Annotated in this window: 56 protein-coding genes, 1 tRNA gene and 1 pseudogene (1 of these 58 only partly in view); 27 read left to right on the plus strand and 31 right to left on the minus strand. The window is 71.7% G+C overall.

The features are described 5' to 3' along the window. Positions 1-921 carry the 5' portion of an L-fuconate dehydratase gene (locus ACH4SI_RS33735; RefSeq protein WP_398302511.1) on the minus strand. Its footprint begins 378 nt before the window's first position, so only the first 921 of its 1,299 coding nucleotides appear in the window; it begins with the start codon at positions 919-921; its stop codon lies beyond the left edge, outside the window. Positions 922-1,110: 189 nt separating this feature from the next. Between ACH4SI_RS33735 and ACH4SI_RS33740 the strand changes: the two genes are divergently transcribed. Further along, positions 1,111-1,851: a GntR family transcriptional regulator gene (locus ACH4SI_RS33740; RefSeq protein WP_398302513.1), complete on the plus strand. Its 741-nt coding sequence runs from the start codon at positions 1,111-1,113 to the stop codon at positions 1,849-1,851. Positions 1,852-1,880: 29 nt separating this feature from the next. Here the strand turns inward: ACH4SI_RS33740 and ACH4SI_RS33745 are convergent, their stop codons facing one another. Next, positions 1,881-2,693, minus strand: coding sequence for a serine hydrolase domain-containing protein (locus tag ACH4SI_RS33745; RefSeq protein ID WP_398302514.1), 813 nt, complete (start codon positions 2,691-2,693; stop codon positions 1,881-1,883). A gap of 135 nt (positions 2,694-2,828) precedes the next feature. Here ACH4SI_RS33745 and ACH4SI_RS33750 point away from each other — a divergent pair, with 135 nt between their 5' ends. Then, positions 2,829-3,290, plus strand: coding sequence for a MerR family transcriptional regulator (locus ACH4SI_RS33750; RefSeq protein WP_398302516.1), 462 nt, complete (start codon positions 2,829-2,831; stop codon positions 3,288-3,290). A 4-nt stretch (positions 3,291-3,294) separates the two neighbouring features. Here the strand turns inward: ACH4SI_RS33750 and ACH4SI_RS33755 are convergent, their stop codons facing one another. The 3 genes from ACH4SI_RS33755 to ACH4SI_RS33765 form a co-directional block, all read right to left on the minus strand. Next, positions 3,295-4,494, minus strand: a complete 1,200-nt coding sequence (locus ACH4SI_RS33755; protein WP_398302518.1) for an alpha/beta hydrolase — start codon at positions 4,492-4,494, stop codon at positions 3,295-3,297. A gap of 127 nt (positions 4,495-4,621) precedes the next feature. Then, positions 4,622-5,242 carry a hypothetical protein gene (locus ACH4SI_RS33760; RefSeq protein WP_398302520.1) on the minus strand — a complete coding sequence of 207 codons (621 nt, stop codon included), beginning with the start codon at positions 5,240-5,242 and terminating at the stop codon, positions 4,622-4,624. 48 nt (positions 5,243-5,290) lie between these two features. Then, entirely contained in the window at positions 5,291-5,719 is a 429-nt protein-coding gene (locus tag ACH4SI_RS33765) for a hypothetical protein (protein ID WP_398302522.1), read from the minus strand. 58 nt (positions 5,720-5,777) lie between these two features. On the opposite strand from ACH4SI_RS33765, the gene ACH4SI_RS33770 reads away from it, so the two are divergent. Next, positions 5,778-6,413, plus strand: coding sequence for a hypothetical protein (locus tag ACH4SI_RS33770; RefSeq protein WP_398302524.1), 636 nt, complete (start codon positions 5,778-5,780; stop codon positions 6,411-6,413). Here the strand turns inward: ACH4SI_RS33770 and ACH4SI_RS33775 are convergent. The 5 genes from ACH4SI_RS33775 to ACH4SI_RS33795 all read right to left on the minus strand — a co-directional run bounded on the left by ACH4SI_RS33775 (position 6,410) and on the right by ACH4SI_RS33795 (position 11,691). Continuing rightward, positions 6,410-7,090 carry a response regulator gene (locus ACH4SI_RS33775; protein ID WP_398302526.1) on the minus strand — a complete coding sequence of 227 codons (681 nt, stop codon included), beginning with the start codon at positions 7,088-7,090 and terminating at the stop codon, positions 6,410-6,412. The two genes, ACH4SI_RS33770 and ACH4SI_RS33775, sit on opposite strands and share 4 nt — an antisense overlap. Next, positions 7,087-8,436 (minus strand): sensor histidine kinase, encoded by a 1,350-nt coding sequence (locus ACH4SI_RS33780; RefSeq protein ID WP_398302528.1) that lies wholly within the window; start codon positions 8,434-8,436, stop codon positions 7,087-7,089. The genes ACH4SI_RS33775 and ACH4SI_RS33780 overlap by 4 nt, the downstream gene beginning before the upstream one ends. A gap of 106 nt (positions 8,437-8,542) precedes the next feature. Beyond that, on the minus strand, positions 8,543-9,559 hold the full coding sequence (locus ACH4SI_RS33785) for a DUF4429 domain-containing protein (RefSeq protein WP_398302530.1): 1,017 nt from the start codon (positions 9,557-9,559) through the stop codon (positions 8,543-8,545). Between the two features lie 129 nt (positions 9,560-9,688). Beyond that, on the minus strand, positions 9,689-10,894 hold the full coding sequence (locus tag ACH4SI_RS33790; RefSeq protein ID WP_398302532.1) for an alpha/beta hydrolase: 1,206 nt from the start codon (positions 10,892-10,894) through the stop codon (positions 9,689-9,691). 137 nt (positions 10,895-11,031) lie between these two features. After that, entirely contained in the window at positions 11,032-11,691 is a 660-nt protein-coding gene (locus ACH4SI_RS33795) for a TetR family transcriptional regulator (RefSeq protein WP_398302534.1), read from the minus strand. Positions 11,692-11,808: 117 nt separating this feature from the next. On the opposite strand from ACH4SI_RS33795, the gene ACH4SI_RS33800 reads away from it, so the two are divergent. Then, on the plus strand, positions 11,809-13,410 hold the full coding sequence (locus tag ACH4SI_RS33800) for an MFS transporter (RefSeq protein ID WP_398302536.1): 1,602 nt from the start codon (positions 11,809-11,811) through the stop codon (positions 13,408-13,410). 116 nt (positions 13,411-13,526) lie between these two features. Continuing rightward, positions 13,527-13,889: a peptidase inhibitor family I36 protein gene (locus ACH4SI_RS33805; RefSeq protein WP_398302538.1), complete on the plus strand. Its 363-nt coding sequence runs from the start codon at positions 13,527-13,529 to the stop codon at positions 13,887-13,889. A 535-nt stretch (positions 13,890-14,424) separates the two neighbouring features. Here ACH4SI_RS33805 and aceE read toward each other — a convergent pair. Continuing rightward, entirely contained in the window at positions 14,425-17,154 is a 2,730-nt protein-coding gene (aceE, locus tag ACH4SI_RS33810) for a pyruvate dehydrogenase (acetyl-transferring), homodimeric type (protein WP_398302540.1), read from the minus strand. 492 nt (positions 17,155-17,646) lie between these two features. Between aceE and ACH4SI_RS33815 the strand changes: the two genes are divergently transcribed. The 6 genes from ACH4SI_RS33815 to ACH4SI_RS33840 all read left to right on the plus strand — a co-directional run bounded on the left by ACH4SI_RS33815 (position 17,647) and on the right by ACH4SI_RS33840 (position 22,153). Then, a complete protein-coding gene (locus ACH4SI_RS33815) occupies positions 17,647-18,087 on the plus strand; it encodes a DUF3052 domain-containing protein (RefSeq protein WP_009718270.1) in 441 nt (146 codons plus the stop codon). Between the two features lie 109 nt (positions 18,088-18,196). Then, complete coding sequence (locus tag ACH4SI_RS33820; RefSeq protein WP_398302543.1) at positions 18,197-18,655, plus strand: peroxiredoxin; 459 nt, start codon at positions 18,197-18,199, stop codon at positions 18,653-18,655. 124 nt (positions 18,656-18,779) lie between these two features. After that, positions 18,780-19,355 carry a TerD family protein gene (locus tag ACH4SI_RS33825; protein WP_398302545.1) on the plus strand — a complete coding sequence of 192 codons (576 nt, stop codon included), beginning with the start codon at positions 18,780-18,782 and terminating at the stop codon, positions 19,353-19,355. Between the two features lie 149 nt (positions 19,356-19,504). Further along, entirely contained in the window at positions 19,505-20,080 is a 576-nt protein-coding gene (locus tag ACH4SI_RS33830; RefSeq protein ID WP_398302547.1) for a TerD family protein, read from the plus strand. Positions 20,081-20,132: 52 nt separating this feature from the next. After that, positions 20,133-21,293 carry a DUF475 domain-containing protein gene (locus ACH4SI_RS33835; protein WP_398302549.1) on the plus strand — a complete coding sequence of 387 codons (1,161 nt, stop codon included), beginning with the start codon at positions 20,133-20,135 and terminating at the stop codon, positions 21,291-21,293. 134 nt (positions 21,294-21,427) lie between these two features. Then, positions 21,428-22,153, plus strand: coding sequence for a Tellurium resistance (locus ACH4SI_RS33840; protein ID WP_398302551.1), 726 nt, complete (start codon positions 21,428-21,430; stop codon positions 22,151-22,153). A gap of 21 nt (positions 22,154-22,174) precedes the next feature. Here ACH4SI_RS33840 and ACH4SI_RS33845 read toward each other — a convergent pair whose 3' ends face one another. Further along, on the minus strand, positions 22,175-23,239 hold the full coding sequence (locus ACH4SI_RS33845; RefSeq protein ID WP_398302553.1) for a TerD family protein: 1,065 nt from the start codon (positions 23,237-23,239) through the stop codon (positions 22,175-22,177). A gap of 222 nt (positions 23,240-23,461) precedes the next feature. Here ACH4SI_RS33845 and ACH4SI_RS33850 point away from each other — a divergent pair, with 222 nt between their 5' ends. The 4 genes from ACH4SI_RS33850 (at position 23,462) to ACH4SI_RS33865 (ending at position 29,216) form a co-directional block, all read left to right on the plus strand. Beyond that, positions 23,462-24,658: an HpcH/HpaI aldolase/citrate lyase family protein gene (locus ACH4SI_RS33850; protein ID WP_398302555.1), complete on the plus strand. Its 1,197-nt coding sequence runs from the start codon at positions 23,462-23,464 to the stop codon at positions 24,656-24,658. Between the two features lie 38 nt (positions 24,659-24,696). Next, a complete protein-coding gene (locus tag ACH4SI_RS33855) occupies positions 24,697-27,549 on the plus strand; it encodes a phosphoribosyltransferase domain-containing protein (protein ID WP_398302697.1) in 2,853 nt (950 codons plus the stop codon). Positions 27,550-27,580: 31 nt separating this feature from the next. Next, positions 27,581-28,441 carry an HAD family hydrolase gene (locus ACH4SI_RS33860; protein WP_398302557.1) on the plus strand — a complete coding sequence of 287 codons (861 nt, stop codon included), beginning with the start codon at positions 27,581-27,583 and terminating at the stop codon, positions 28,439-28,441. 115 nt (positions 28,442-28,556) lie between these two features. Continuing rightward, positions 28,557-29,216 carry an O-methyltransferase gene (locus tag ACH4SI_RS33865; RefSeq protein WP_398302559.1) on the plus strand — a complete coding sequence of 220 codons (660 nt, stop codon included), beginning with the start codon at positions 28,557-28,559 and terminating at the stop codon, positions 29,214-29,216. Here the strand turns inward: ACH4SI_RS33865 and ACH4SI_RS33870 are convergent. The 3 genes from ACH4SI_RS33870 to ACH4SI_RS33880 form a co-directional block, all read right to left on the minus strand. Further along, a complete protein-coding gene (locus ACH4SI_RS33870) occupies positions 29,176-30,117 on the minus strand; it encodes a DUF4383 domain-containing protein (protein ID WP_398302561.1) in 942 nt (313 codons plus the stop codon). The two genes, ACH4SI_RS33865 and ACH4SI_RS33870, sit on opposite strands and share 41 nt — an antisense overlap. Positions 30,118-30,231: 114 nt before the next feature. Next, the gene (locus ACH4SI_RS33875) at positions 30,232-30,459 is read right to left on the minus strand and encodes a zinc ribbon domain-containing protein (protein WP_398302563.1); all 228 of its coding nucleotides are present in this window, start codon (positions 30,457-30,459) and stop codon (positions 30,232-30,234) included. A gap of 54 nt (positions 30,460-30,513) precedes the next feature. Then, positions 30,514-31,782 carry a hypothetical protein gene (locus ACH4SI_RS33880; protein ID WP_398302565.1) on the minus strand — a complete coding sequence of 423 codons (1,269 nt, stop codon included), beginning with the start codon at positions 31,780-31,782 and terminating at the stop codon, positions 30,514-30,516. Positions 31,783-31,950: 168 nt separating this feature from the next. Here ACH4SI_RS33880 and ACH4SI_RS33885 point away from each other — a divergent pair. The 3 genes from ACH4SI_RS33885 to ACH4SI_RS33895 all read left to right on the plus strand — a co-directional run bounded on the left by ACH4SI_RS33885 (position 31,951) and on the right by ACH4SI_RS33895 (position 32,991). Then, a tRNA-Val gene (locus tag ACH4SI_RS33885) sits at positions 31,951-32,022 on the plus strand. A 298-nt stretch (positions 32,023-32,320) separates the two neighbouring features. Next, complete coding sequence (locus ACH4SI_RS33890; protein ID WP_398302567.1) at positions 32,321-32,560, plus strand: ribbon-helix-helix protein, CopG family; 240 nt, start codon at positions 32,321-32,323, stop codon at positions 32,558-32,560. Continuing rightward, complete coding sequence (locus ACH4SI_RS33895; RefSeq protein WP_398302569.1) at positions 32,557-32,991, plus strand: PIN domain-containing protein; 435 nt, start codon at positions 32,557-32,559, stop codon at positions 32,989-32,991. Before ACH4SI_RS33890 ends, ACH4SI_RS33895 begins: the two co-directional genes overlap by 4 nt. 125 nt (positions 32,992-33,116) lie before the next feature. Here ACH4SI_RS33895 and ACH4SI_RS33900 read toward each other — a convergent pair whose 3' ends face one another. Continuing rightward, positions 33,117-33,788, minus strand: a complete 672-nt coding sequence (locus ACH4SI_RS33900) for an MBL fold metallo-hydrolase (RefSeq protein WP_398302571.1) — start codon at positions 33,786-33,788, stop codon at positions 33,117-33,119. Between the two features lie 150 nt (positions 33,789-33,938). On the opposite strand from ACH4SI_RS33900, the gene ACH4SI_RS33905 reads away from it, so the two are divergent. After that, entirely contained in the window at positions 33,939-34,304 is a 366-nt protein-coding gene (locus ACH4SI_RS33905) for an MmcQ/YjbR family DNA-binding protein (RefSeq protein WP_398302573.1), read from the plus strand. Here the strand turns inward: ACH4SI_RS33905 and ACH4SI_RS33910 are convergent. From ACH4SI_RS33910 to ACH4SI_RS33920, 3 genes are all read right to left on the minus strand, one after another. Further along, positions 34,244-34,783: a hypothetical protein gene (locus ACH4SI_RS33910; protein ID WP_398302575.1), complete on the minus strand. Its 540-nt coding sequence runs from the start codon at positions 34,781-34,783 to the stop codon at positions 34,244-34,246. The two genes, ACH4SI_RS33905 and ACH4SI_RS33910, sit on opposite strands and share 61 nt — an antisense overlap. Before the next feature lie 91 nt (positions 34,784-34,874). Then, complete coding sequence (locus tag ACH4SI_RS33915) at positions 34,875-35,711, minus strand: hypothetical protein (protein WP_398302577.1); 837 nt, start codon at positions 35,709-35,711, stop codon at positions 34,875-34,877. Between the two features lie 85 nt (positions 35,712-35,796). Then, positions 35,797-36,360 (minus strand): restriction endonuclease, encoded by a 564-nt coding sequence (locus ACH4SI_RS33920; protein ID WP_398302579.1) that lies wholly within the window; start codon positions 36,358-36,360, stop codon positions 35,797-35,799. Between the two features lie 272 nt (positions 36,361-36,632). Here ACH4SI_RS33920 and ACH4SI_RS33925 point away from each other — a divergent pair, with 272 nt between their 5' ends. Then, positions 36,633-37,151, plus strand: coding sequence for a phosphotransferase family protein (locus ACH4SI_RS33925; protein WP_398302581.1), 519 nt, complete (start codon positions 36,633-36,635; stop codon positions 37,149-37,151). Here ACH4SI_RS33925 and ACH4SI_RS33930 read toward each other — a convergent pair. Then, positions 37,137-37,736 (minus strand): hypothetical protein, encoded by a 600-nt coding sequence (locus ACH4SI_RS33930; protein WP_398302583.1) that lies wholly within the window; start codon positions 37,734-37,736, stop codon positions 37,137-37,139. The two genes, ACH4SI_RS33925 and ACH4SI_RS33930, sit on opposite strands and share 15 nt — an antisense overlap. Before the next feature lie 40 nt (positions 37,737-37,776). Next, positions 37,777-38,223, minus strand: a pseudogene (locus tag ACH4SI_RS33935) (protein-L-isoaspartate O-methyltransferase); the annotation flags it as partial. Positions 38,224-38,540: 317 nt separating this feature from the next. Between ACH4SI_RS33935 and ACH4SI_RS33940 the strand changes: the two are divergent. Both ACH4SI_RS33940 and ACH4SI_RS33945 read left to right on the plus strand, forming a co-directional pair. Further along, positions 38,541-39,053: a DinB family protein gene (locus ACH4SI_RS33940; protein ID WP_398302585.1), complete on the plus strand. Its 513-nt coding sequence runs from the start codon at positions 38,541-38,543 to the stop codon at positions 39,051-39,053. 38 nt (positions 39,054-39,091) lie between these two features. Then, entirely contained in the window at positions 39,092-39,463 is a 372-nt protein-coding gene (locus ACH4SI_RS33945) for a hypothetical protein (protein ID WP_398302587.1), read from the plus strand. Here the strand turns inward: ACH4SI_RS33945 and ACH4SI_RS33950 are convergent. Then, entirely contained in the window at positions 39,397-39,984 is a 588-nt protein-coding gene (locus ACH4SI_RS33950; RefSeq protein ID WP_398302589.1) for a histidine phosphatase family protein, read from the minus strand. The genes ACH4SI_RS33945 and ACH4SI_RS33950 overlap by 67 nt on opposite strands. 61 nt (positions 39,985-40,045) lie before the next feature. Further along, positions 40,046-41,038 carry an MASE1 domain-containing protein gene (locus tag ACH4SI_RS33955; RefSeq protein ID WP_398302591.1) on the minus strand — a complete coding sequence of 331 codons (993 nt, stop codon included), beginning with the start codon at positions 41,036-41,038 and terminating at the stop codon, positions 40,046-40,048. A 257-nt stretch (positions 41,039-41,295) separates the two neighbouring features. On the opposite strand from ACH4SI_RS33955, the gene ACH4SI_RS33960 reads away from it, so the two are divergent. After that, positions 41,296-42,078, plus strand: coding sequence for an alpha/beta fold hydrolase (locus tag ACH4SI_RS33960; RefSeq protein ID WP_398302593.1), 783 nt, complete (start codon positions 41,296-41,298; stop codon positions 42,076-42,078). On the opposite strand, the gene ACH4SI_RS33965 is transcribed toward ACH4SI_RS33960, so the two are convergent. From ACH4SI_RS33965 to ACH4SI_RS33980, 4 genes are all read right to left on the minus strand, one after another. Beyond that, positions 42,059-42,739, minus strand: coding sequence for a lytic transglycosylase domain-containing protein (locus ACH4SI_RS33965; RefSeq protein WP_398302595.1), 681 nt, complete (start codon positions 42,737-42,739; stop codon positions 42,059-42,061). The genes ACH4SI_RS33960 and ACH4SI_RS33965 overlap by 20 nt on opposite strands. A gap of 140 nt (positions 42,740-42,879) precedes the next feature. Then, complete coding sequence (locus ACH4SI_RS33970; RefSeq protein WP_398302597.1) at positions 42,880-43,563, minus strand: DedA family protein; 684 nt, start codon at positions 43,561-43,563, stop codon at positions 42,880-42,882. A 207-nt stretch (positions 43,564-43,770) separates the two neighbouring features. Then, entirely contained in the window at positions 43,771-44,250 is a 480-nt protein-coding gene (locus tag ACH4SI_RS33975; RefSeq protein ID WP_398302599.1) for a DoxX family protein, read from the minus strand. A 46-nt stretch (positions 44,251-44,296) separates the two neighbouring features. Then, complete coding sequence (locus tag ACH4SI_RS33980; RefSeq protein WP_398302601.1) at positions 44,297-46,330, minus strand: FAD/NAD(P)-binding protein; 2,034 nt, start codon at positions 46,328-46,330, stop codon at positions 44,297-44,299. A 396-nt stretch (positions 46,331-46,726) separates the two neighbouring features. Here ACH4SI_RS33980 and ACH4SI_RS33985 point away from each other — a divergent pair, with 396 nt between their 5' ends. Continuing rightward, positions 46,727-47,533: a thaumatin family protein gene (locus tag ACH4SI_RS33985; protein ID WP_398302603.1), complete on the plus strand. Its 807-nt coding sequence runs from the start codon at positions 46,727-46,729 to the stop codon at positions 47,531-47,533. A 60-nt stretch (positions 47,534-47,593) separates the two neighbouring features. Continuing rightward, positions 47,594-48,028, plus strand: a complete 435-nt coding sequence (locus ACH4SI_RS33990; RefSeq protein ID WP_398302605.1) for a septal ring lytic transglycosylase RlpA family protein — start codon at positions 47,594-47,596, stop codon at positions 48,026-48,028. A 4-nt stretch (positions 48,029-48,032) separates the two neighbouring features. Here ACH4SI_RS33990 and ACH4SI_RS33995 read toward each other — a convergent pair whose 3' ends face one another. Both ACH4SI_RS33995 and ACH4SI_RS34000 read right to left on the minus strand, forming a co-directional pair. Then, positions 48,033-49,700 (minus strand): alkaline phosphatase D family protein, encoded by a 1,668-nt coding sequence (locus ACH4SI_RS33995; protein WP_398302607.1) that lies wholly within the window; start codon positions 49,698-49,700, stop codon positions 48,033-48,035. Between the two features lie 88 nt (positions 49,701-49,788). Then, positions 49,789-50,439 carry an HNH endonuclease family protein gene (locus tag ACH4SI_RS34000; RefSeq protein WP_398302699.1) on the minus strand — a complete coding sequence of 217 codons (651 nt, stop codon included), beginning with the start codon at positions 50,437-50,439 and terminating at the stop codon, positions 49,789-49,791. A gap of 197 nt (positions 50,440-50,636) precedes the next feature. On the opposite strand from ACH4SI_RS34000, the gene ACH4SI_RS34005 reads away from it, so the two are divergent. Both ACH4SI_RS34005 and ACH4SI_RS34010 read left to right on the plus strand, forming a co-directional pair. Then, the gene (locus ACH4SI_RS34005; protein ID WP_398302609.1) at positions 50,637-51,452 is read left to right on the plus strand and encodes an ABC transporter permease; all 816 of its coding nucleotides are present in this window, start codon (positions 50,637-50,639) and stop codon (positions 51,450-51,452) included. 192 nt (positions 51,453-51,644) lie between these two features. Further along, positions 51,645-52,226, plus strand: a complete 582-nt coding sequence (locus ACH4SI_RS34010; RefSeq protein WP_398302611.1) for a TMEM165/GDT1 family protein — start codon at positions 51,645-51,647, stop codon at positions 52,224-52,226. Between the two features lie 256 nt (positions 52,227-52,482). Here the strand turns inward: ACH4SI_RS34010 and ACH4SI_RS34015 are convergent, their stop codons facing one another. Continuing rightward, a complete protein-coding gene (locus ACH4SI_RS34015; RefSeq protein WP_398302613.1) occupies positions 52,483-53,136 on the minus strand; it encodes an HAD-IA family hydrolase in 654 nt (217 codons plus the stop codon). A gap of 167 nt (positions 53,137-53,303) precedes the next feature. Then, the gene (locus ACH4SI_RS34020) at positions 53,304-54,611 is read right to left on the minus strand and encodes a peptidoglycan-binding protein (protein ID WP_398302615.1); all 1,308 of its coding nucleotides are present in this window, start codon (positions 54,609-54,611) and stop codon (positions 53,304-53,306) included. Between the last annotated feature and the right edge of the window lie 25 nt (positions 54,612-54,636).

Here is a 54,636-nt window from a genome sequence, read left to right on the forward strand (position 1 = left end):
CAGCACCCGGTTCATGCCGTGTTCCCCGGTGGCCACCCCGATCGGGGCCACCGCCCGGCGCACCCGGGCGTGTCCGAGGATGTCGTCGGGGCTGGTGGGCTCCTCGATCCACAGCGGCTTGAACTCGGCGAGCGCCCGGACCCACTCGATGGCTTCGGGCACGTCCCAGACCTGGTTGGCGTCGATCATCAGGTGGGCGTCGTCGCCGATGACCTCGCGGGCGATGGCACACCGCCGCATGTCGTCTTCCAGGTTCCCGCCGACCTTCAGCTTGACGTGGCGGTATCCCGCGTCGACGGCCTCCTGGCACAGCCTGCGCAGTTTGTCGTCGGAGTAGCCGAGCCATCCGGCGGAGGTGGTGTAGGAGGGGTATCCCTTCTTCTCCAGCTGCGCGATGCGCTCCTCGCGGGTGTCGGCGTTGCGGGTGAGGAGGGCGATGGCCTCCTCGCGGGGCAGCACGTCGGACAGGTAGCGCATGTCGGCGGCGTCGACGAGTTCGGCGGGCGTCATCGTCGCCAGCAGCTTCCACAGGGGGAGCCCGGCCCGGCGGGCGGCGAGGTCCCAGACCGCGTTCATGACCGCGGCGAGCGCAAGGTGGACGACGCCCTTCTCGGGGCCGAGCCAGCGCAGTTGCGCGTCGGACTGCAGCTCGCGGTAGATGCCGCCGAGGTCGGAGGTGATGTCCGCGACGTCGCGCCCCAGCAGCGGGCGGGCGCGCTGCTCGGCGGCGGCCGCGCACAGGTCGTTGCCGCGGCCGATGGTGAACGTGAACCCGTATCCCTTGAGCTCCGGGTCGTCGGTGTGCAGGACGACGTACGCCGCCGAGTAGTCGCCGTCCTTGTTCATCGCGTCGGAGCCGTCGGCCGTCACCGAGGTGGGGAAGCGGACGTCGAGGACGTCCACGGAGGTGATCGCGGTCATGATGCTCCCCTGAATGAGGCCAGCGCATCGACGCTGATGTGTATAGGGTTCGACTGATCTCTATAGAGTTGGGGGCGATGCTATGCGGAGTCAAGGATTCCGGCAGGATCGAGCCGGCCCTCAGGGCTACGATCACGAAGCAGGCGATCCCCCCGCCCCGACCCCGCCCTGCTGACTGACGAGGTGTGCATGCCGGTGAAGACAACGGCCAAGCCGTCGACGACCGAGGTGTACGCCCGGCTGCGGTCCTTGATCATCGGAGGGGAGATCCCGCCCGACACCAAGATCAACATCGTGGCCCTGGCGCGGGATCTGGGCGTCTCGCAGACACCGGTGCGCGAGGCGCTGCAGCGCCTCGAGGGCGACAACCTGATCACGTACCAGCCGGGGCGGGGCTACAGCACGACGCCGCTGCTCGACCTGCCCGGCCTGCGCGCGCTGTTCGAGTTCCGCCTGCTGGTCGAGCCGTGGGCGGCGCGGGCCGCGGCGGTGGACCGGCTGACCAACCCCGGGGGCACGCTCGGCCGCCAGCTGGACGCCTTCGAGGGGCTGCTGGCCGGGCGGGAGAAGCAGGCTCCCGATCCGGACGTCAGGGACGTCCGTCAGGAGCTGGTGGCGCACGACGCCGCGTTCCACGCGGCGGTCATCACGGCGTCGGGCAACTCAGTGGTGGAGCAGGCGTACGAGCAGACCCACTGCCATCTGCACACCTTCCGCCTGTACCCCGAGGAGATCGACACGGCCAACACCGTCGTCGAGCACCGGCGGATCAGCGCGGCGATCAGCGGGTGCGAGCCGGGGGCGGCCGAGGAGGCCATGGCCGATCACATCAGGAGTTCGTTCGAGAGGTTCGCGAGGGCGTTCGCCGACGCCCATGCGACGAGCCCTCCGGCGCCGCCGACGGTGACGCCGCGGCGCTTCCTGGCCTGAGCGGCCAGGAAGGCATCTCGTAGGGGGTGCTACCGCAGTTCCGCCAGGATCGCGTCGGTCAGCGCGGGCCAGACCTCGATCGCCCAGGGCCCGAACGCCCGGTCCGTCAGCGCGACGCACGCCGCCCGCGCCTCCGGGTCCACCCACAGGAACGTCCCGGACTGGCCGAAATGGCCGAAGGTGCGGGGCGAGGACGACGCGCCCGTCCAGTGCGGCGACTTCCCGTCGCGTATCTCGAAGCCGAGCCCCCAGTCGTTCGGCTTCTGGTGCCCGTAGCCCGGCAGCACCCCGGTCAGCCCCGGATGCACCACGGCCGTCGCCTCCGCGACCGTCTCGGCCGCCAGCAGCCGCGGCGCCTGGAGCTCGGCGGCGAAGCGCACGAGGTCCTCGACGGTCGAGACGGCGTCCTTGGCGGGCGAGCCGGTCAGCTCGGTCGCCGTCATGCCCAGGGGCTCCAGGACGGCCTGGCGCAGATACTCCCCGAAGGGGATGTCCGCCGCCTTGGCGATGTGATCGCCGAGCACCTCGAACCCGGCGTTGGAGTACAGCCGCCGGTTGCCGGGCGCGGCGACCGTCCGGTGCTCGTCGAAGGCGAGCCCGGAGGTGTGGGCGAGCAGATGGCGCACCGTGGCACCCTCGGGCCCGGCCGGCTCGTCCAGCTCGACCGCGCCCTCCTCGACCGCGACGAGCGCCGCGTACGCGGTGAGCGGCTTGGTCACCGATGCCAGCGGGAATCTGTGGCCGACCGGGCCATGCGATCCGGCCACGGTGCCGTCCGCGCGTACGACGGCGGCCGCCGCCGTCGGGACCGGCCAGTTCTCGATCATCCGCAGGCTCTCCATGGGGCCCGAGCCTATCGCCCTCGTCGTCGGCCAAGATTCCGCCAAATCCGCGCTTGCTTGGAGTGCACTCGAAGCCCATAGCGTTGAGAGGGTCGTGGGCTTCGCGCATCGGCGACGGCGAAAGGGTGGAACGGCATGACCGTGATGGAACAGGACCTGGAGCGAGCTCCGGCGTTGGCGAGGCCGCGCGCGTGCGTGGGCCGCCGACCGCATCCCCGGCCGACCGGCCAGGACCGGTACACGATCAGCGAGGTCGCCGCGCACACCGGGCTGACGGCGCACACCCTGCGCTGGTACGAGCGGATCGGGCTGATGCCGCACGTGGACCGCACCCACACCGGCCAGCGCCGCTTCACCAACCGCGACCTCGACTGGCTCGACCTCGTCGGCAAGCTGCGGCTGACCGGAATGCCGGTGGCGGACATGGTCCGCTACGCCGAGCTGGTACGGGAGGGCGAGCAGACCTTCGCCGCACGCGAGGAGCTGCTGACCGAGCACCGGGCGAACGTCCTGGAACGGATCGCCGAGCTGGAGAGCACGCTCGACGTCCTCGACTACAAGATCGGCATCTACGCCGAAGCGCGCAGGGCTCAATAAGCCGTCATACGAGGTCGACGAGGTCGTGACGGCAGTCCTCCTCCTGCGCCGCGTGGCCGCACCGCACCGCCCCGAAGTCGCCGAGGACGATCCGCGCGAAGTTGCGCAACGAATCCGTGCCCGGGGCGAAATAGCCGGTGTGGCCGTCGGCCTGGTCGGCGGATACGACGCGGGCGCCGAAGGCGGAGGCCGTGGGGTCCTCGCCGTGGCCCAGCCCCATGAAGTCGTAGCCGGTGACCCGCCGTATCCAGTCGGAGCCGTCCCGCGCCGCCCACACCCGCGCCTCCGTGCCCAGCTCATCGGCGTCGTCCACGCCCATGCCGGGGCTGCCGAACGCCACCAGATCGGACACCCGGGTACGGTCCATCGCGGCCGCGGCCACCCCGCACACGACCGAGCCGTAGCTGTGGCAGAACACGGTGGGCGGCGCGTCGGCGGTCCCCGCCGTGGTCACCGCCAGCCCGGCCAGGAAGCGGTCCAGCCGCGGCGCCCCCGCCTTCGCCAGCCGGTCGGTCGCCGCGTCCGGCCCGAGCCCGAGCGGGGTGGTGTACCCCACCCACGCCACCACGGCGGTACGGGTCCCCGGCGCGTCCCGCGCCAGCTGCGCCCGCAGCGACTTCGCCATCCCGGCGGGGGCGCCGTACCGGTCGTGCGTACGGTCGAAGTCGGCCAGGTCGATGTCCGACCCCGGCACGACGACCGCCGTACGCCGCGCCGTCGCCAGGTCCCCGTACACCTCGGCGACCTGCCCGCGCCCGCGCGGATCGAACGCCAGGATCTGCCGCCCGGGCGCGAGCAGCGCGTCGTACCGTTCGGCCAGCGCGCTGTCCGGATCCGCCTTCCGCTCCGCGTTCCGCGCCGCCCGGATGGCCCGCGCGTTGGCCGCGTAACGCAAGCGAAGCGGCGCGCCGTCGAGGTTGCCGACGACCTCGGGGTGCCGGATGACCAGCGCCTGCCGCTGGGCGTGGCCGAGCCCGTCGAAGAACCGGGCGATGCGGGCGGGCGACACCCTTTCCGGGTCCGGCAGTTCCCGCCCACCCAGCGAGTGATCGGCCAGCCAGCTGTCGGTCCCCGGCGGCGGCCCCGTGACGGCCTGCTCCTCGTGCGCCACGGTCCACCCGGCCGTTCCCGCCATGACGGTGATGGTGAGCGCGGCCGTGATCAGGCGTCGGGCGTAGTGCCTGGTGCGTAGCGTCTGGGACATGGCCGCGGTTTCCCTCTTCCGTTGGGTGGCGGAGGGAAAGGTAGGGAGCCGGTATGCGGCGGGGCGTCAACCCCCGGTGCCACATCGGATGTCATACCGGGGTAGGGGGTGCGCGGGGCGCTGCCGCTCAGAACCAGATGCGCGACGCCAGCAGCCCCGCCCCGGCCTTCGCCGTATCCCGCCACACCCGCAGCGGCCCGTCGAGGAGTTCTTCCGGCTCCTCGTCGCACAGCCAGTCGTCGATCCGGGCTACTACCCGGTCGCGCTCGGCCCCCGTGAGGGCCAGCACCCCCTCGACCGCGGGCAGCAGACGGCGTACCTCGGCGGACGTGAACACCGCGTCGCCCGCCCACCCGGGCAGCGCCGCCGCACGGACGGGGCCGAGGCCGTGGAAGAGGGCCGCCACCGGGTTGCCCTTGCGGACGGACGTGATGTACGGATCGACGCTGTCGTCGAAACGGTCCCACCACTCCATCACGTGCAGCTCCCAGGTCGAGTCCATGGCGTCGAAGGCGGAGTCGTTGACCAAGCCGTAAAGATGCAGCGCCTCCTCGGTGTTGTACCCGTCGGGCCGCCACACCGGCACCGCCCCGTCCCCGTGGGCGACATCCCGCTCCCAGCGCTTCCAGGCGCCCACCGCGAGGGCGCGGGCCGCCGTGGCCTCGATCGCCGGGACCGCTCGCGGCGCCAGCTCCGCGACGTCCTCGTCGGCGAGCGCACCCACCGCCCAGAACCCGGACATTCCCATGATCCGCTCCCTCCGGATGACGCTCGCCGTGCGGCACATCCTCGCTCATCACCCGGATGAGGAGGGCAGGAGGGCGTGCAGGTAGGCGGCGATGTCCGCTGGGTCGTGGGTACGGACGCCGATGTGCCCGTCGGGGCGGACGAGAACCAGCTCGCCGTCGGTGGCGGCGTACGCGCGGCGGGCGTGGCCGCCGGCGTCGGTGATGTCGTCGCCGATCTCCACGGCGCGGACGGCGGGGTGGGGCGGCCGGGGGCATACGCCGAAGCCGAAGAGGGTCCAGTGGCCGCCGCGTTGGATGTCGAACAGCCGCACGCACCGGCCGTCGGCGCCGCGACAGGGCGCGTCGGGGGCGCGGTCCCCGGGCCGGGGGCCGTTCTCCGCCCCCGGGGCGGCGAGCGCCCCCTCGACCTCGGGCAGCAGACGGCGCTCCGCGACGTCCTCCTCGCCGAGCGCGCCCACCACCCGGAAACCGGACATGATGTCGCACCACCCGCCACAACGCCCTGACCGGCCTCGCCGCGGCAGACTGTGGGCCATGACCGACGCCGCGTCGACGACGCATCACGTGCCCTACTACGCGCAGTGGGAATCCGCGGACCTCGTGCCGGAGTTCGTGACGGGCGCCCGGGCGTCGGCCGACGATCCGCTGTGGCAGAAGAGCGGGGCCGGGAGCCGGGAGGAGTACGGGTTCTGGGCGGCGCGCATCTGCGGGATGGCCTGTCTGCGGATAGCGCTGGACCACTTCGGGCATCCCGTGCCGCCGTCGATTCCGCTGCTGCGCGACGCGCTCGACGCGGGGGCGTACGTGCGGACCGGGGAGACCACCGTCAAGGGGCTGATCTACGCGCCGTTCGCCGACTGGGTCGTCCGGCGCTGGGGCCTGTACGCCGAGGCGCGACCCGAGTTGGGCGTCGGCGATATCGCTGCCGAGGTGGCGAGCGGGCGGCTGGTGATGCTGTCGGTGCACTTTTCCATCCGTACGCTCGACCCGGAGCCCCCGCACCGGGGCGGGCATCTGGTGCTCGCGGTGGGGGCCGGGCCCGAGGGCGTCGCGCTGCACAACCCGTCGGGATTCCCGGGGCGTTCCCAGGAGTACCACCGGGTGCCCTGGGCGGTTCTCGAACGGTTCTACGCCGGGCGCGGGGTCGTCCTGGGGCGCCGGCCGCGTTAGCCGCTGCCCGGGGTCACCAGGCCCGACTCGTACGCGAAGATCACCGCTTGGGCGCGGTCGCGGAGGCCGAGTTTGGCGAGGACCCGGCCTATGTGGGTTTTGACGGTCTGTTCGGCGAGGACCAGCGACTCCGCTATCTCCTGGTTGGACAGGCCGCGCGCGATCAGCTCCAGGACCTCCGTCTCGCGCGGGGTGAGCCCGCTGCGGCGCAGCAGGGAGCTGTTGCGGCGGGGGGCCGGGCGCTGGCGGGCGAATTCGGCGATCAGGCGGCGGGTGACGGAGGGGGCGAGGAGCGCTTCGCCCGCGGCGACGACGCGGACGGCCGAGATCAGGTCGGCCGGCGGGGCGTCCTTGAGGAGGAAGCCGCTGGCGCCGGCACGCAGGGCCTCGTAGACGTAGTCGTCCACGTCGAAGGTGGTGAGCATGAGCACCTTCGGGCGGTGGGTGACGCCGCGGGGTGGTTCGAGGAGCCGGCGGGCGGCCTCCAGGCCGTCCATCTCGGGCATGCGGACATCCATGAGCACGACGTCCGGGTGGGTGTTGCGGCTGACGTCCACCCCCTGGCGCCCGTCCGGGGCCTCGCCGACCACGTCGATGTCGCTCTGGGCGGCGAGCAGCGCGGCGAAGCCCGCCCGGACCATGGCCTGGTCGTCGACGATGATCACGCGGATGGTCATGAGTCCGATTCTTCCGGATCGACGAGGGGGAGCCGGGCCGCCACCCGGAAGCCGCCGTCCGGCAGCGGGCCGGTGTCGAGCATGCCGTCGACGAGACGGACGCGCTCGACCATCCCCACCAGGCCGTGGCCGGTGCCGCTGGTCTCCAGGGGCTTGGCCGGGGCCTCGGCCGGAGGGCCGTTGACGATGAGCAGGGTCAGCCCGGAGCCGCCCTCGGCCGCCGAGACCGAGACGCGGGTGGCGGCGCCCGGGGCGTGGCGCACGACGTTGGCCAGCGCCTCCTGCACGATCCGGTACGCGGACAGGTCCACGGCCTGCGGCAGCGCGCCGAGGCCGGCCACGTCGTCGCCGATGGTCAGCTCGGTGGGTATCCCGGCCCGCACCGTCGCCTCGACCAGCTGCGGCACCTGACGCAGCCCCGGCTGCGGGGTGCGCTCGCCGCGCGTCTCCTCGCTGCGCAGCACGCCCAGCAGCCGCCGCATCTCGGCCAGGGACTCGCGGGCGGTGGCGGCGATGGTGCCGAACTCCTGCTCCGCCTCGGGCGGCAGCCCGCCGATCCGGTACGGGGCGCTGTCCGCCTGCACCGTGATCACCGACATGTGGTGGGCGACGACGTCGTGCAGCTCGCGGGCGATACGGGCGCGCTCCTCCAGCAGCGTCCGGTGGGCCCGCTCGGCCTCGCTGATGGTCTCCTGCTCGGCCAGCCGCCGCTGGACGTCGCCGCGCTCCCGCAGCGCGCCGCCGACCAGCAGCACGACGCCGCTGAGCACGAACAGCAGCACATTGCTGCCGTCGCTCTTGGTCTGGAACACCATGCCGAGGACGAGCCCGGAGCCCCCGGTGACCAGCCACACCGCCACCAGCGTGCGGCGCGGTTCGCGCAGCGCGAGGGCGAGGAGGAGGAAGAGGTAGCCGACGATGGCGGGCGGCTGCCAGGGCCAGACGCGGTGGTGGAGGTCGGAGGTGCCCAGCACCACCAGCGCGGTGATCACATCGGCGAGGAAGACGATCCACCACGCCTGAAGGGGACGGGTGACCGCCAGCAGAAGCGGCGTGGCCTGGGCCAGCCCCAGCAGGGTGGCGAGCCCCCCGCTCACCCCGTAGTCGTTGGTCAGGAGTTGGGCCGTGACCGGGACCAGGACGGCGGTGAGGATCATCGCGACGGCGTACGGCACCCTCCGCAGCCAGGGTCGGGAGGCCCCCGCGAGCAGCGGGGTCGCCGGATAGCTGGGGGTCGTCAGGGCCCGGGCGAGGCTGCCCGCCTGCCGCCGGGCGGCCGCGGGCAGGCTCTCGTGCGCGGTGGACGCGGCGCCGGGGGAGATCCCCGTGAGGGAGGGTGAGGGCATGGTCGCCTCAGCGTAGGGGCGGCGCCCCTGGGCGCACGTCATACCTGGGAGTCGATTTATGGCTCATACCTGGGTAGGGGGCCCATCCCCCGAACACCCTCTTCGCCTACAGCTCCGCCAGCAGCTCGGCCTTCTTCGTGCTGAACTCCTCGTCCGTCAGCAGCCCCGCCGTGTGCAGCTCGCCCAGGTGCCGGATGCGGTCGGCGATGTCGGCCGGGTCGCGGCGCGCCGGGGCCGGGTTGTGGGCGGGCGCGGGGGAGCCCTCGGCACACGGCGCGGGGGCGGACGCCCGTACGGCCTCCAGCACGGCGGCGGCGAACGGCAGGGACTCGTGGACGAGCCCGTACCCCATCCCGAACACCACGGCCGCCGGGTCGTGGTCGGGACGGCCCGCGGGCTGGTCCTCGGTGGCGCGCGGCACCAGCCGCAGATGGCCGTGGCGGCCGCTCCTGGGGGGCGATGCCTTGGCACCCGTCGTGCCCTTGCCCGCCGGGCCCTTCGCGTCCGCTCCCGGCGCCTCCGGATCCTCCGCCGGTGCCGTGCCCGACGTCTTCGCGGCCGCGCCGCCCGAGCCCCTGTTCTCGGGCGAGCGCCACTCCACCCCGGCCAGCTCGTCGATCCGGAACCGCTGGTCCCCGGCCTTCCACTTCGCCGAGGACGCGCCCGTCCAGAACCAGCGGAAGGACACCGCCTTGCCGTCGAAGGACGCCTTGCCGTCGTACGCCTTGAAGGACAGTGGCGGCGCGGGCGCCGCCACCAGATGGGACTCGGCGGCGGTGTCGGCGCCGGGGCCGAGCGCACCGCGTATCTCGTCGGCGTAGTACTCGGCGAGGGACGCGCGCTCGGCGGGCAGCACCAGGCGGTACGGGTCGTACCCCTCCCTGAGCTGCCCGTCGGCGACGTCCATCAGCGGATCGGCGCCGGGTCTGGGCACCGCGCGCAGCACCACTGTTCCGCGTTTACCGGGAGCGAGATCGACCGCGGACAGCGCTTCGTAGGGGATGTGGCGTTCGCCGAGCGCCTGAAGCAGCTTCGGCGTGCGGATCCCCCGTTCGAAGCGGATGAGCACGGAGTCGGTGTCGAACTCCCAGACGGTCTGAAAACCGGCCAGCACATCACCCATGCGGCTCATCGTATGCGGCGGTGGCCCGCCCGTCCCCCCTTGAGTGCTACGCGCGTCAAACGACTTCCCCGAGGCAGGTGCGTGGATTCCGGGTGCCCACCTCCCGATGTTCGCGCGCTCATCCGCGGGTCAGCTCAGTCCTGTGGTGCACGCGGCACCGTCCCCGCAGCTCACGGTCCTGACCCGGCCGACCCCGACCCGGGCGAAGTTGTCCAGGCTGGTGGTGCCGGGGGTGAAGTACCCGGCGTGCCCCTGGGCACCGGCGGCGGACAGGACGCGGGCCCCGAAGCCGGAGGAGAGCGGGTCGGCGCCGTGGCCGAGGCCGCCGACCTCCAGGTGCGGGATGTCCTGGATCCAGTCGCCGGAGTCCCGCATCGCCCACACCCGGCGGCCGGTGCCCAGCTCCGAGGCGCGGTCGGCCCGCATGCCGGGGCTGCCGGCCACCGCGATGTCGGTGACCTTGGACGGCAGATCGCGGGCGGCGACCCCGCACACCACCGAGCCGTAGCTGTGGCACATCAGCGACACACGGGCCGGCGGCGGCAGCGCGTTGACCAGCGCGCGCAGCCGCAGTGCGCCCTGGGCGGCGAGCTTGCCGGTGGCCGCGTCCATGCCGATGCCGGCGGGCGAGGTGTAGTCGGCCCAGGCGATCACGGCGGTCCTGGTGTCCGGGGCCTCGGCGCGCTCGTCGTGGTAGAGCGCGCGGGCCATGCCGACGGTGGCGGTGTACGGCCGCTCGGACTTCTGGAAGGTCAGGATGTTGGTGTCCACACCGGGCACCACGACCGAGACATGGCGGGCGTGGGCGAGGTCGCCGAAGACCTCGGCGGCCCGGCCGGCGCCCGCGGGGTCGAACGAGTAGATCTGCCGGTGCCCGCTCAGCAGGTCCTCGTACCGGTGCATGCGCCGCCCGGCGTCATGGCGCCCGAGGGGGGTCAGCTCGTTGTCGTACATCCTCCGGCGCTCGATGTCCCGGGCCTGGGTCAGCGCGATCCGGTTGGCGCGGTAGCGCAGCGCAGCCGGAGCGCCGTTGAGGTTGCCGACGACCAGCGGATAGCGGTGGACGAGACGGGTGCGCTGGCCCTTGGTGAGCGAATCCAGCCAGCGGCCGAGGAAGCGCGGCGAGGCGTACGGATCGGGCAGCGCGTGACCGTCGAGGGTTCCGTGGCGCCAGGCGCCGACCGACGCGGCGAGCGGGTCAGCGCCTCCTCTGTGGCTCCGTATGGCCGTCCAGCCGGTGGTGGCGAGCAGGACGAACACCACCGCAAGGGCGAGCAGAGCGCGCCAGGCGGTGGAACCAGGGGAGGGAGAGCCGAGCTCCGAGAAGGAAGTCACCGCGGGACACCCTAGGAGAAGCGTGCCCACAGGTGCCAAATGCCGTGACGTACATCACGTTTGAGGGTGCGGTTTTGACGGAAACTTATGTCGGATTTGATGCCTTTGATGGCTCTTGTCGGTTTTACTGTTCGGTTTTACTGTTCGCCGCGCCAGTTCTCGGCGAGGGCCGGACCCACGTAGTCCAGGTGATGTGCGGTGATGTCCCGCAGGGCGTCCGTGGAGTCGTCGTCGCCCTCGCCCCACAGCTTCCCGGCGATCTGGATCACGCCACCGAACATCGCGGTCAGCAGCCGCGGCCGGGGGTCCACGGAGACGTCGAGGCCCTCGCGGCGGGCGATCTCCGAGGCGATCCGCTCCTCCAGTTCCGCGGTGCGGCGCAGATGGACGGCGAGCAGCGCGGGCGTCGACTCGATCACCCGGTACATCCGCATGTGGAGTTCGGCCGGAACCAGCTCCTCGATGGCGTCCCCGATGGTGCTCCACGCGTCGAGGACCGCGTTGCGCAGGGCGGCCAGCGGGGCCTCGTGGGCGGGGCGCGCGCACAGCGCCGCGAAGAAGTGCGACTCCGCCGAGTCCTGGGTGGCGAAGGCCACTTGCTCCTTGTTGGCGAAGTACCGGAAGAAGGTGCGCTGCGAGACGTCTACCGACTCCGCGATCTCGTCCACCGTCGTGTGGTCGTACCCCTGACAGGTGAACAGATCCAGCGCCGAGCGCACCAGTGCGCCGCGGGTCCGCTGCTTCTTGCGTTCGCGCAGTCCGGTCGGTGGCGGCGCCACCGCCTCGTCCGCTGTCACCTCTCGTGCTCGCTTTCTGTCGCGTTTCGGCAGGCCACCATACCTGTGGCCAACACGACAGAGACCAGCTGATGCATCAGTTTGTCAATTGTCAGACGCTGACATTAGCCTCCGGGCATGACGTCTGAGACCACCGTCGCCGATAGGGCGCCGGAACCTTCCATATCGGATCCCCCGAAGGGGCTGCGGGGTCATCCCTGGCTGACGCTCTTCACCGTCGCCATCGGCGTGACGATGGTCGCCCTCGACGGCACGATCGTCGCCATCGCGAACCCGGCCATCCAGAAGGACCTCGGCGCCTCGCTCGCCGACGTCCAGTGGATCACCAATGGCTATCTGCTGGCCCTCGCGGTCGCGCTGATCACCGCGGGCAAGCTGGGTGACCGCTTCGGCCACCGGCAGACCTTCCTCATCGGCGTCGTCGGCTTCGCCGCCGCCTCCGCCGCCATCGGCTTCTCCAGCGACGTGGCGCTCGTCGTCGGCTTCCGGGTGCTCCAGGGGCTGTGCGGAGCGCTGCTGATGCCCGCGGCGCTCGGCCTGCTGCGCGCCACCTTCCCCGCCGAGAAACTCAACATGGCGATCGGTATCTGGGGCGCCGTCATCGGCGCCTCCACTGCCGCCGGACCCATCGTGGGCGGTCTGCTCGTCGAGCACGTCAACTGGCAGTCCGTCTTCTTCATCAACCTGCCCGTGGGCATCCTCGCCCTCGTCCTCGGCCTGGTCATCCTCCTGGACCACCGGGCCGAGAACGCCCCGAGGTCCTTCGACATCCCCGGCATCGTGCTGCTGTCCGGCGCCATGTTCTGCCTGATCTGGGCGCTCATCAAGGCCACCGACTGGGGCTGGGGCAGCTCCAGCACGCTGGGGTTCCTCGGCATCGCGGCCGTCTGCTTCGTCGTCTTCGTGTTCTGGGAGAAGCGGACCGCCGAGCCGCTGCTGCCGATGTCCATCTTCCGCTCGGTGCCGCTGAGCGCCGGGACGATCCTGATGGTGCTCATGGCCTTCGGCTTCATGGGCGGGCTGTTCTTCGTCACCTTCTACCTGCAGAACGTGCACGGCATGAGCCCGGTCAACAGCGGTCTGCACCTGCTGCCGCTGACCGCCACGATGATCGTCTCCTCGCCGATCGCCGGCGTGCTGATCACCAAGTTCGGGCCGCGGGGCCCGCTGGTGACGGCCATGGCGCTGACCGCCGTCTCCATGTTCGGGCTCTCCCGGCTGGAGGTCGGCACCGGCACGGTCGAGATGTCCGTGTGGTTCGCCCTCCTCGGCTTCGGCCTCGGCCCCGTGATGGTCGGCGCCACCGAGGTCATCGTCGGCAACGCGCCGCTCGAGCACGCCGGTGTCGCGGGCGGCCTCCAGCAGGCCGCCATGCAGGTCGGCGGCAGCCTCGGTACGGCCGTCCTCGGCGCGGTCATGGCGGGCAGGGTGGACGACACCCTGCCGGACAAGTGGGCCAAGGCAGGACTGCCGCCCCTGAAGCCGGAGCAGGCGGCCAAGGCGTCCGACGCCGTCGCGGTCGGCATGCCGCCGGCGCCCAAGGGCACCCCGCCGGAGATCCTCGGGAAGATCACGAGCGTCGCGCATGACACGTTCGTGTCGGGAATGGGACTCGCCTTCACCGTCGCCGCCGTCGTCTCGGCGGTCGCGGCGCTGGTCGCGGTGCTCACCAAGCGCGGTGAGAACGCGGAGGCTGGTGGCGGGGGCGTGCACATCTGACCTCTCAGGGTCAAGCCCCCTATCCGGGTGGACCTTGAGCGACCCCGTAGTGGGGACGGGAGTCGGCCGACAGGCTGGCTCCCGTTCGTATTTCCACATCACGGGGAGTGATCCACATGCGCAAGACCATCCTGGCCACGGCAACCCTCGCCCTGGCCTGCGCCCTGACCCCCGCCCACGCGGCGGCGCCCGCGCCCCGGCTCGGGAGCTGCGCCACGGGGCAGCTGTGCCTCTGGCACAAGGCGGCCTTCACGGGGGCGCGCCAGGTCCATGAACTGTCCGACACCGACATCGAAAGCTGCGTCCCCCTGCCCCGGGGCGCCTCCGCCGCGTCCCTGGCCAACCGCACGGGACGCCCCGTGACGGCGTACCAGAGCGCGGAGTGCGCCGAGACGGGCGAATTCCGCACCTACCCGACCGGCTCCTGGACCCCCGAAACGGCCTACCAGGTCCGGGCCTTCAAGATCTGGGAGCGGTGAGCGGGCGCCGGGGTTTGTGCCCCACCCCGCCCCTTCCCGAACCAGGGGCCGGCCCCTGGACCCCGAGCGGACGGGGGCGTGCCCCCGGGCGGTCGTAAGCCGTGGAAGGGCCAGCCCCCGACCTCGCGGGGCCGGGGTCGTGCCCGGACCGGGGCTCGGTTGTGTTCCCGGGCGGGTCCGGGGACTTGCGGGGTCGGGGGCCGTGCCCGGACCGGGGCTCGGTGTCTTGCCGGTGGGGCCGGGTGTATCCGCGGGTGGGCCCGGGACCAAGGCTTTGCGGGGTCGGGGCCCGTGCCCGAAGCGGGGCTCGGTGTGTGTCCGGTGGGCCGGGGCCCGGGCGGGCGCGGGGTTGCGGGGTGTGCCGGGCCGCCTCGTTGTGACCGTGCGCCGGGGTCCGGGGCGGGGCACCCCACGCGGCGGAGCCGCATATCCGTGCTGCGGGAAGGGGCCGGGGTGGGGGAAGAAGCCCCGCGCACCCGGGTACGGCAAAGCGCCGGGCGGGCTGGATTTCCAGCCCGCCCGGCGCTTTCGTCGGCTACGCGTCGCCGCCCGCGGGGCCCGGGTCGGCGGCGGTCACGTCCAGGAGCTGGTAGCGGTCGATGGCCTGCTTCAGGAGCGAGCGGTCGATCTTGCCGTCCTTCGCCAGCTCCGTCAGCACGCCCAGCACGATCGACTCGGCGTCGATGTGGAAGAAGCGCCGCGCCGCGCCGCGCGTGTCGGCGAAGCCGAAGCCGTCGGCGCCGAGCGACTGGTACGTGCCGGGGACCCAGCGGGCGATCTGGTCCGGGACGGCGCGCATCCAGTCGGAGACGGCGACCTTCGGGCCCTCGACATCGCTGAGCTTGCGGGTGACGAAGGGGACGCGCTGCTCCTCCTCCGGGTGGAGCAGGTTGTGCTCCTCGGTCTCCACCGCGTCGCGCCGCAGCTCGTTCCAGGAGGTGGCGGACCAGACGTCGGCACGGACGTCCCAGTCCTCGGCCAGCATCCGCTGGGCCTCCACGGCCCACGGCACCGCGACGCCGGAGGCGAGGATCTGGGCCCGGTGGGTGCCGGACTCGCCCTCCTTGAAGCGGTACAGGCCCTTGAGGATGCCCTCGCGGTCGACGTTCTCGGGCTCGGCCGGGTGGCGGATCGGCTCGTTGTAGACGGTGAGGTAGTAGAAGACGTCCTCACTGTTCTCGCCGTACATCCGGCGCAGACCGTCCTGCACGATGTGGGCGATCTCGAAGCCGAACGCCGGGTCGTACGCGACGACCGCCGGGTTGGTCGAGGCCAGCAGCTGGGAGTGGCCGTCCGCGTGCTGGAGGCCCTCACCGGTCAGGGTCGTACGGCCGGCGGTCGCACCCAGCACGAAGCCGCGCGCGAGCTGGTCGGCCATCTGCCAGAACTGGTCACCCGTGCGCTGGAAGCCGAACATCGAGTAGAAGACGTAGATCGGGATCAGCGGCTCGCCGTGCGTGGCGTACGCCGAACCGGCCGCGATCAGCGAGGCCGTACAGCCCGCCTCGGAGATGCCGTCGTGCAGCATCTGCCCGGTCGGCGACTCCTTGTAGGCGAGCAGCAGCTCACGGTCGACGGACTCGTACTGCTGGCCCAGCGGGTTGTAGATCTTGGCGGACGGGAAGAGCGAGTCCATGCCGAAGGTGCGGTACTCGTCGGGGGCGATCGGCACGAAGCGCTTGCCGATCTCCTTGTCCCGCATGAGGTCCTTCAGCAGTCGCACGAAGGCCATGGTGGTGGCGATCTGCTGCTGGCCGGAGCCCTTCTTGACCGCCGCGTAGGCCTTCTCGCCGGGGAGCTGCAGCGGCTTCGCGCGCACGACACGGGTCGGCGCGTAGCCGCCCAGCGCCTTGCGGCGGTCGTGCATGTACTGGATCTCCTCGGACTCCGGACCCGGGTGGTAGTACGGCGGAACGCCGGACTCCAGCTCCTTGTCCGGGATCGGCAGGTGCATCCGGTCGCGGAAGCCCTTGAGGTCGTCGACCGTCAGCTTCTTCATCTGGTGGGTCGCGTTGCGGCCCTCGAAGCTCGGGCCGAGCGTCCAGCCCTTGACGGTCTGGGCGAGGATCACCGTCGGCTGGCCCTTGTGGGCCTTGGCCGCCGCGTACGCCGCGTAGATCTTCTTGTGGTCGTGACCGCCGCGGCCCAGGTGCAGGATCTGGTCGTCGGTCATGCCCTCGACCATCTTGCGCAGCCGCTGGTCGTCACCGAAGAAGTGGTCGCGGATGTACGAGCCGGTCTCGGTGGCGTACGTCTGGAACTGGCCGTCCGGCGTCGTGTTCAGCTTGTTGACCAGGATGCCGTCGCGGTCCTGGGCGAGCAGCGGGTCCCAGGTGCGGTCCCACACCAGCTTGATCACATTCCAGCCGGCGCCGCGGAACTGCGACTCCAGCTCCTGGATGATCTTGCCGTTGCCGCGCACCGGGCCGTCGAGCCGCTGCAGGTTGCAGTTGACCACGAAGGTCAGGTTGTCCAGGCCCTCGCGGGCGGCCAGGGACAGCTGGCCCAGCGACTCGGGCTCGTCCATCTCGCCGTCGCCGAGGAACGCCCAGACGTGGGAGTTGGAGGTGTCGGCGATGCCGCGCGCCTCCATGTAGCGGTTCATCCGGGCCTGGTAGATCGCGCCGAGCGGGCCGAGGCCCATCGAGACGGTCGGGAACTCCCAGAAGTCCGGCATCGACCGCGGGTGCGGATAGCTGGACAGCGCGTGACCGAGCTTGGACTTCTCCTGACGGAATCCGTCCAGGTGGTCCTCGGACAGCCGGTCGAGCAGGAAGGCGCGGGCGTAGATACCGGGGGAGGCGTGACCCTGGAAGAAGATCTGGTCGCCGCTGTCCTGGTCCTTGCCGCGGAAGAAGTGGTTGAAGCCCACGTCGTACAGCGAGGCGGACGAGGCGAAGGTGGCGATGTGGCCGCCGACACCGATGCCCGGGCGCTGCGCACGGGAGACCATCACCGCCGCGTTCCAGCGGGTCGCGTTCAGGACCTTGCGCTCGATCTCCTCGTTGCCGGGGAAGAACGGCTCGTCCTTGGTGGCGATGGTGTTGACGTAGTCCGTGCTGCGCATCTCGGGCACGGCCACACGCTTCTCGCGGGCGCGCTCGATCAGGCGGAGCATCAGGTAGCGGGCCCGTTCCCGGCCTCGCTCATCGACGGCTGCGTCGAGCGAGTCGAGCCATTCCTGGGTTTCTTCGGGATCGAAGTCCGGGACCTGGCTGGGAAGGCCGCCAATGATGATCGGGTTGCGATCTGATCCGGAAGCCACGCTATTCCTTCGCTTTTCGGTCGTGCTGTGCACGGACATGGATACGTGCTCTGCGACTGTCGCGCCGCTCTCCATCGTGTACCTCGGGTGCGGGATACGTCACCTCTACCGATTGGTAACCACAGGCTGGTGAGACGGGCGTCCACCCGGCCGGACGGTGCCGGTCGGCATGCGATCGGCGTCGCGACGGCCAAATCGCAACCTTACGCCCACGTCCGGGGGTGCCTGCGTACGGCCGTTCGGCTCCGGGCGGCGTAGGGTGTCGATACACACACGTAAGCTGGGCATAACGGGGTAATCCGGGCAGTCGTGCGCCGTTCCGTGCCGTTCCTCCCTGATGGGAGTTGCGGCGAGACGTCAACGTTTGGGCGGGATCGCTGGCCGGGTACTTGCGCGATCCGCCCGGCCCGTGTGGACTACGCCCCATGCCTCGCGTACGCGCGCGGGCTGCTCAGATCCGAAGAGTGAACGAAAGATGACAGGAGGCAATCCGTGAGCGCGACCGCGGACCACGCGGAGGAGCGGACCAACCCTGCCGCGAGGCTGGGTTTTCAGCCCGAACAGGTGGTCCAGGAGATCGGCTACGACGACGATGTCGACCAGGAGCTCCGCGAGGCCATCGAGGAGATCACCGGCCAGGAGCTCGTCGACGAGGAGTACGACGATGTGGCCGACGCCGTTGTGCTGTGGTTCCGGGAGGACGACGGCGACCTGACGGACGCGCTGGTGGACGCCATCCAGATGATCGACGACGGCGCCCCGGTCTGGCTGCTGACGCCCAAGACCGGGCGTGACGGCTATGTCGAGCCCAGCGACATCAACGAGGCCGCGACCACCGCGGGCCTGTCCCAGACGAAGAGCTTCAACGCGGGCAAGGACTGGACCGGCAGCCGCCTGGTCACTCCGAAGGCCGCCCGTTCGGGCAAGCGCTGAGGCCGAAGGACCTACACAACCGAGCCCCCCGCCGTTCCCTTTCGGTGGGGGGCTCGGCGCGTAGGGTGGGCCGTGATCAGTCGATTCTTGATGTGAAGGGATGGCTCCCATGGCCATAGAGGTCGGTACGAAGGCTCCGGACTTCGAGCTGAAGAATCAGCACGGCGAGTCGGTCCGGCTCTCCGACTTCCGGGGCGAGAAGAACGTCGTTCTCCTCTTCTACCCGTTCGCCTTCACCGGCGTGTGCACCGGCGAGCTGTGCGCGCTCCGCGACGAGCTGCCGACGTTCGTCAACGACGACGTGCAGCTGCTCGCGGTCTCCAACGACTCGCCCTTCACTCTGCGGGTCTTCGCCGAGAAGGAGGGGCTGGAGTACCCGCTGCTGTCGGACTTCTGGCCGCACGGCGAGGCCAGCCGCGCCTACGGCGTCTTCGACGAGGAGAAGGGCTGCGCGGTGCGCGGCACCTTCGTGATCGACAAGGAGGGCGTGGTCCGCTGGACGGTCGTCAACGGCCTGCCCGACGCCCGGGACCTCAACGACTACGCCAAGGCCCTCGAGAGCCTGTAATCGGGCGGTCATACGCCTGTATCGAGCGGGAACCGCTCACTAGGATCGACGCGTTGATCCTGGTGGGAAACCTTATGCAGATAGGGGCACGCAGTGCTCCTGACGAACCTTATTGGGAGGACTCGTGGGAGTCAGCCTCAGCAAGGGCGGCAACGTCTCGCTGACCAAGGAAGCCCCTAACCTGACCGCGGTGGTCGTCGGTCTGGGCTGGGACGCCCGTACCACCACGGGCACTGACTTCGACCTCGATGCCAGTGCCCTGCTGACGAACAACGAGGGCAAGGTCGGCACCGACCAGAACTTCGTGTTCTTCAACAACCTCAAGAGCCCCGACGGCTCCGTCGAGCACACCGGTGACAACATCACCGGTGAGGGCGAGGGCGACGACGAGCAGATCAAGGTGAACCTGGCCGGCGTCCCGGCCGATGTCGCCAAGATCGTCTTCCCGGTGTCGATCTACGACGCCGAGACCCGCCAGCAGAGCTTCGGCCAGGTGCGCAACGCGTTCATCCGCGTGGTGAACCAGGCGGACGGCAATGAGCTGGCCCGCTACGACCTCTCCGAGGACGCCTCCACCGAGACCGCCATGGTCTTCGGCGAGCTGTACCGGAACGGGGCGGAGTGGAAGTTCCGCGCCATCGGTCAGGGTTACGCCTCGGGGCTGCGTGGCATCGCGCAGGACTTCGGCGTCAACGTCTGAACCGGCCGTGGCGCCCGGCCGGAGAGCAAGCCGCCGGCCGGGCCCGCCGCGGCCGCCACGTCCGGCGCCGCACCCCTGCACTCGACGGGCGGGAGTGCGGCGCCGGATGCGTGTCGCACCACGCACTACCCCGGGGAGGGACCAGGATCATGGGCGTTACGCTCGCCAAGGGAGGCAATGTCTCCCTTTCCAAGGCCGCGCCGAATCTCACCCAGGTGCTCGTCGGCCTGGGCTGGGACGCGCGCTCCACCACCGGAGCACCGTTCGACCTCGACGCCAGCGCGCTGCTGTGCGAGTCCGGGCGGGTGCTCGGCGATGACTACTTCATCTTCTACAACAACCTCAAGAGCCCCGAGGGCTCCGTCGAGCACACCGGCGACAACCTCACCGGCGAGGGCGACGGCGACGACGAGTCGCTGCTGATCGACCTCACCAAGGTCCCGGAGCGGGTCGACAAGATCGTCTTCCCGGTCTCGATCCATGACGCGGACACCAGGCGCCAGACGTTCGGGCAGGTCAGCAACGCGTTCATCCGCGTGGTGAACCAGGCGGACGGCAATGAGCTGGCCCGCTACGACCTCTCCGAGGACGCCTCCGGCGAGACCGCGATGATCTTCGGCGAGGTCTACCGGTACAACGGCGAGTGGAAGTTCCGTGCGGTGGGGCAGGGGTACGCGTCGGGCCTCCGGGGTATCGCTCTAGACTTCGGGGTCAACGTTTCGTAAAGCCGCGTATCCAGGCGCGGGGGAGACCGTACGTAGAAGGATTGGGTTGCCAGTGCTCCTCAAAACCTTTGGTTGGTCGTTCGCCGTCACGGCGATCGGCCTGGCCTTGGCCGGCGTCCTCTGGGGGTGGAAGGGGCTCGCGATCGTCGGGATCCTCTCGATCCTGGAGATCTCGCTCTCATTCGACAACGCGGTCATCAACGCGGGCATCCTGCGGAAGATGAATGCCTTCTGGCAGAAGATCTTCCTGACCGTCGGCATTCTCATCGCCGTCTTCGGCATGCGTCTGGTCTTCCCGGTGGTCATCGTCGCCATCACGGCGAAGCTGGGGCCGATCGAGGCCGTGAACCTCGCGATCAACGACAAGGAAAAGTACGAACACCTGGTGACAGGCGCCCACCCGGCGATCGCCGCGTTCGGTGGGATGTTCCTGCTGATGATCTTCCTCGACTTCATCTTCGAGGAGCGCGACATCCGCTGGCTGGGCTGGCTGGAGAAGCCGCTGTCCAAGCTCGGCAAGCTGGACACCTTCTCGGTCGTCATCGCCATGGCCGTGCTGCTGATCACCGCCACCACGTTCGCCACCGAGGTGCCGCACGGCGGCGGCGACAAGAGCGCGACCGTGCTGCTGTCCGGGGTCGCCGGTCTGATGACGTACCTGATCGTCGGCGGTATCTCCAGCTTCTTCGAGGACAAGCTCGAAGAGGACGAAGACGATGAAGATGGCGCGGACGGTGCCGACGGCAGGGACGAGGCCGGCGAGAAGCCCGTGCGCGGCAGCAGCGGCGCCACGGTGGTCGGCCTGGCCGGCAAGGCCGCGTTCTTCATGTTCCTCTACCTGGAGGTCATCGACGCCTCGTTCTCCTTCGACGGCGTGATCGGCGCCTTCGCGATCACCAACGACATCTTCGAGATGGCGCTGGGTCTCGGCATCGGCGCGATGTACATCCGGTCGCTGACCGTCTACCTGGTCCGCCAGGGCACCCTGGACGACTACGTCTACCTGGAGCACGGCGCGCACTACGCGATCGGCGCGCTGGCCGTCATCCTGCTGGTCACCATCAAGTACGAGATCAACGAGGTCATCACCGGCGTGGTGGGCGTCGCCCTCATCGGCGCCTCGTACTGGTCCTCGGTCGTCCGCAACCGCCGGGAGGCGCAGAGCGGCGGATCCGGATCAGAGGAGAAATCGGAAGTCACGTCCGGAGTCTGACCTCCGGGTGTGACGCACCGGCGTTTGAGGAACGCTCTCAGCGGGGCGGCCGAGGTCTTCCGACCTCCCGGCCGTCCCGCTGCGGTTGAGCAGCTTTGAGGCAGTGAGAGCCACGAAGGGTGGGGGTGCGCACGATGGCGTTCTGGAGCAACTGGGGGCGGTCCGCGTGGCGCGAGTTCGACAGCGGCGACGCGACCGGCGCGGTCGAGCTGACCAAGCGGAACTCGACCATCTCGCTGACCAAGCAGGGCGCCGCCAGCGGCAACCTGCGGATCAATCTGTCCTGGCAGATGCGCACCTCGGACTTCAACAACAAGGGGCCCAGTCTGCTGCGCCACCCGCTGCAGATGTTCAAGCCGCAGGTGGTGCAGGCCCAGGGGCCCGCCATGGTCAACGTCGACCTGGACCTGGCCGTCATGTACGAGCTGAAGAGCGGCGCCAAGGGCGTGGTCCAGCCACTCGGCGACTTCTTCGGCAACCTCAACGAGGCGCCGTACGTCAAGCTCAGCGGGGATGACCGGTTCGGCTCCGGCATGGGCGAGACGATCTACATCAATCTGGACCACAAGGACGACATCAAGCGTCTGCTCGTCTTCGTCTACATCTACGACGGCACCCCCGCCTTCGACCGTACGCACGGCATGGTCACGCTCTTCCCCAGCAACGGTCCGCGGGTGGAGATCTCGCTCGACGAGCGGGCCCCGCAGGCCCGTTCCTGCGCCGTGGTCATGCTGGAGAACGTCAAGGGCGAGATCGTCGTCCGCCGCGAGGTGAAGTACGTGTACGGCTTCCAGGCCGAGCTGGACCGGCTGTACGGGTGGGGCCTCCAGTGGGGCCGCGGCTACAAGTCGAAGGTGTAGCCGTGGCCCCCGGCGGCCGCGTTACCGGTTCTGGAACTGCGGCCCCTGCGGCGGCAGCGTGAAGTTCGGGTCCGGGAACGGCATCGGCAGCGGCGGCGGGGGCGGCGGATCGGTCCGCTGCACCTGCTGCGGATAGCCGTACGCGGGCTGCTGCGGGTATCCGTACGACGGCTGCTGCGGATAGCCGTACGCGGGCTGTGCCGGGGGCTGGGCGGGCGGCTGCGGATAGGCCGGTGCCGGGGCGTGCGGCGGTACGGGCGGCCGCGGGGGCAGGTAGTAGTCGCCGTCGCCGGGTGCGCCGGTCGTGACGCCCGTGGTGGCGGCCTGCGCGGCGGAGAGCGGCTGGGTGGCCTGCGGGTCCCAGGGGTCGGGCTGCGGCAGCGGCTGGGGCGCCTGCGGCGGCAGAGCGGTCGTCTCGGCCTGGCTGGGGGTCGGCGAGGCGGGCGGCTCGGCGATGGCCTCCGGTTCGTCGGCGCTCGGTCCGTTGCCCGGTCCGTTGCCCGGTCCGTTGCCCTGCTCCGGGTCCGCGTCCGCGCCCTCGCCGTCGTCCACGGAGATGCCGTACTGCGTGGCCAGCCCGACCAGCCCGGACTCATAGCCCTGCCCCAGCGCGCGGAACTTCCAGCTGTCCCCCCGCCGGTACAGCTCGCCGCAGATCAGCGCGGCCTCCTGGCCGGTCTCCGGCAGCACCGCGAAGATCGCCAGCGGCTCCTCGGCGGCCGACGGCGACGCGTCGTACAGCAGCAGGCTCAGATCCCGTACCTGCCCGAAGGTGCCGCCGTCCGCCGACGCCGCCAGCACCACCCGGTGCACCTGCGGCTCCAGCCCGGTCAGATCGGCCTCGATGGTGTCCGTCAGCCCCTCGGGCGCCCGCTTCTTGGGCAGGTGCCGGACCAGACCGGAGGGGTGCCGTGGCTGGTTGTAGAAGACGAAGTCCTCGTCCGAGCGCACGCGGTCGTCCCCGCCCAGCAGCAGCGCCGAGGCGTCGACGTCCGGGACGTCCGTGCCGGGGGTCCAGCGCAGCACCGCGCGTATGGCCGTGGCCTCGAGCGGGATGTTCGATCCCTTCAGCATCGCGTGCGTCATGGCTGTAATCCTGCCCTCCCGCAGGGTGCCGCGACAACGCAGGGGGGCGGGGCGGCGCTGGTGGGATGTGGCGGGACCGGCATGCCGGATACCGGAGCGACGCGCAGGAGTTACGTGATTTTCACGGGCTTGGGGAACTTTTGACCTAGGCCCAGACGTACGATAATCGGCCACGCGAGGGTCGTCTGGCCTGGGTGGGGAACCGGCAGTACGGGGAGAAACATGCGGCATTTCGGACATCTGCCGGACGAGGTGCGGACGCGCCTCTTCCACCAGCAGCCCGTCGAATTCTCGGTCGACTCACCGGCCCGGATCCTCGCCGTCGCTCTCGGCGCCACCCTCTACAGTCCCGCCACCCGGCCCGCCCTCGCCGACGACATCGTCAAACAGGCAGGTCGTGGCGTTGTCTCCATGGTGCTGTGCCTGGAGGACTCGATCCACGACGCCGAGGTGCCGGGCGCCGAGGAGAACCTCGTGCGGCAGTTCACCGCCCTCGCCGGGCGCGGCATGGACACCGATCTGCCGCTGCTCTTCATCCGGGTCCGCACCCCCGAGCAGATCGTCGGCCTCGTCCGGCGGCTCGGACCGGCCGTGCGGCTGCTGTCCGGATTCGTACTGCCCAAGTTCACCGAGGAGCGCGGCGTTCCGTTCCTGGAGGCGCTGATATCGGCCGAAAACCGTGAGGTGGTCGAGGTTTTGGGGGGTCGGCGACTGTATGCGATGCCGGTCCTGGAGTCGCCCGAGCTGATGCACCGTGAGACCCGCACGGACACCCTCGCCGGGATCGGCCGGATCGTCGACAAATACCGGGAGCGGGTGCTGGCCCTGCGGCTCGGGGTGACCGACCTGTGCTCGGCGTACGGGCTGCGCCGGGCGCCCGACATGACCGCGTACGACGTCCAGCTCGTCGCCTCCGTCATCGGCGACGTGGTGAACATGCTGGGCCGGGCCGACGGCACCGGATTCACCGTGACCGGGCCGGTGTGGGAGTACTTCAAGCAGCACGAGCGCATGTTCAAGCCGCAGTTGCGGCGCAGCCCCTTCTCCGGGCGCGCCGAATCGCTGCGCGCCGCGCTCATCGAGCACGACATGGACGGGCTGCTGCGCGAGATCGAACTGGACCGGGCCAACGGGCTCCAGGGCAAGACCTGCATCCACCCCACCCATGTCGCCCCGGTGCACGCCCTGTCCGTCGTCAGCCACGAGGAGTTCAGCGACGCGGTGGACATCCTCGAACCCGAGGTCTGCGGGGGCGGTGTGCTGCGCTCCGCGTACACCAACAAAATGAACGAGGTGAAACCGCACCGGGCCTGGGCCGAGCGGACCTTGCAGCGCGCCGAGGTCTTCGGTGTCGCCCGGGAGGACGTGAGCTTCGTGGAACTGCTGGCCGCCGGCCTGCGGAGCGTGCGAACCGCGTGAACCGCAGGAATGGCACGACAGGAAACGAGGCAGACAGCGTGGTGTGGTCGGGACAGTGGGTCGCGGACCGGCTCGGCGTACGGCTCGACGGCGACGGGCGGTTGCCCGGGCTGCTCGGGCTCGCGCTGCGGCGCAACCCCAAGCGGGCGCATCTGCTCGTGTCGAACGTGCTCGGCAAGCACGTCCCCCAGCGCCCCGCCGCCGTCCACGGCGCGGGCGTGACGCTCGGGCAGGAGGTGCGCGCCCTGCTGGGCGACGAGGCGGCGGCCCGCGCCGTCGTCCTCGGCTACGCCGAGACGGCCACCGGCCTCGGCCACAGCGTCGCCGACGGCCTGGCCCTCGCCCCGTACCTGCACTCGACCCGCCGCCCGGTCGCGGGCGTGCCCACGGTGGGCGGCTTCGAGGAGGAGCACAGCCACGCCACGTCCCATCTGCTGCTCCCGGAAGACCCCCGGCTGCTGGCCACGGACGGCCCGCTGGTCCTGGTGGACGACGAGTTCTCCACCGGCCGCACCGTCCTCAACACCATCGCCGCCCTCCACCGCAGCTTCCCTCGCGACCGCTATGTGGTGGTCGCCCTGGTCGACATGCGCTCCCCGGAGGACCGCGCCCACCTGGACGCCTTCGCGTCCGACCTGGGCGCCCGCGTGGACCTGATCTCCGCCGCGACCGGCACGGTCCACCTCCCGGCCGACGTCCTGGCCCGCGGCCGCGACCTGGTGGCCACCCACGAGCGGGGCGCGCCGGACGCCGAGTCCGTGCCGGCTGCCGGGGCGGCGGGGCCGGATGCCGTGGCGCCCGCGCCTGATCGCGGGGGGCCCGCCGCAGCCCCGCCCGCCCCGGCGACGGCCGGGGGCGCGGGCCCGGACCTCGCGGCGGTGCCGCATGCGGGGGCGGCCGCGCCGGGTCCCGGCGTTGCGACCCCCGCCGCCGCGACCGGCGAGGGCTCCGCCTCCCTGGGCGTCCCGGCGGCCGTGCGGGTCGAGCTGGGCTGGCCCGAGGGGCTGCCGGACGGCGGCCGCCACGGCTTCACGCCCGCCCACCGCGCCCGCCTGGAGGCCGCGCTCCCGGCCATGGCGGCGCGCCTCGCGGAGGCGCTGACCGCCGCGTACGGCGCTCAGGCCGGGCCAGGCGGGGACGGGGCGCGGACGAGCACGCCCGGCCCCGCCGGGTCACCCGCCGCCGGGCCGGAGACCGCCCCTGCCGCGCCGGGACCCGCGCCGGCCGGGGCACCGGATACCGTCGACGCCCCCGGCCTGCCGGACCGGGCGGGTGTCGCCCCGGCGCTGCCGGACCGGGCGCCCGGGGCCATGCCCCGCCGCGTCCTGGTCCTCGGGTTCGAGGAGCTGATGTACGCCCCGCTGCGGCTCGCCGGGGCGCTGGACGACGTGCTCGACGGGGCCGAGGTGCGGTATTCGACCACCACGCGGTCGCCCGTGCTGGCCGTGGACGACCCGGGCTATGCGATCCGTACCGCGCTCACCTTCCCCGCCCATGACGGCCCCGCCGACGGGCCCGGGCCGCGCTACGCCTACAACGTGGCGCCCGGCGCCGACCCCGCGCGTCGCTTCGACGCGGTCGTCGCCGTCGTCGACTCGGCCGCCGACACGCCCGCGCTGCACGCCCCCGACGGGCTGCTCGCGCGGCTGGCCGCGCACACCGACCGGCTGGCGCTGGCCGTCGTCCCCTCCCACATACCGCCCCCCACCGCTCCCGTCCCCGAACGGCAGGCCCACTCCATGCCCCAACCGCCGCCCGAGCCCCTGCGCGGGCCCGCGTTCTCGTCCTACGCCCCCGACGACGTCGGCTGGCTGCTCCAGGACTTCTCCCACGTCACCCTCGAGGCCCCCACCGAGGAGCGCGAGGAGGCGATCCAGAGCGGCGGGGCGCACTACGCCGAGTCGCTGCCCGTCGAGTACCAGCCCAGCGAGGACTACCAGGAACTGTTCCGGGCCGCGCTCGCGGCGTCCGCGAGCCGGATCGCCCGCGCCGTCGGCACCGTCACCGAGACGGTCCTCGCCGAGCGCTCCCCGCGCCCCGTCCTCGTCTCGCTCGCCCGCGCCGGCACCCCCGTCGGCGTGCTGATGCGCCGCTGGGCGCGCCACGCCCACGGGCTCGACCTGCCGCACTACGCCGTCTCCATCGTGCGCGGCCGCGGCATCGACACCGCCGCGCTGCGCTGGCTGGCCGACCACCACGACCCGGCCGACGTCGTCTTCGTCGACGGCTGGACGGGCAAGGGCGCGATCACCCGCGAGCTGTCGGACGCCCTCGCCCCGTACCCGGACTTCGACCCGCGGATCGCGGTCCTCGCCGACCCGGGCCGCTGCGTGGACACCTACGGCACCCGCGACGACTTCCTCGTCCCCTCCGCGTGCCTCAACTCGACCGTCTCCGGGCTGATATCGCGCACCGTGCTCCGTTCCGACCTCGTCGGACCCGGCGACTTCCACGGCGCGAAGTTCTACCGCGAGCTGGCCGACGTGGACCTCTCCGGCGCGTTCCTCGACGCCATCACGGACCGCTTCGAGGAAGTGGCCGACGGCGTGGCGGTCGACGCGAAGGAGCTGGCCGCCGCCGACCGCACCCCGACCTGGGAGGGGTGGCGGGCCGTGGAGCGGATCAGCGAGGAGTACGGCATCCACGACGTCAACCTCGTGAAGCCGGGCGTCGGCGAGACGACGCGCGTGCTGCTGCGCCGCGTCCCGTGGAAGATCCTCGCGAAGCGCGGCGCGGGCGCGGACCTGGACCACGTACGGCTGCTCGCCGAGCAGCGCGGGGTGCCCGTCGAGGAGACGGACGGCCTGCCGTACACCTGCGTGGGGCTGATCCACCCGCGCTACACACGAGGCGCCACGGGCGCGGACGGCAAGGCGGTGGCGGCGAGATGAACGTATGGACCTACGCGGTGGAGGCGGCCCGATGACCGTTCTGGTGGCAAGCGATCTCGACCGCACGCTGATCTACTCGGCTGCGGCGCTCGGCCTCGACATGCCCGACGCCGAGGCGCCCCGGCTGCTGTGCGTCGAGGTGTACGAGGGCAAGCCGCTGTCGTATCTGACGGAGGCCGCGGCCGGGCTGGTCGCGGAGCTGGCCCGCACCGCCGTCTTCGTCCCGACGACCACCCGCACCCCCGAGCAGTACCGGCGCGTCCACCTCCCCGGCCCGGCCCCCCGCTTCGCGATCTGCGCCAACGGCGGCCATCTGCTGGTCGACGGCGAGCCCGACCCCGAGTGGCACGCGGGCGTGCGCGGCGCCCTGGCCGACTCCTGCGCCCCCCTGGACGAGGTCCGCGCCCACCTCACCGCCACCGCCGACCCGGCCTGGCTGCTCAAGGAGCGGGTCGCTGCGGACCTTTTCGCGTACCTCGTCGTGGAGCGGAAGCTGCTGCCCGAGGAATACGTCAAGGAACTGGCGGACTGGGCGGAGCCGCGCGGCTGGACCGTCTCGCTCCAGGGCCGCAAGATCTACGCCGTTCCGAAGCCGCTCACCAAGAGCGCGGCCGTCGCCGAGGTCAAGCGCCGCACCGGCGCGGACGAGGTGCTCACCGCGGGCGACTCGCTCCTCGACGCCGACCTGCTGGAGTGCGCCGACCAGGCCTGGCGCCCCGGCCACGGCGAACTGGCCACTGCGGGCTGGACGGCACCGCAGGTCACGGCGGTCGAGGAGCAGGGCGTCGCGGCGGGCGAGGCGATCGCCCGCGCCCTGTCCGAACACGCCTCCCTGCACTGGGCGAAGGCCCGCCGCGAGGTCATCCGCGCCGTTTCCCGCGGCCGGGGCTGACGAGCCGCACGAGTCGGGTGGCGGCGCACCTGCGTCGCCACCCGACTCGCCATCGCCTCGTGACAGGCTGGACACGGAGCGGACCGGAGCGGACCGATGAGAGGGAGGCCCACCCATGGCCGAGAGCAAGAGCACCCCGATCACCAGTGAGCTGTACGGCTACATGCTGGCCCACAACCCGCCGCTCGACCCCGTGCAGCGCGAACTGGTCGACGTGACGCACGCGCGGCTGCCGCAGTACGCCGGGATGCAGTCCGCCGAGGAACAGGGACCGCTGCTGGCGTTCCTGGTCCGGTTGACCGGCGCCCGGCACATCGTCGAGGTCGGCACCTTCACCGGCTTCTCCGCGCTGTCCATGGCGCAGGCCCTGCCCGCCGGCGGCACGCTGGTCGCCCTCGACGTGTCGGACGAGTGGACCGCGTACGGGCGTCAGGCGTGGGCCAAGGCGGGCGTCGCCGACCGCATCGACCTGCGGATCGCCCCCGCCCTGGACTCCCTGCGCGCGATGCCCGCCGATCCGCACATCGACCTGGCCTACCTCGACGCGGACAAGGGCAACTACATCCCGTACTGGGAGGAGCTGGTGCCGCGGCTGAACCCGGGCGGGCTGATCGTCGCGGACAACGTCTTCTACCACGGGGCCGTCGTCGACCCGGACGCCACCGGTGGCGGCGCCGCGATCAAGGAGTTCAACGACCATGTGGCGGCCGATGACCGCATGGAGGCGGTCATGCTCACGATCGCCGACGGCCTGACCCTGGCTCGCCGCCGCTGACCTGCCGCCGCTCGGCGCGGTGGCGGCGGGGGAGGTGGGGCCAGCGCCGAGGGGAGCGGCTTCGCTCGGACGGGGCCGCTTCCCCCGGCGCCCGGTCCAGCTTCCCCCACTTCCCGGGCGGCTTCTCCTCGTCACGGCCGACGTCACGGCCGGCGTCACGGTCGACGGCCTCCTCGCCGCCCACATGGTCCACCACGCTCCGCTGGCCCGGCTGCTCCGGCCGGTCCGGCGGCGGCGTACGGCTCGGCGGCCCCCCGGGCCGGGCGGGCTCGCCGGGCCGTACGCCCTGCCCCGCGCCCGCCTCCGCGGCCAGCCGCCGGGCTTCCATGATCTCGCGCGCCCGGGCCTCGCGCCGGGCCTGCTCGGGGTGGCGGGAGATCCAGTACGGGTTGTCATGGGGCAGCTTGCTGCTCACCCTCCCGTACATCCCGAACCACATCAGCATCAGGCCCACCACAAAGCTGAACAGCACGTTCTGAAGCCGGAAGGCCAGGAAGTTGAAGCTGGTCTCCAGCAGCGCGAGATTGACGAATCCGCTCAGCAAGAAGAGCAGCCCGAGCACCATATTGAGCGTCGAGGCGAAATTGCCGCCGACGACCATGCCGATGAACAGCAGCCCCCCGATGGCGATGGACAGCACGCTCAGCGCGCCGTTGGTGTTCAGCCCGGCGGCGGTCGCGCCCCCGATGTCGAAGAACCCGATGTGGTCGGTCAGACCGAGGATCCCGAAGGCGACCAGGACCAGCCCCATCAAACCCGCACCGATGCGATAGACCCGGCTCAGCCGGTGGTCGACCGGCAGATGCTCGTCCAGTTTGGTGCGCCCGCCGATCCGCTCCGGAAAGTGCCGCGCGGTGCCCGCGGGGTGCGGACCGATGGGGGAGGGACGGCCAGTAGCCATGTCGGCCTCCTAACCGGCGAGGCCGTACCCGCGGTGGGTACGCGGGGGGCACCCGCGATCGGTACGCGGGGGTACGCGCCGTTCTGCGCACCCCCGATGACGTACCTCCCAGGATCAGCCGCAGCACCCGCCCCCGCAACACCCGCCCCCGCCCCCGCCACCGGCGGGCGCGGCCGGTGGCGCCGGTGCCGAGGAGCCGCCCGTCATGGCAACGGTCGACAGCAGCTTCACCGTGTCGTCATGGCCTTCCGGGCACGAGGCGGGGGCGGAGGACTCGGCCATGGGCCGGTTGAGCTCGAAGGTGGTCCCGCAGGCGCGGCAGCGGTATTCGTAGCGAGGCATGTCAGGAGCATAACCAGCCCGAACGCCCCCAGAACCCCATTCCCGGCACCAGGCTCAGTGCCCGGCCCCGGCCCCGCCCCCGCTCCCGAGATCGTCGCGGATCTCCTGCACGACCCGGGCGGCCGTCTGCCGGACCGCCTCCGTCTCGGTGAGGAAGTGCCACCAGTCCGGATGCCGCCCCTCCAGCCCCGCGATCGCCCGCTCCAGCCGCCCCACCGCGTCGTCCAGCGGGCGGGCATGGCGCGGGTCGGGGGTGCTGCGCCCGGCCATCGCCAGCCGCTGCGCGTCGCGGATCGCGAAACGGGTGCGCTCGATCTCCTTGTCCTGGTTGAACGACACCTCGTCCAGCCGCCGCAGCCGGTCCCCGGCCGCCGACACCGCCTCGTCCGTGGTGTTCAGCAGCGCCCGCACCGTACTGAGCAGGGCCGTGGCGTCCGGCCAGCGCTGCTCCTCGCGCGCCGCCCGCGCCTCGCCGAGCTTCGCCTCGGCCTGCGCCACATCCCGCGCCGCCTGCCCGGGCACCGACTGCAGATCCTGCCAGCAGGCCGCGCTGTAGCGGCGGCGCAGCTCGCTGAGCACCGGCTCCACCCCGGCGGCCCGGGTGGTGATCGCCTGGGCGCGGGTACGCAGCGACACCAGCCGCCGGTCTATCTCGGCCGCCCGCTCCGGCAGCCGCTCCGCCTCCCCGCGGACGGCCTCCGCCCGCCGCAGCACATCGTCCGCACGCCGGATGGTCTCCTGCACGCCGTGCTGCCCGGCGCCCTGGTTCAGCTTGGTCAGCTCGGGCGACAGCGCCGCCAGCCGCGCCGCGAGATCATCCGCCCGCAGACCGGAGCCGCGCACCTCGTCCAGCGCATTCGTGGCCGCCAGCAGCGCCTGCCGCGCCCGCTCCACCGCCGGCGCCAGCCGCGCGAGCTGTGTCTCGGCCTGCTGGAGCAGCGGCCCAAGCCCCTGCTCGAACCGCTCCAGATCCGCCTTGGTCCGCCGCAGCTCGTCCCGGGCCCGCGTCAGCTCCGCACGCGCCCGCCCGGCCGCCGCCGCGTCCAGCCCGTCCCGGTCCAGATCATGCGCGTCCACCGCGGTGATGTAGTCGTGGCTGACCTGGTCGATCCGCTGCCCCAGCGCCGCGAAGTCGCCGGCGGCCCGGCGGGCGGCGGGGGAGTCGTCCACCGCCGTGATCGTCTCGATCGAGATCCGCAGATCCCGCTGCGCGGTGTCCAGCTCGTAGAACGCGGCCGCCGCGGCATCCTTCGCCGCCTGCGCCTCCGCCCGCTGGCTCTCCCCGCGTCCCCCGAACCACCGCCGCGCAGGTGTCGCCGCCACTTCCCTCTCCCATTGGATCGCCCGGGCCCGGATGTCATTCTCCCACCCACCAGGGACGAACACAGGGGTCGGTATGGTTCGCGTCCCCGCCTTCCTCCCGCCTCAACCGCCGCCCCAGCCGGGATTGCGGCGCCGCCCCGCGAACAAGGTAGGCTGACAGCTCGCTCAGGGCGCATAGCTCAGCGGTAGAGCGCTGCCCTTACAAGGCAGATGTCGGCGGTTCGAATCCGTCTGCGCCCACCCCAGAATGACCCCCAGCCGGTCCCGGCTGGGGGTCTTTGACATCTGCCGCCGACATCAACGGCCCGGACCGACTTTGTCGGTGGGCGCCGGCCACAGCGCGTCGTCCACGGGGAACCCAGCCTGGACGATGCGTTGCTGGTCCGGGTCAGCGCCTCGGGGCCTCGTCGCTGCCGCACAAGGGAAAGTAGCGGACCGTCAGACAAGGCGCAGGCCAAGCCGGCAGCACTTGACACCTCTCGTCTCGGTCCTGGTCGACATCTCGGGCAGAAACATATGGCGGTGGTACCATAACCATATGGCGCTGAAGAAGACGACCGTCATGGTCGATGAAGAGGATCTCGCGCTGATCAAAGCGGCCGCCGCGCGAGAGGGCCGATCGGAGTCGGAGTATTTCCGGGAGGCGTTCCACATCGCGGCCCTGCGTACTCGGCGCTGGGACGAGGAATGGGACATTCCCCGACTTGATTTCGGCGGCCCGGTCACCGCCGAAGAGATCGACCGGGCGGTCTCGGACGGCGTGGCGGACGCCGAGTGATCGTCGTCGGCGATACTTCCGGTCTGGTCGCCGCACTCAACGCCTCGGACCCCGAGCACAAGGCCGCGCGCACCGCTATGCGACAGGCCGCGCTCACCGTGGTCTCGCCCCTGGTGATCCTGGAGATCGAACACATCACCACCCGCAACGTCGATCGCCGCGCAGCCCACGCGGTGAACGACTGGCTCCTGGCGCAGGAACACACTGGGCGCGTGGCCGTTCCCACGTTGTCGCCCGATACCCTGCGCAAGGCTCGCAAGGTCCAGGACCACTACGCGGCCCTGCAACTCGATCTGACCGATGCCGTGAACGTGGTTCTGGCTGAGGCATACGACACCGAGATCATCCTGACCCTTGACCGCCGGGATTTCAGAGCCATCACCCCGCTCACCGGCACCCACGCCTTCCGGCTGTTGCCCGACGACCTCTAGCCACCTACGTCTTCGTGCCCGGAGAGTCGCGGTGAATGCCTGTCAATCCAAGTGCCGCAGCACAGGAGGCAAGGAGTTGTTCTTACAAGGCGGATGTCGGCGGTTCGAATCCGTGCTGGTGGGAGTCACTTGGCTGCGACGGATGCTTCTCGCAGGGCGGCCGCGGCGCCGTGGGTGATCGGGTCGCCGTGTCCGAACACCGCCGTGGCGACGTCGAGCGTGGCCAGCCGGTGCAGCGACTCGATGGCTCGGGCGCGGTCGGTGTTGAAGACGCCCAGCATGGTTTGGCCGACGTTGGCGACCGCGTCGCCGGTGAACAGCATCTTCGGCCCGGGCATGTGGAGGGCGATCGAGCCGTCCGTGTGTCCGGGCACCGCGACGACCACCGCCCCGCCGCCGAAGGCGAGGACGTCGCCGTCCTCGACCTCTCGGTCCACTCGGCACGGCGGCACGGGCGGCAGTGGCGGAATGGCCGCCTTGATCGGTACCTCGAACTCCTCCAGCACCGGTGGTGCCCCGACCGCGTCCCCGCGGATCACCGGAGCCTCCAGCCGGTGCGCGACGACCTCGGCTCCGTGCCGGTCGGCCAGTTCGGCCGCCGAGCCGGTGTGGTCCTCGTGCCAGTGCGTCAGCACGATTCGCCGCAATGTGCCGTCCAGTACGGTTTCGATTTCCGCCGCGCAGTCGGCCGTCCCGGTGTCGATGAGGGTCAGCTCGTCGTCGTCCCGCCAGAGGTAGGCGGACCCCACGGGGAAGCGAAGCCTGCGCAGTCTCGGTAGTACCTCGATGACCTCCATACGACGCAGCCTGCACGACCGCCCTCGCAGGTCCTGTGGTCCTTCGCTGAGGGCAGAGCGAGCGTGGGACGCGGCAATGTGGCAGAGTCCGTCGCGGGCCTGGTAGAGCTGGGGTGCCATCCCCACCGGCCGAGATCGAGGAGACCTAAAGTGACCCCCGAGCAGCTGCGGTCCTTTTGTGTGTCCTTCAACGCGGCCGCGGAGGAGTTTCCCTTCCCGCGGGTCCCGGAGGTCTCGGCCTTCAAGGTGGGCGGCAAGATCTTCGCGCTGACGACCCTGGACGCGCGTCCGCTCACGGTGAATCTGAAGTGCGAGCCGGAGGTCGCGGTGCGGCTGCGGGGCGAGCATCCGGGGCTGATCGTGCCGGGGTGGCACATGAACAAGCGCCACTGGAACACGGTGACGGTCGACGGTGATCTTCCGGATCAGCTGGTCCGGGAGCTGATCGAGGACTCCTACGACCTGGTGGTCGCGGGTCTGCCGAGGGCCGAGCGGCTTCGGCTCGACCGGCCCTGAATCCAGGGTTTGGTGGACAGGTGGAATCGGGCGATGCGTACCCTGTCCGCCGCGGCCAGCGCCTCCTCGTGCGTCGGGTGGCGGTCGCGCGGAAACCCGACGAACGGGTCCCGGACCGCGCCTGGCCCCTTGCGTTGGACGAGTTCCTCCAGCAGGCGCGCCACCTGCTCCCGGTCCTCCACGGCCGTGGCCTCGGCCCGTAGGTCCCGGCGGCGCAGCAGGAGACGTACGGTGCGACCGTTCCGGAAGTTGCTCATCCAGCCGGTCCGGGCGCCGAAGGCCCACACCTCGTCCGGGGCCCCTCGGTAGGAGGCCAGGGGAATCGCGTAGGTGCGGCCGGTCTTGGCACCGTCGTACGTGAGCAGCATCAGCCGCCGGCTCACGAGCGGATGCAGCCGGGACCGGAGGAGTGGCCGGACGACGCGGTTTGCGGCGTTGAAGAGGCTTTCCGGGGGAGGGTGCCATCGCGTGCGAGCCATGTTCGGCGGACTTCTCCTCGTCCTTGTCCCTCGGCATCGTCCGCTCGCCAAACTAGGGCTGCCCGGTAGGGGCTGACAACGCCTCAGTCGATCACCCGGCTACCGGTCTGCTGTCCTCCAGGACGCTGCGCGCATAGGTCACGTAGCGCTCGAACAGCTCGGGCTGGGTCCTCCGGGCAATGTCGAATACGGGCGAGTCGGCTCTCCGCACCCCCGGCAGGTAGGGGGAGGTGCGACAGCGGCCCGTCTCGGAGCCGGGGTCGACGATGCTCAGGTAGCACGTGGGGAGCTGCCGGGTGACGTGCACGACGATGCGTCCTGGGTGCCCTTCGGCCTCGAAACGCCTGGCGACCTCCAGCAGCTGCCGGGCGGAGTCGGCCGCCCGCTGCGGCAGCTCGTGTTCGCCGATGCTTCGGGCGTACTCGGCGACCAGAGCGGATGCAGGGTCCGCCACGATGTAGGTGATGTTCACGCCCTGGCTGAGGAGCCGTCGCACGGGGTCGACCAAGTCCCGCTCGGGACGTGAGACGAACAGGCTCGCCAGACTGCGCAGGGCGATGCCGACTTCGATGATCTGGGAACGTGCCCCGTTCAGGAATTCGGCTTTCTCGGTCGGCGAGCGGCGACCCTGGGCATGAACGGTGAGACCGTGGCTGCTTTCGCGAGCGGACAGCCGCTCATCGAGCTGCTGCCCCATCTCCTCCAGGAATCTCTGCCGTTCGGCATCCCGCAGAAACAGGTCGTAGTAGAAGGGGACGGCGACACCGGCGGCGGCGAAGATGGCCAGCTCATTGAGCACCGCCCAGCCGAATCCGTCACGGCCGTTGGACACCAGGGCCAGGCTGAGCCCGCCGAGGAGAATGCACAGGGCGAGGGCGGCGCGAAATCTGCGCAGTAGGCCGTGACCCGCCGGTACGTTGTTGCTCATCGTTCCCCCCGTCCCCGCCTCCCGTGCATGCCCAGATCGGGGCGGACCTACGCGTTTCCCCGGCCGCAGGGAGGCGGCGGAGCCGTTACGCTCTGCGCGGCGGGCCGGTGCCCGCTCCGTTGAGCGGGATCAGGGACTCCAAGGTGGACCCGCGCACCCAGGCGCCGAGCAGGTTGCGGTGGAGGGCGAGGATGCCGTGCTTCACGGCCAGGGCCTGCGCGGCGCGCGTGAAGTTGGCCGTGGTGACGAAGGCCGCGACGTCCGCGCCGTGTTCGGCCTTCGCCGTGCCCAGGAACTTCTGCATGTCGCCGCTCGATACGGTGCGGTGCGCCGCGTAGTGCTTGCACTGGATCACCAGCCGCCGGCCGTCCGGCATGAGGCCGATGACATCCGCGCCCAGGTCACCCGACTTCCCGGAGACGACGACCTGCGTGCAGCCGTCGCGGCGGCACAGCTCCGCGACGTACAGCTCGAACCGCTGCCACGTCATGGCGTCGACCTCGGCCATGGAGCGCTCGCGCGCCTTGTTCTCCTCCTCGGCCTGCCAGGCGCGATGTCCGGCCACCGTCTTCCGGTGTGTCGTACACAGCCACCAGCCGGCGCCGCCGAGCAGGGCTACGAGGGCCAGGCCGACGACGTACGGCCACATCGTGTCCCAGGTCAGGGCCAGGACGAGGAGGAGTGCGGCGCCGGTGGGCCAGGCCCTGCGGCGTAATGACCGTCTGCGCCCTCGTCGTGTCGCCATCGCCGTCTCCCCCTGCCGCCTGTGTCTCCCCGGCGAGCAAGTTTCGAGAGTGGTGGGATACCGCGCAAGACCGCCTCCAGGGGGGGCGGAAATGACGGTGACGGCGGCCGGCAGGGTTTCTAGGGTGGGTCTTGTGTTGTCCCGCCCCTCTTTCATCAGCGATGAGACGGTCGCGCGTGCGGTCGCCGCGCACTGGCGGCCTGCGGCGGTGGGCGCCGCGCGTCGGCCCCGGGTTCGCCGACGGGCTACGGGCCCGCACCGCACGGCCCTGGACGTCCGGCCCGCTGGCGGAGGAGGCCCGGACCGCGATCGCGGACCACGCCGACGCGATCACGCGGTGGACGGGCCGGTACCACGAACTCGCCGACATCGCCCTCGCGCAGCAGGACTCCTGGGTACCGACCCACGGCGAGCCGCACAACGACAACCAGGTCGTGGGCGCCCACGGGCTCAAGCTGGTCGACTGGGAGTCGCTGACCCTCGCGTCGCGCGAGCGGGACTACGCCGACCTGCTCACGGCGGGCGCGGGCGACCGCCTGCACGCCGACCCCGCGATGGCCGAGCTGTTCGCGCTCGACTGGCGGCTGTCCGAGATCGACGAGTACGCGCGCTGGTTCACCGCCGATCACGCCGGTACCGATGACGACCACACCGCCCCGGAGGGGCTGCACGAGGAATTGTCAGCCCCACTGTGAGTCGGAGTGGAGGCGCACCTGCTGGCCCTCGGCGGTCACCGTCAGCCCGAACGCGTCAGCCCCAGGGCTTCCTGCGGTCACGAAGTCGGCGTATACGGCCATGACTTCCTGCCACAGGTCGCGGGGACCGTACTGCCACGTCTCCTGGGCGTTGACGGTGGCAGCCGATCCCTCCCGGTCGTGGAACCACAGCTGATACCTACCGTCCTGTGTCCCGTCGGCCATGACCACGCCCGGCAGCCGCGCGCCCGCGTAGAGGGCGAAGCCCAGGTCGGCCAGGGCGGGGAGGGGGAGTGAGCCGGGGGTGCCGCGCCGGGCGGTGCCGCTGTCCACGGGGGCGTCCGGGCGGGGGCGCTCGGAGCGCATCGGCATGAACCTGGCGCCACCGATGAACCGGCCGCGGCCCGTGCCGTCCGCGGCTGTCTCGAGCCGTACCAGGGCGCCGGACCAGAAGTCCCCGGCCAGCGGCGCGACGATGATCCCGCCCACGGTGGTCTGTTGTACCCAGGCGTGGGGGACGCGGCGCACCGAGCAGGTGGCGATGATCCGGTCGTACGGTGCGCGCGGATTCCCATCCGCGCGCACCGTCGCCCCATACGACGCTGGGGCGGTAGCCGGCCTCCTCGATGACCTTCGTGGCCCTCTCCGCCAGCACCTCATCGACCTCGACGGTGGTGACGTTCGCGCTGCCCAGCCGCTCGGCGAGCAGTGCCGCGTTCCAGCCGCTGCCGGTGCCGATCTCCAGTACGCGGTGCCCGGCGGCGGCATCGAGCGCGCCGAGCATCCGGGCCACCATGGTGGGCATGGAGTTGGACGAGGTCGCCAGCCCCGGGCCGTCGCCGCGCCCGTCGTCCACCTGGGTGACGATCGGTACGTCGCGGTAGACCAGGTCCCACCAGGCGTTGTCCGTCGTGACCGGCACGCAGGTGGCCTTCTGCTCCCAGATGTCCGCGGGGATGAAGCGGTGGCGCGGCACGGCCTCGAACGCGCCACGCCAGTCCGAGGGCAGCGCCCCGGACGCCGTGAGCGTGTCCAGGAGTGCGGTGTGGCGTTCCTGCCACCGCTCGGTCAATGGGTCCTCACCTCTGCTTCGACGGCTGATCGCCGTCCGGCGTGACGAGTGTGTCCTGCAGCGCTGGAGCCGCGCTTGATCGGGGTGGTGACCCGTTCGGGGTGGTTATCCACAGGCTCCGGCAGTTGTCGGTGGTGGGTCGTACCGTGATGCCTGTCCTTATTCACGCTGCATGGGCTGCGCGTGACTCGGATGCGGAAGGCCGGGCCCCACAGCACGGGTCCGGCCTTCGTCCGGTTGCGTCGGGTGTGCGGTCGCATGGGGCCCGGCCGAAACTTCGGTGCGGGGCGCGGGGGGTTGGAGTAGCGTCGGCGGGCATGATTCCTCCCCGGGTACGGCCCGCGTACGGGGCCGATGAGCGGACGCAGTTGGTCGGCTGGCTCGACATGCAACGGTCGGTCGTCCACTGGAAGTGCGAGGGGCTGTCGCATGAGGATGCCCATCGGGCGGTGCTGCCGGCCTCGCCGCTGATGACGATGGCCGGTGTGGTGTCCCATATGCGGTGGGTCGAGCACCTCTGGTTCGAGGTCGTTCTGAGGGGTGGGCCCACGGAGGGGCCGCGGTTCGAGGAGGGGGTCGAGGACGCGGATATGCGGGTGGCGGGCGTCCCGCTGGACCAGCTGCTCGCCGAGTACGAGCAGCAGTGCGCGGTGTCGGACGCGATCATCGCGGAGCATGCGCTGGACGACGTCGCCCGGCGCCCCAGCCCGACCGGTGCCGCCCCCTCGCTGCGGTGGATCCTGTTTCACATGATCGAGGAGACCGCCCGGCACGCCGGTCACATGGATGCGATGCGGGAGCTGGTCGACGGGGGGAGGGGTTACTACTGAGCGGCGGCGCGGAGGAGGACTTCGTCATCCGGATCGGGGTGTACGCGGCCGAGGACGACCTCGCGCGGGTCGTCGACGGGTTCCGCAGTCTGCTGGACGAGGGGCCGGAAGGCTACGAGCCGGCGGTGGTCGCGGTGGAGGACCGCGAGCTGTACGAGGAGCTGCCGCAGCAGTGGCGGTGTCAGTATCCGGGGGCCGACCCGGGGGAGCGGTGGGTTCGGGAGATCCGGGTCGGGCTGCGGGCCGACCGTCCGCGGATGGATGAGGTGAGGGAGGCGCTCACCCGCGTCATCCGCCCGGATCCTGAGCATGCCTCGCCATGTCCCGTCCCCTGGGCGGCCGGCTACACCACCGGCAGGTGGGACGTGTCGTTGAAGGAGACCAGGGAGACCGGGAAGCCCGGGCGGTAGCGAAGGACGGTCAGGGCCGCGTTGTCGTGGTCGAGGCCCATCCAGCGCCAGGGCGGTGCGTCGAGCGCGGCCCGGACGATCCAGGCGATGAGGAAGTTGTGGGTGACGACCAGCTCGTGGCGGTCCTCGGCGCCGGACACCGGGCCCGTGAAGCGCTCCAGTGCCTCCTGGGCCAGCCGGGGGCCGTCGGCGCGTTCGTCCGCCGGGACGCGGTGGACGAAGTCGAGGAGCAAGTCGGCGGCGTCCGGCGGCAGTTCGGCGCGCTCCGGGGTGTGCGGGATGTAGTCCCCGGCGGGCTCGCACGCGTGCGCCGGTACGCCGTCGAGCTGGGCGGCGATCAGGCGCGCCGTCTGGGCGGCGCGGGGGAGCGCGCCGTGGTGGATAGCGGTCAGCGGAACGTTCCGGAGCCGCTTGCCGAGCAGAACGGCCTGGCGGCGGCCGTCGTCCGTCAGCGCGCGCTCGTCCGGGGTCGCCTCGCCGTGCCGGGTCAGATAGAGGTGGCGGGTGGCCTTCGCGGTCATGGGTTCCCTCGCGGTCCGGGTGGGGATCAGCAACAGGCGTACGGGCTGGTAGATGCCGTTGCTATCGGCCCGGTTCCCGTCCGCCCGGGGCCAGCCGCACCACGGTTTCGGCGAGTTGGACGCACACCTGCTCGATCTGCCGTCGCGTGTGGTCGCGCTCGGCGATGATCGCCGCGAGGAGGAGGGCGGTCAGGGTGGTGGAGCCGTTGAAGGCCTGGAGGGTGACCATCCGGGTCAGCAGCGAGTGGTCCGCGAAGGGGCCGACGCCCTCGGCCGTGGCCTGGATCGCGAGGACGGTGACGACGAGCGAGCAGGGCGCGGCGCCGGGGAGCTGGAAGCGGAGGGCCGCCCAGATGAGGAAGGGGAAGACGAGGAAGAGCAGGCTGGCGGCCGTACGGGTGGCCACCAGCATGACAGCCGCCGTGCCCAGCGGCAGCGCGGCCGCCTCCAGCAGGCGGTACGGGGAGACGCCGCGCGGGAGCCGGGCCCGGCGGGCGGCCAGCAGGAGGGGCGTGACGACCAGGACGCCCATCGCGTCGCCGGTCCACCAGACCGACCAGGTGGGCCAGAAGGCGCTCGCGGGGAGGGCGTCCGCGAGGACGAGGGCGGCGGTGCCCAGCGTGGCGCTGATCAGCATTCCGGCCAGGGCGCCGAGGAAGACCAGGGCCAGCGCGTCCCGCAGCCGGTTCAGTTCCGTACGGAAGCCCGCTCGCCGCAGCAGCAGATACGCGCACAGCGGGGCCAGCGTGTTGCCCGCGACGATCGCGAGGACGGCGAGGGGCGCGGGGCCGATGGGGGCGTTGACCGCGAGGGCGCCGAGGGCGATGCCGGGCCAGCCGCGCGGACCCAGCAGGAGCAGGCACGCCAGGGCGATGCCGGTCGGCGGCCACAGCGGGGTGACCTGGCCGCGGACGAGTTCCTGCAGCAGACCGAGCCGGGCGCTCGCGTAGTAGACGGCGGCCACGGCGAGGATCACCGCGGCGGTGCGCAGAGGCGTGGTCCCGCTGCCGCCCTCGTCGTCGGACTCGCGCTCGTCGCCCACCACAGCGGCCATGACACTACGGACGGCCCGGCGGTTACGACCGGACACGCGGACCGGCGCGGGCGGCCCGCCGTACGGGGGAGTCGCCGGGGTGAGCCGTGAGCGTGAGCCGTGAGCGTGAGCCGTCACGGTGGGCCGTATGGGTGACCCGTGCGGGTGACGCCCTGTGCATATGCGCACCGGGCTTGCCCACTTCCGTACGAGACGCCACCGTTGTTCACCAGCGGGCGCGCGCCGCGTGCCCGCATTCGACTGGGACCGGAGGTGCCATGGGACCGCTCGTTCCACCCCTCGTTCCACCGTACGAAACCGTCGGCGAAGGGCCGCACCACGTCATTGCGGTGCACGGCTGGTTCTCGGACCGCGCCGCCTACGCCGCGATGCTGCCGCACATCGACCGGCGCTCCTTCACCTACGTACTGCCCGATCTTCGCGGCTACGGGGAAGCGCGTGACGTCCCCGGCGCGTACACCACCAGCGAGGCGGGCCGGGATCTGCTCGCGCTCGCCGACCATCTGGAGTGGGAGTCGTTCTCGCTGCTCGGGCACTCGATGGGCGGCGCCGTCGTCCAGCGCGTGCTGGCGGCGGCCCCGCACCGCGTCCGGCGGCTGGTCGGAGTGGCCCCCGTACCGGCGAGCGGGGTGCCGATGGAGGGTGAGCAGTGGGAGCTGTTCGCGTCGGCCGCCGACCGGCCGGAGTCGCGGCGGGCGATCATCGACCTCACCACCGGCGGGCGCCATCCGGACGCCTGGCTCGATCTGATGGTGCGGCATTCGCTGGAGCACAGCGACGCCAAGGCGTTCCGGGCCTGGCTGGACTCCTGGGCGCTGGAGGACTTCCACGAGGACGTGGACGGCGCCGAGCTGCCGGTGCGGGTGGTCGTCGGCGCCCATGATCCGGCGCTCACCGCGGAGGTGATGCGCCGGACCTGGCTGCGCTGGTACGCCAACGCCGACCTGGTCGAGCTGGCGTCGGCGGGGCACTACCCCGCCGACGAGACGCCGCTGGAACTCGTCCGGGCCGTGGAGGACTTCATAGCCGCGGGCGGCTAGCCCGTGCGGAGAGGGCGGAGTCGGGCGAGGGGGCCTTGGGGGAGGGCGGGGCGGAGGCGGACGGCGAGGCGCTGCGCGCACGTTCGCGCTTCGCCTCGCTCCGCTGGTAGATCGCCTCGCTCTTCCGGTACTGGGGCAGCAGCGTGTTGACGATCCGGTCCACGTAGCCGCGGGTCTCGTGGATGCGGGGGATGCCGCGCGCCCTGAGCACCGCGCTCGGTCCGGCGTTGTACGCGGCCAGGGCGAGCCGCATCCGGTTGCCGCGGATCTCTCCGACCAGGGCGTACAGATGACACATGTAGCGCGCCTGGGAGGGGATCGCGTCCCGGGGCTCCCAGACGTCGGCCTTGCCGTCGCCGTTGCCGTCCCGCCCCCACTCCTTCCAGGTGTCCGGGGCGAACTGCGAGATGCCCTGGGCGTGTCCGGAGTCCGCGTCCGGCCGCCAGCCGCTCTCCGCGTGGATCTGCGCGGCCAGCAGTGGCACGCTCAGCGGCGAGCATGCCTTCGCGGCGCGCTCCACGAGCGCACGCCGCGCGTCCGGGATGACGGGCAGCTTGGGCTCGGAGGGCGTCATGATCTGCCGTACGACGAGGACGGCGGCGACGACCAGCGCGAGGCCGACGACGAATGCCGCTAACATCCCGGCCGCACGGCTCAGCATGCCGGGACCGGGGGGACGAAGTGACGCATGGGCCGCACGGGTCGCATGGGGAGGACCGTAACCGCAATCCCGGGGTGATCCGTAATCGGGCGCCGACGCGCCCGGGCAGGCCGGGGACGTACGCTACGGAGCCGGTGTCCCTACGGGGCCGGGATCGGGGGCACGGGGCCCGCGGCGGCCACCATCAGCTGCCCGGTCTCGTCGTCGGCCGGGCGCTTCATCACATACGCCGCGCCCGCGCCCGCGGCGAACAGCGCGAGGACCGAGACGGCCGTGCCCAGCCAGCCGGCGCCGAGCCACTGGCCGCCGACGTAGCCGAGCGCCACGCCGTACGCGGCCCACGCCAGGCCGGCCACCATCGACCAGGGCAGGAATTCCGTCACCCGACGGTGTGCCGCGCCCGCGCTCAGGCTGACGACCGACCGCCCGGCGGGGGCGAAGCGGGCTATGACGACGAGCGGTCCGCCGCCGCGCACCAGCGCGGTGCCCAACTTCTCCTGGGCGGAGGTGAGTCGGCGGGAGCGGGCGATGGCCCGGGCGAGCCGGTCGCTGCCGCGCCAGGCCAGCCGGTAGGCGACCATGTCGCCCATGACGGAGGCGGTCGCGGCGCACAGCAGCAGCGCGAACATCGCGGGGAAGTCGGCCGCGTCCGCCTGACGGACGACGCCGACCGGGTCGACGGTGGTGCCCGCGGCGGCGGTGGCGGCCGTGATGACGATGAAGCCGCTCGGCAGGACGGGCAGGAAGACATCGAGCAGGACCGAGGCCGCGATGACTGCGTAGATCCATGGGGTGTTGGTCAGCGACCCCAAATGTTCCAACAACGTTCTTCTCCCGATCCCGTTCCCCCGCCGCCGCGTCCTCGTCCGCGCGGGGTGGAGGAAGCGGCCTTTACAGCCATACAGCGTACGCCTGTGACCGTTCAGGGTACCGGTAAGGGGTGACGATGCTGATCGCATCACGCCATGCGGGGCACGTGGCCCCGCATGGCGTGATTCACCGCACGTTCACGGAGTTGGCATCTCTGGCGGTCAGACCGAGCTCGGCTGGCGCCGCGGTTCGGCCGCCGCCGAGGACGCGCGGGACGAGCCGAAGATCCGGTCCAGCGCCCACGGGCCCGGGCCGGTGAAGACGATCAGCAGGAACGCCCAGCAGAACATGGCCGCCAGCTCGCCGCCGTTCTGCAGCGGCCACAGCTTCTGCGGCTGGTGCTCGTGGAAGTACGCGTAGGCCATCGAGCCCGAGGATATGAACGCGGCGGTGCGGGTGCCGAGGCCCAGCATCACCAGGGCGCCGCCGACGAGCTCGATCACCGCGGCGTACCAGCCGGGCCAGACGCCCGCCTCGACGGTCTTGCCGGTGCCCATCGCGCCGCCCATCCAGCCGAGCAGCGACGAGGCGCCGTGGCAGAAGAAGAGCAGGCCGATGACGATCCGGAAGAGGGAGAGGACATACGGCCTGCCGCTGTCCAGCAGCTCGCCGAGCGAGCGGGGGAAGGTGTCGGGAGACATGAGGGGATTGCTCCTTGTTCCTGGGGACGGAGAAACAATGGGACCGTCAGGTTAGGTTCCCCTCACCTTTTGTTGCAAGTTCAAGTTCCTGCCAATGTGCGAGCCCGGAAGGGGTGTTCGAGAGGCGCCCGGGGCCGCTCCTCGGAGCTCCGCGGCGCACATCGGCGCGGTTTTCCTGGTGGGGCTCGGGTGTCGCCGCGAGGAGCAGCACCGCCCGCGCCACCGCGTCCGTGTCGCACAGGGTGACGGAGTTCACGCCGGGGCGCGCCCCCGCCGCGGTCACCCAGTGGACGCCCTCCGTCGGCACCCCGACCGCGAACCGCCGCGGATGCGGCCGCCCCTGCGCGTCCACGATCCGGAAGGGGGCCGGGGTGACGTCCAGCCCGCCCGTCTCGTAGCCCTCCACCCGGTGCGGCCGGCACTGCCCGGAGCGCAGCAGTCCGCTCAGCAGCCGGTCGGCGGTGCGGCGCAGATCCGGTTCCGGCAGCCGCGCCTCGATCAGCGTGCGGGCGAGGACCGGAGGGCCGGGGACGCGGGCCGAGCGGGCGGCGAAGCCCGGTTGATCTGACGGACCATCAGGTGTTTTGGCCGTGACGTCCAGACCTGGACCCAGGATCTCCAGCACCCCCGCCTCGATCAGCGCGGCCATCTCCTCGATCCGGCGGCGCGGCGGGCCGATCGACAGGAACGCGTTCAGCGGGGTGTACCAGCGGTCGAGATGGGCCCGGCGCGAGACCCCGGTGAGCCCGCCGTGGTCGACTATCAGCCGCACCTCGTTGCGGAGATCGCGCAGGACGTCGAGCGCGGCCTTGACCGGACCGGTCACATTGCCCAGCCGGGCGTGGGCGGCGTCCGCGCGTGCGTACGTCAGCAGCCACCGCCGGAAGGCGTCACGCGTGGTGAAGTTTTGTTCGTGGTGAGGCTGGGAGATCGTTTCCCAGCACCAGCGCCCGGCTGCCGGAATGTCGAATTCCAGGAGCACGGCGGCCTCTTCGGGGGAGCCGGCGGAAGTGGCCAGAAAATGACGTCGGAAGTGCCGTGAGGCGCCCGGGCCTTGGCGGGACAGCAGGGCCTCGTAGTAGACGGTTTCGGCCTCCTTGGCCACCAGCGGCCACACCTCGGTGAGGAAGTCCGGCGGATCGCCGGCGTCCGCGCGCTTGCGGAAGCCTTCGAGGACGTCCGGGGTCAGCAGCAACGGGGTGTGACGGCCATGAGCGCCCTTCGCGTTGTCGCCACGGGCGTGGTACGGAATGCCGCGCCGTGAACCCGCGTACAGCCGTGGTTCGCGGCCCGAGGGGCGGTAGACCAGCCCCTCCGGAGCCGGGACGAACGAACCGCCGCGGCCCTCGGTGAGTAGCGCCATGTGGTCGAAGAAGTTGAGACCGAGCCCGCGCAGCAGGACGGGCTCACCGGGCGCGATGGGCGACAAGTCGACATCGGCGGGGTTGGCGGGCGGGTAGTAGCGCAGCCCGTGCCGGGCCGCGTGGGCGCCGAGCCGCTTCTCCGTCTCGTCCGGGGTGCGGGGCAGATGGCCCTGGGCCAGAACGACGGCGCGCAGTCCGGTGAGGCGCGTGCCGTCGTCAAGGGCCAGGGTCTGGGTGCCGTCCGCCGCCTCCTCCAGGGCGATGGCGCGGGCCGGGTGCAGGCGGACGGTGACGGTGTCCGGGGCGGTGCGGACGACCTCGGCGAATACCCACTCCAGGTAGCGGCCGTAGAGGGCGCGGCTCGGATAGTCGTCCGGCCCGAGGGACGGAAGGGGGGCGGGGACGGCGGCGGGTGCGTCGGCGCCGCGGCCGGTGGCCCATTCGTACAGGCTCGGCCCGGTGCGTATCGGTCCGTCGCATTCGACGCTCTCGTCGGTGAACAGGGTCACCTGCGAGGCGACGGTGTTCATCAGCAACTCGCCCGGCTGCGCCGTCCGCCACACCCGCCCGGCGCCCGGCGGGGACGGGTCCACGATGTGCACGGTCAGCCTGGCCCCGGGCGTCAGCTCCGGCGCGGAGGCGCAGAGGCGCTCCAGCACGCTGGTGCCGCGGGGGCCGGCCCCGACGATGGCTATGGCGTGGGGGTCTCCGGCCAAGTGTTACTCCCGGGGCAGATGTGGCGCAGGATCTCGCCCATCATGCCGTCCGCTCCACGGGATTCCACCCGCGGAGCGGAACGTCCCCCTCCGTTGTGTCCCGTATCACTCCGGCGGTGGCTGCGGACGCGTGCGGGCGGGGCTTCTGGGGTCGGAGTGGCGTCGGCGTGTGGTCCCCACCACTCGCTTGGTCCAGACCATTGACAGGCTGCTGTCGCGGCCGCTGTGATGAGTGACCGTCCGCCCCTGGGAGCGCTCTCAGGGGTGACCGTCACCTGGGACCGGCCGTAGCGCGGACGCATCGAGGCCAGGTCCATCTCGGAGAACAGCCCGGTACGCCGTTGGCGCGCCCCCGGCGCCAACCTGACCTGCTGAGCGCATTCCGACGGAGGAATCTTGCGAAGAATTCTGATCGGTCTGGCCACCGCGGCGCTGGTGGTCCTGACCGCGCTGTTACCGAACGCGGGATCGGGCGCGGTCGCGACCGCGGCGAAGACGGTCCGTACCGCACCGGTCGCGGCCACGAAGGCCGACACCGCGAAAGCGGCCAATCACACGGTCACATTCGTCAACCGCACGGGAAGGAAGGTGTGGATCGGCAGCGCGGTCAATGCCGATGGCTCCGAGCAATTGAGCGGTCTGCCCATCCTGGAATCCGGGCATTCGGCGACCGTGACGATTCCCGAGAACTCGGCCGCCGGGCACTGGCGCGGAAAGTTCTTCGCCCGCATGGGGTGCACCGGAAACCCGGGCAGCACCTTCCACTGCCAGGTGGGGGACTGCGGAAAGTACGCCCAGCGGTGCGAACGGGGTGAGCAGCCCACCAGCCTCGCGGAGTTCAATTTCGACACCAAGGACACGCTGGCTCCCTGGTACAACGTGAGCTACGTGAACGCGTTCTCCCAGCCGGTCACCATCGCCCCCGACAATCCCGCCGGGGGCGGCGGGTGCGCCACACAAGGCTGTACGCAGAACCTGCTGCCGTACTGCCCCGCCGCCGACCTCACGCGCTGGGCGGACGGCAAGCCGATGCTGTGCACCAACCCCGACCGGGACGCCAGGACCCCGTACAGCGACGCGATCTCCTCGCGCTGCCCCCGGGCGTACGCCTGGTCCAAGCAGGACCAGGAGCCCGGCAACCAGGTGATGCAGAACTGCGGCAAGTGCAGCGGATTCACCGTCACCTTCCACGCGGTCTCATGACCGTGCGCTGAGATACGGGCCCGACACACGAGCCAACACCACCAGCGAAAGGTCACTGCCATGCGCAAGGGAAGGCTGATCGCCCGAGTGGCGGCCGGAGCCGTCGCGCTCTCCGCCGTGCTGGGCGTGGCCACGACGTCCACCGCCGCGACGAGCGACACCCCGCCGAAGGGCCAGAACTGCTGGGCCACCCATTACGGGTACATCCCCCCGGGTTCCTACACCGCCAGCGGTGAGATCTTCGACAACAACAAGGACACCGCGGCCACCTCGCTGAGCCGCAGCCCGCAGCTCCCGTTCGGGACCAAGGTGAAGGTCACCAATGTCGCGAACGGTAAATCACTGGTCGTGCGCGTCAACGACCGCGGCACCTTCGGCTGGACGCCGTCCGTGCCCAAGTGCCTCGATCTGACCGACGGCGCGTACGGGCGGCTCGGTGGCGTCCTCAACCCCGACTCGGGCCACATCGTCGTCAAGGAGGAGGTCGTCCAGTGAGGTCCTAGTCTCCCGGCCAGGAGACACGCAGGGGGGTCGTCAGCCGTGGCTCCGGGTCCTTCACCGCCTGGTCCAGGCGCAGCCGCGCGCCACGGCCCTCCAGCGTCAGGGTCATCAGCTGGTTGCCGAACCAGGGCCCGCCCGTCTTGCGCCAGCTCAGCCGGGGCGCCGGGACGCGGCCGTGGCGAGTGAAGAGGCGGCCCAGGGCGCGGCCCGCCCGGCTCCAGCCGAAGCGGAAACCGACCCGGATCGAGGCGTGGATGCTGTTGTGCACCGGGGAGCAGGTCAGCTGGCGGATCTCGCTGACCGGGCGGCGCGGCCAGCGGGACCAGTCGGGTTCGGCGATGTACGCGTGGTGGACGTCGCCCGACAGCACACTGATCGTGGCGGGCGCGCCGGGCCCCTCGCCGACCTCGGCGATCAGATCGGTCAGGGCGTCGAAGGACTCGGGGAAGGCGGCCCAGTGCTCCAAGTCGCCGCGCTGCCGCAGGTCCTCGCCGATGCGCGCCCAGCGCGCCCCGCGCCGGCCGCCGCACACCGAGGCGTTCCACGCCTCCACGTCGTGCACGAAGTGCGGCAGCAGCCAGGGCAGGGAGGTGCCGATGAGGAGGTGGTCGTACGTCCCGGCCCCGTCCAGCGCCTGCTGCCGCACCCAGGCCAGCTCCTTGGCCTCCACCATCGCCCGCGCGTCCTCGCCCAGCACCCGGGCGCCGCGCGTGTCGACCATCAGCAGCCGCACCGGGCCGAAGTCGCGGCGGTAGCTCCACCGGGTGTACGCGGGGTCGGCGTCGGCGCGGGCGGCGAAGTCCCGTAGCGCCTCCGTGCCGTCCTCGGTGTCCCGCACCGCCGCGTACAGGCCGTCGGCGGCCAGCTCGGCGGGGGAGAGGTTGCCCAGGTGCTGGTGCACCCAGTACGACATCAGGCCGCTCAGTATGCGCTCGCGCCACCAGGGGGTGGTGCGCATCCGGTTCAGCCACGCCTCGCTGGTGTTCCAATCATCGATCACGTCGTGATCGTCGAAGATCATCAGGCTGGGCACGGTGGACAGCAGCCACCGCACCTCGGGGTCGAGCCAGGACTCGTAGTACAGCCGCGTGTATTCCTCGTAGTCCGCGACCTGGTCGCCCGGCGGCTCCGACAGATCGCGGCGCTCGGCGAGCCAGCGGCGGGTCTCGGCGGACGTCTCGTCCGCGTACACCTGGTCGCCGAGCAGCACGAGCACATCGGGGCGCGGGGCGTCGGGCGAGGTGGCGAGGGTGTGCGCGAGGGTGTCCAGGGCGTCGGGACCCACCGGGTCGTGCGAGGCGTCGGACGGCGGCGCGGCCCACCGGCAGGAGCCGAAGGCGACCCGCACGGGGCCCGAGGCGGTGTCCCCGGACACGTCCGGCGTACGGATCGTGGAGTCAGGGAAGCGGGAGTCCGGCAGCGGCCACACCTGCTCGCCGTCCAGCAGCACCCGGTACGCCGTCTCGGCGCCCGGCCGCAGCCCGGTGACCGGGATCAGCGCGTAGTGATGTCCGGCGATCCGCCAGGTGCGGGCCGTGCCGCCCGCGCCGTCGGCGCAGCGCACCTCCGCTTCGCAGGGCCGGTCGGCCTCCACCCAGACGGTCGCGTCCGTCCCCGTCTCCCAGTCCACGTGCCGCAGCAGTGGTCCCAGGCGCAGCCCGGCCATCCGGCCCTCCTCCGTCGCTCCGCGTTCCGTACCGTACGCGTCGTACGGTACGGAACGTCAGAGGGGACCCCGTGGTTCCGCCGGGTGATCAGCAGCCGTTGAGGATGCCGCTCAGCGCGGACTTCTCCGCCGAGTCGACGGTGAGCTTGTAGGCGGACTTCACCGAGACCCACATGCGGGCGTACACGCAGTGGTACGAGGAGAGCGGCGGCAGCCACTTGGCCGGGTCCTTGTCGCCCTTGGCCTGGTTGACGTTGTCCGTCACGGCTATCAGCTGCGAGTGGGTCAGGTCGTTGGCGAGGGCCTGGCGCTGGGCGGTGGTCCAGCTGCTGGCGCCGGACTTCCACGCCTCGGCGAGCGGAATGACGTGGTCGATGTCCACGTCGGAGGCGGCGGTCCAGGTCTCGCCGTCGTACGCGGACTTCCAGGTGCCGCTGGTGGCCGCGCAACTGGAGTCGGTCCGGACGTTCGTGCCGTCGCGCTTGAGGACCTCCTCGCGGGTGTTGCAGGAACCGCTCTGGGTGATCCAGTGCGGGAATTTGTCCCGGCTGTAACCGTCGGACGACCCCTCGGCCTTGACCGTCAGCGCGGCCAGCTGGGTGCGGGCGGTGGCGGCGCTCGGCGGGGTGGGAGGGGCGGCCTGGGCGGAAGGACCGCTGAGCACCAGCGTGCCCAGCAGCCCTGCGAACCCGCCGAGGAGGGCGGCGCGACGCGCGTAGACGCGCCGGCGTTCAGGCATGTGCGACATGCGAACTCCCTAGGAGTGGGGGGTTGTTGGCCACGGCGACGCGGCCATCGTGGTGGCGCCGGGTGGACGTGGGGCAGGCGCCAGGTAACAGAGTGACGACGCGCTCATGTCAACGCAAGGGGCTTCGGAAAGTGAACGGGGCGCACGACGCGCTCCGGAGCCGCCGTAGCCCGCCGTACAGTGGCCGTGTGCCCGCCGCTCCACCCCTCGCGGCCGCGGCACTGCTGCCGGTCAACGCCACGCTCGGGGTTGTCCTGGCCGCTCTGCTGCTGGCCGCCGTGACCGTCGCCGCTCGCGCCCACCTCGCGGACCGGGACGGCCGCAGGTATGCCCGCGCCATGGCACTGGCCGGGCTGCGCGCGACCGTCCAACTCGCCGCCGTGTCCTATCTGATCCATTGGGTCGTCCGGGCCGTACCGCTCCTGCTGGCCTTCATCGCCCTGATGTACGCCGTCGCCGTACGCACCGCGGGCCGCCGCGTCACCTCCAACCGCACCTGGTGGTGGGCGGCGGTGCCGATCGCGGCCGGAGTGGCGCCGGTGGTCACGGCGCTGCTGCTGACCGGGCTCGTACCGCTCAAGGGCATCGCGCTGATCCCCATCACCGGCATCCTCATCGGCGGCGCCCTCACCGCGACCGTGCTCGGCGGGCGGCGCGCGCTGGACGAGCTGACCGCGCGCCACGGCGAGGTGGAGGCGGGGTTCGCGCTCGGGCTGCCGGAGCGGGACGCCCGGCTGGAGATCGCCCGCCCGGCGGCCTCGGACGCGCTGCTGCCGGGGCTCGACCAGACCCGGACCGTGGGCCTCGTCACACTTCCCGGCGCCTTCGTCGGCATGCTGCTGGGCGGCGCCTCGCCCGTACTCGCGGGCGCGGTCCAGCTGTTCGTGCTGGTCGCGCTGATGGCGGTGCAGGCCGTGGCGGTCGTGGTGGTGCTGGAGCTGGTGGCCCGCGGGCGGCTGCACCGGGGGCGTCCCGTAGGCTGGTCGGCAGCAGAAGGGGAGTAGCTCCTCGCCGGACCGTCGACATACTGCCCGCCCCTCGTGGTGCGGGCCGGCGCCCGGAGCGTATGAGACCGCAGGTGTGCGGTTCCGTACGCCAGCGAGACCTTCGGCCGCAGTGTCCGACGCTGCCGTGCCGAAGCGACCCCTTTCCCAGGGCCCCTCGGTGCGGCCCGAACCCCAAGAGGTATCCAGCCCGTGTTCAGCTTCACCGTCGCCGCCGTGGTCTTCGGCGTCGTCTTCCTCGCCGAGCTGCCCGACAAGACCGCCCTGGCCGGGCTGATGCTCGGCACCCGCTACCGCGCCTCCTACGTCTTCGCGGGCGTCGCCGCCGCCTTCGCCGTCCACGTCGGGCTCGCCATCGCGGCGGGCAGCGTGCTCGGACTGCTGCCGCACCGCCTGCTCCAGACGATCGTCGGCCTGCTCTTCCTCGGCGGCGCGGCGATGCTGCTGCTGAAGAAGGACGACGGCGAGGAGGAGATCAGCAAGCCCGCCGACCAGTCCTTCTGGAAGGTCTCCGGGGCGGGCTTCATGCTCATCCTGGTCGCCGAGTTCGGCGATCTCACCCAGATCATGACCGCCAACCTCGCCGCCCGCTACGACGATCCGCTGTCGGTCGGCGTCGGCGCGGTGCTGGCCCTGTGGGCGGTCGCGGGTCTGGGCATCCTGGGCGGCCGCACCCTGATGAAGTACGTACCGCTGCGGCTGATCACGAAGGTCGCGGCGCTGGTGATGCTGGCGCTGGGCGGCTTCAGCCTGTACGAGGCGGTGTCGGCGTAGGTCGGTGAGGGGGAGGCGCTTAGGCCCTGTCCGGCGGATCTTCGCGGGGCCGCGACGCCGCTGTGACACCAGCCGCTGCCGCGGCGGGCCGCACCTCGCTGCGTTGTCGGAGTCGTCCGAGTACGCCCAGTACGAGGACGATCCTCCGCCTTGCGATGCGCCCCCAGCTACCGCTGGGAGGTGCCCCCCACCAGACGCCGCGGCCCCGCGGCGGCAGCCGCTGATGTCACAGGCACGAAGATCCGCCGGACAGGACCTAGTCCGCGAGGTGCAGCCGCAGGCCGCCCTCGCCGGGCAGCGCCTCGACCCGCACCCGCGCCAGATCCCGTACGTGGGCGTCCGGCGCGTGGCCCGCGGCCCGCGGCCCGACGCCGACCACGCGCATCCCGGCCGCCCGGCCCGCCGCGATGCCGACCTCCGAGTCCTCGAAGACCACGCAGTCCCGCGGCGCGAAGCCCAGTTCGGCGGCGCCCTTCAGGAAGCCCTCCGGGTCCGGCTTGCTCGCCCCGACCCGCTCCGCCGTGACCAGAACGGCGGGCAGCGGCAGTCCGGCCGCCCCCATCCTGGCCCGGGCCAGGCCGTCGTCGGCGGAGGTGACGAGGGCGTGTGGCAGACCGGCGAGCGCGGCCATGAAGGCGGGCGCGCCGGGGATCGGCACGACGCCGTCCAGGTCGGTGGTCTCCCGTTCGAGCATCCACTGGTTGTCGGCCAGGTTCCGCTCCACCGGCCGGTCCGGCAGCAGCGCCGCCATGGTGGCGTGCGCCTGGCGACCGTGGACCACCCGGAGCACGTCGTCGGGGTCCAGCCCCTGCTCGACGGCCCAGATCCGCCAGTAGCGCTCGACCACGGCGTCCGAGTTCACCAGCGTGCCGTCCATGTCGAGCAGCACGGCGCGGGCAGTGAGCGGCATGGGGGACTCCAGGGCGCGGCAGGAGACGGGCAGGCCGAAAGAGACACCAAGTGGCTCCGCCCGCCGGTCAGGGAAAACGGGCGGAACCACTTTGTTCCTCCACGATACAAAGCGGTCCGCCCGTACGCCAGGGGCCGGGGATGTCTTTCGGTCCCGGCCCCTGGCTCCTACGGCTCGTCGGTCCGGGATTCGAGGTCGCGGCGGGTGTTCTCGCCGTAGACCCCTGCCGGGTCCCCCTTGATGTCGAACCGGTCCTGGTACGCGGCGACCGCGTCCTTCACCGCGTCGTCGTACTCGCCGTCCGCGGCGCCGATGAACAGCAGCAGCTGGGTCAGCCGCTTCTGCAGCTCGATGACCTCGGCTCCGCTGTCGCCCTCGCGCAGCACCGGCGGGCCGGTGGGGTCGGGGGTCTTCGGGGGCTCGCTGGACGGCGGCCTGGTCGGCGCCTGCGTCTTCTCCGGCGGGCTGGGCGTGTCCGGCTTCGACGGGGTGGCCGGGCGGGTGGTCGTGGGCGGCGCCGCGGGCGTACGGGGCGCCGGAGGTGCCGCACGGTCCTGGTCCCGGCTCGTGCTCGGCGGCTTCGCGGGGGACTGCGAGGGCTTCTGCTTCTTGCTCGGCGAGGAGCGGTGGGTCGGGGTGGCGCCGTCGTCCTCGGTGGGCGGTTCGTCCGGGGCGCTGGTCTGCGTCTCGGTGAGCGCGCTGTCGCTGCTCCTGCCGCTGTCCTTGCTTCCGCCCAGCAGGCCGGTGGCGAAGGCCAGCGTGCCGGCCACGACCACCGCGGCGGCCCCCGCGACCACCGTGGCGACGGGCTTGCGGCGGCTCTTGCGGCGACGGCCGCCGCCGTCGTCGCTGCTGACGGTCTCGCTGTCCGGTCCGCCGCCGGTCCCGCCCTCGTGCCCCGAGCCCCGGAGGCCGCCTTCTCCCCCGGCGGCGCTGTCGCGGTGGCCCGCCGCGGTGATGCGGTCGATCACCCGGGTGCGGTCGACGGGCCCGCCGGGGGTGATGCGGTCGACCGGGGTGATGGGGGCGATGCGGTCGATCACCTGGGTCTCGTCGTCGGCGTCCCCGTTCCCGCCGGTCCCCGGTGCGGGCCGCGGCGCGGGCTGCGGTGCGGACTGCCGTCCGGACTCCTGGCGGCGCTCCTGACGGCGCTCCTGGCGGCGCTGGCCGCGCCGCGGTCCGGGCTCCGCTCCGGGTTGCCCCTTGCGGAAGAACCGCCCGACGTCGCGCGGACGGGAGCCGGTCCCGCCCTCGCCCTCACCCTCGCTGTCGACGTCGCCGGAGAGCCTGAGATACGGACGGACGGCGCCCGTCCGTCCGTCGGTCGTGTGGTCATCGGTTGTCTGCGCACTGGTACCGCCGGTCGCGGGGCCGGTCGCCGGGCCCGCGTCCGTAGCGCGCTCGGCGCACGCACAGCTGGCCCGGCCGTTCGCGCGGATCGGCGCGTAGCAGTGCGGGCAGGAATCTGCCGTCACGAAATCTTCCCTCCCTGTAATACGC

The organism is Streptomyces sp. NPDC021212 (assembly GCF_044332925.1).
Taxonomy (GTDB): domain Bacteria; phylum Actinomycetota; class Actinomycetes; order Streptomycetales; family Streptomycetaceae; genus Streptomyces.

Bases quoted from the DNA above. Each gene is read 5' to 3' on its own strand.
- ACH4SI_RS33740 (WP_398302513.1), top strand. From the start codon at position 1,111: ATGCCGGTGAAGACAACGGCCAAGCCGTCGACGACCGAGGTGTACGCC.
- ACH4SI_RS33745 (WP_398302514.1), bottom strand. From the start codon at position 2,693: ATGGAGAGCCTGCGGATGATCGAGAACTGGCCGGTCCCGACGGCGGCG.
- ACH4SI_RS33750 (WP_398302516.1), top strand. From the start codon at position 2,829: ATGACCGTGATGGAACAGGACCTGGAGCGAGCTCCGGCGTTGGCGAGG.
- ACH4SI_RS33755 (WP_398302518.1), bottom strand. From the start codon at position 4,494: ATGTCCCAGACGCTACGCACCAGGCACTACGCCCGACGCCTGATCACG.
- ACH4SI_RS33760 (WP_398302520.1), bottom strand. From the start codon at position 5,242: ATGGGAATGTCCGGGTTCTGGGCGGTGGGTGCGCTCGCCGACGAGGAC.
- ACH4SI_RS33765 (WP_398302522.1), bottom strand. From the start codon at position 5,719: ATGTCCGGTTTCCGGGTGGTGGGCGCGCTCGGCGAGGAGGACGTCGCG.
- ACH4SI_RS33770 (WP_398302524.1), top strand. From the start codon at position 5,778: ATGACCGACGCCGCGTCGACGACGCATCACGTGCCCTACTACGCGCAG.
- ACH4SI_RS33775 (WP_398302526.1), bottom strand. From the start codon at position 7,090: ATGACCATCCGCGTGATCATCGTCGACGACCAGGCCATGGTCCGGGCG.
- ACH4SI_RS33780 (WP_398302528.1), bottom strand. From the start codon at position 8,436: ATGCCCTCACCCTCCCTCACGGGGATCTCCCCCGGCGCCGCGTCCACC.
- ACH4SI_RS33785 (WP_398302530.1), bottom strand. From the start codon at position 9,559: ATGGGTGATGTGCTGGCCGGTTTTCAGACCGTCTGGGAGTTCGACACC.
- ACH4SI_RS33800 (WP_398302536.1), top strand. From the start codon at position 11,809: ATGACGTCTGAGACCACCGTCGCCGATAGGGCGCCGGAACCTTCCATA.
- ACH4SI_RS33805 (WP_398302538.1), top strand. From the start codon at position 13,527: ATGCGCAAGACCATCCTGGCCACGGCAACCCTCGCCCTGGCCTGCGCC.
- ACH4SI_RS33820 (WP_398302543.1), top strand. From the start codon at position 18,197: ATGGCCATAGAGGTCGGTACGAAGGCTCCGGACTTCGAGCTGAAGAAT.
- ACH4SI_RS33830 (WP_398302547.1), top strand. From the start codon at position 19,505: ATGGGCGTTACGCTCGCCAAGGGAGGCAATGTCTCCCTTTCCAAGGCC.
- ACH4SI_RS33840 (WP_398302551.1), top strand. From the start codon at position 21,428: ATGGCGTTCTGGAGCAACTGGGGGCGGTCCGCGTGGCGCGAGTTCGAC.
- ACH4SI_RS33845 (WP_398302553.1), bottom strand. From the start codon at position 23,239: ATGACGCACGCGATGCTGAAGGGATCGAACATCCCGCTCGAGGCCACG.
- ACH4SI_RS33850 (WP_398302555.1), top strand. From the start codon at position 23,462: ATGCGGCATTTCGGACATCTGCCGGACGAGGTGCGGACGCGCCTCTTC.
- ACH4SI_RS33860 (WP_398302557.1), top strand. From the start codon at position 27,581: ATGACCGTTCTGGTGGCAAGCGATCTCGACCGCACGCTGATCTACTCG.
- ACH4SI_RS33865 (WP_398302559.1), top strand. From the start codon at position 28,557: ATGGCCGAGAGCAAGAGCACCCCGATCACCAGTGAGCTGTACGGCTAC.
- ACH4SI_RS33870 (WP_398302561.1), bottom strand. From the start codon at position 30,117: ATGGCTACTGGCCGTCCCTCCCCCATCGGTCCGCACCCCGCGGGCACC.
- ACH4SI_RS33875 (WP_398302563.1), bottom strand. From the start codon at position 30,459: ATGCCTCGCTACGAATACCGCTGCCGCGCCTGCGGGACCACCTTCGAG.
- ACH4SI_RS33890 (WP_398302567.1), top strand. From the start codon at position 32,321: ATGGCGCTGAAGAAGACGACCGTCATGGTCGATGAAGAGGATCTCGCG.
- ACH4SI_RS33900 (WP_398302571.1), bottom strand. From the start codon at position 33,788: ATGGAGGTCATCGAGGTACTACCGAGACTGCGCAGGCTTCGCTTCCCC.
- ACH4SI_RS33910 (WP_398302575.1), bottom strand. From the start codon at position 34,783: ATGGCTCGCACGCGATGGCACCCTCCCCCGGAAAGCCTCTTCAACGCC.
- ACH4SI_RS33915 (WP_398302577.1), bottom strand. From the start codon at position 35,711: ATGAGCAACAACGTACCGGCGGGTCACGGCCTACTGCGCAGATTTCGC.
- ACH4SI_RS33920 (WP_398302579.1), bottom strand. From the start codon at position 36,360: ATGTGGCCGTACGTCGTCGGCCTGGCCCTCGTAGCCCTGCTCGGCGGC.
- ACH4SI_RS33940 (WP_398302585.1), top strand. From the start codon at position 38,541: ATGATTCCTCCCCGGGTACGGCCCGCGTACGGGGCCGATGAGCGGACG.
- ACH4SI_RS33950 (WP_398302589.1), bottom strand. From the start codon at position 39,984: ATGACCGCGAAGGCCACCCGCCACCTCTATCTGACCCGGCACGGCGAG.
- ACH4SI_RS33955 (WP_398302591.1), bottom strand. From the start codon at position 41,038: ATGGCCGCTGTGGTGGGCGACGAGCGCGAGTCCGACGACGAGGGCGGC.
- ACH4SI_RS33960 (WP_398302593.1), top strand. From the start codon at position 41,296: ATGGGACCGCTCGTTCCACCCCTCGTTCCACCGTACGAAACCGTCGGC.
- ACH4SI_RS33965 (WP_398302595.1), bottom strand. From the start codon at position 42,739: ATGCTGAGCCGTGCGGCCGGGATGTTAGCGGCATTCGTCGTCGGCCTC.
- ACH4SI_RS33975 (WP_398302599.1), bottom strand. From the start codon at position 44,250: ATGTCTCCCGACACCTTCCCCCGCTCGCTCGGCGAGCTGCTGGACAGC.
- ACH4SI_RS33990 (WP_398302605.1), top strand. From the start codon at position 47,594: ATGCGCAAGGGAAGGCTGATCGCCCGAGTGGCGGCCGGAGCCGTCGCG.
- ACH4SI_RS33995 (WP_398302607.1), bottom strand. From the start codon at position 49,700: ATGGCCGGGCTGCGCCTGGGACCACTGCTGCGGCACGTGGACTGGGAG.
- ACH4SI_RS34000 (WP_398302699.1), bottom strand. From the start codon at position 50,439: ATGCCTGAACGCCGGCGCGTCTACGCGCGTCGCGCCGCCCTCCTCGGC.
- ACH4SI_RS34015 (WP_398302613.1), bottom strand. From the start codon at position 53,136: ATGCCGCTCACTGCCCGCGCCGTGCTGCTCGACATGGACGGCACGCTG.